Annotated in this window: 50 protein-coding genes, 1 tRNA gene and 1 pseudogene (2 of these 52 cut by a window edge); 24 read left to right on the forward strand and 28 right to left on the reverse strand. The window is 69.8% G+C overall.

The genetic code is table 11. The features are described from left to right. Window positions 1–193, reverse strand: partial view of a recombinase family protein gene (locus tag AB0J66_RS20585; protein WP_364662755.1) — the 5' end (the start) only. It extends 422 nt beyond the left edge of the window; only the first 193 of its 615 coding nucleotides appear in the window; the start codon lies at window positions 191–193; its stop codon lies beyond the left edge, outside the window. 514 nt (window positions 194–707) lie between these two features. Between AB0J66_RS20585 and AB0J66_RS20590 the strand changes: the two are divergent. Together AB0J66_RS20590 and AB0J66_RS20595 are read left to right on the forward strand one after the other, a co-directional pair. Continuing rightward, window positions 708–959: pseudogene (locus AB0J66_RS20590) on the forward strand (DUF2510 domain-containing protein); the annotation flags it as partial. 189 nt (window positions 960–1,148) lie between these two features. Further along, complete coding sequence (locus tag AB0J66_RS20595) at window positions 1,149–1,577, forward strand: hypothetical protein (protein ID WP_364663022.1); 429 nt, start codon at window positions 1,149–1,151, stop codon at window positions 1,575–1,577. A 157-nt stretch (window positions 1,578–1,734) separates the two neighbouring features. Here AB0J66_RS20595 and AB0J66_RS20600 read toward each other — a convergent pair whose 3' ends face one another. The 7 genes from AB0J66_RS20600 to AB0J66_RS20630 form a co-directional block, all read right to left on the reverse strand. After that, the gene (locus AB0J66_RS20600; RefSeq protein ID WP_364662757.1) at window positions 1,735–3,663 is read right to left on the reverse strand and encodes a hypothetical protein; all 1,929 of its coding nucleotides are present in this window, start codon (window positions 3,661–3,663) and stop codon (window positions 1,735–1,737) included. Continuing rightward, window positions 3,660–4,235, reverse strand: coding sequence for a hypothetical protein (locus AB0J66_RS20605; RefSeq protein WP_364662760.1), 576 nt, complete (start codon window positions 4,233–4,235; stop codon window positions 3,660–3,662). The genes AB0J66_RS20600 and AB0J66_RS20605 overlap by 4 nt, the downstream gene beginning before the upstream one ends. Further along, window positions 4,232–5,503, reverse strand: coding sequence for a hypothetical protein (locus tag AB0J66_RS20610; protein WP_364662763.1), 1,272 nt, complete (start codon window positions 5,501–5,503; stop codon window positions 4,232–4,234). The genes AB0J66_RS20605 and AB0J66_RS20610 overlap by 4 nt, the downstream gene beginning before the upstream one ends. Window positions 5,504–5,806: 303 nt before the next feature. Continuing rightward, a complete protein-coding gene (locus AB0J66_RS20615) occupies window positions 5,807–7,297 on the reverse strand; it encodes a DUF6883 domain-containing protein (protein WP_364662766.1) in 1,491 nt (496 codons plus the stop codon). Window positions 7,298–7,506: 209 nt separating this feature from the next. Next, window positions 7,507–10,611 (reverse strand): HsdR family type I site-specific deoxyribonuclease, encoded by a 3,105-nt coding sequence (locus AB0J66_RS20620; protein ID WP_364662769.1) that lies wholly within the window; start codon window positions 10,609–10,611, stop codon window positions 7,507–7,509. Window positions 10,612–10,621: 10 nt separating this feature from the next. Then, window positions 10,622–11,836 (reverse strand): restriction endonuclease subunit S, encoded by a 1,215-nt coding sequence (locus tag AB0J66_RS20625; protein WP_364662771.1) that lies wholly within the window; start codon window positions 11,834–11,836, stop codon window positions 10,622–10,624. Then, entirely contained in the window at window positions 11,829–13,406 is a 1,578-nt protein-coding gene (locus AB0J66_RS20630) for an N-6 DNA methylase (protein WP_364662773.1), read from the reverse strand. The genes AB0J66_RS20625 and AB0J66_RS20630 overlap by 8 nt, the downstream gene beginning before the upstream one ends. 619 nt (window positions 13,407–14,025) lie before the next feature. Here AB0J66_RS20630 and AB0J66_RS20635 point away from each other — a divergent pair. After that, a complete protein-coding gene (locus tag AB0J66_RS20635) occupies window positions 14,026–14,622 on the forward strand; it encodes a hypothetical protein (protein WP_364662776.1) in 597 nt (198 codons plus the stop codon). A gap of 1 nt (window position 14,623) precedes the next feature. Here the strand turns inward: AB0J66_RS20635 and AB0J66_RS20640 are convergent, their stop codons facing one another. The 4 genes from AB0J66_RS20640 to AB0J66_RS20655 all read right to left on the reverse strand — a co-directional run bounded on the left by AB0J66_RS20640 (window position 14,624) and on the right by AB0J66_RS20655 (window position 17,293). After that, on the reverse strand, window positions 14,624–14,914 hold the full coding sequence (locus AB0J66_RS20640; protein ID WP_364662779.1) for a hypothetical protein: 291 nt from the start codon (window positions 14,912–14,914) through the stop codon (window positions 14,624–14,626). A gap of 1,088 nt (window positions 14,915–16,002) precedes the next feature. Next, complete coding sequence (locus AB0J66_RS20645; protein WP_364662782.1) at window positions 16,003–16,878, reverse strand: hypothetical protein; 876 nt, start codon at window positions 16,876–16,878, stop codon at window positions 16,003–16,005. A 34-nt stretch (window positions 16,879–16,912) separates the two neighbouring features. Next, window positions 16,913–17,131 (reverse strand): hypothetical protein, encoded by a 219-nt coding sequence (locus tag AB0J66_RS20650; protein WP_364662785.1) that lies wholly within the window; start codon window positions 17,129–17,131, stop codon window positions 16,913–16,915. Between the two features lie 77 nt (window positions 17,132–17,208). Next, a tRNA-Leu gene (locus AB0J66_RS20655) sits at window positions 17,209–17,293 on the reverse strand. A 286-nt stretch (window positions 17,294–17,579) separates the two neighbouring features. Here AB0J66_RS20655 and AB0J66_RS20660 point away from each other — a divergent pair. From AB0J66_RS20660 to AB0J66_RS20680, 5 genes are all read left to right on the forward strand, one after another. Further along, window positions 17,580–18,791, forward strand: coding sequence for a hypothetical protein (locus tag AB0J66_RS20660; RefSeq protein ID WP_364662787.1), 1,212 nt, complete (start codon window positions 17,580–17,582; stop codon window positions 18,789–18,791). Between the two features lie 142 nt (window positions 18,792–18,933). Then, a complete protein-coding gene (locus AB0J66_RS20665) occupies window positions 18,934–21,546 on the forward strand; it encodes a fibronectin type III domain-containing protein (RefSeq protein WP_364662790.1) in 2,613 nt (870 codons plus the stop codon). Between the two features lie 12 nt (window positions 21,547–21,558). After that, a complete protein-coding gene (locus tag AB0J66_RS20670) occupies window positions 21,559–22,551 on the forward strand; it encodes a MoxR family ATPase (RefSeq protein WP_364662793.1) in 993 nt (330 codons plus the stop codon). 242 nt (window positions 22,552–22,793) lie between these two features. Continuing rightward, window positions 22,794–23,894, forward strand: a complete 1,101-nt coding sequence (locus tag AB0J66_RS20675) for a DUF58 domain-containing protein (protein ID WP_364662795.1) — start codon at window positions 22,794–22,796, stop codon at window positions 23,892–23,894. A 94-nt stretch (window positions 23,895–23,988) separates the two neighbouring features. Continuing rightward, complete coding sequence (locus tag AB0J66_RS20680; RefSeq protein WP_364662798.1) at window positions 23,989–26,244, forward strand: DUF3488 and transglutaminase-like domain-containing protein; 2,256 nt, start codon at window positions 23,989–23,991, stop codon at window positions 26,242–26,244. A 208-nt stretch (window positions 26,245–26,452) separates the two neighbouring features. Here the strand turns inward: AB0J66_RS20680 and AB0J66_RS20685 are convergent, their stop codons facing one another. The 3 genes from AB0J66_RS20685 to AB0J66_RS20695 form a co-directional block, all read right to left on the reverse strand. Next, a complete protein-coding gene (locus tag AB0J66_RS20685; RefSeq protein ID WP_364662800.1) occupies window positions 26,453–27,772 on the reverse strand; it encodes a vanadium-dependent haloperoxidase in 1,320 nt (439 codons plus the stop codon). 293 nt (window positions 27,773–28,065) lie between these two features. Further along, the gene (locus AB0J66_RS20690) at window positions 28,066–28,596 is read right to left on the reverse strand and encodes a DM13 domain-containing protein (protein WP_364662803.1); all 531 of its coding nucleotides are present in this window, start codon (window positions 28,594–28,596) and stop codon (window positions 28,066–28,068) included. A 115-nt stretch (window positions 28,597–28,711) separates the two neighbouring features. Further along, window positions 28,712–29,857, reverse strand: coding sequence for a DICT sensory domain-containing protein (locus tag AB0J66_RS20695; protein ID WP_364662806.1), 1,146 nt, complete (start codon window positions 29,855–29,857; stop codon window positions 28,712–28,714). A 95-nt stretch (window positions 29,858–29,952) separates the two neighbouring features. On the opposite strand from AB0J66_RS20695, the gene AB0J66_RS20700 reads away from it, so the two are divergent. From AB0J66_RS20700 to AB0J66_RS20715, 4 genes are all read left to right on the forward strand, one after another. Then, entirely contained in the window at window positions 29,953–32,217 is a 2,265-nt protein-coding gene (locus tag AB0J66_RS20700; protein ID WP_364662808.1) for a hypothetical protein, read from the forward strand. 49 nt (window positions 32,218–32,266) lie between these two features. Further along, entirely contained in the window at window positions 32,267–32,908 is a 642-nt protein-coding gene (locus AB0J66_RS20705; RefSeq protein ID WP_364662810.1) for a hypothetical protein, read from the forward strand. A 47-nt stretch (window positions 32,909–32,955) separates the two neighbouring features. Beyond that, window positions 32,956–33,852, forward strand: coding sequence for an alpha/beta fold hydrolase (locus AB0J66_RS20710; RefSeq protein WP_364662813.1), 897 nt, complete (start codon window positions 32,956–32,958; stop codon window positions 33,850–33,852). A gap of 75 nt (window positions 33,853–33,927) precedes the next feature. Next, window positions 33,928–34,509 carry a hypothetical protein gene (locus tag AB0J66_RS20715; protein WP_364662816.1) on the forward strand — a complete coding sequence of 194 codons (582 nt, stop codon included), beginning with the start codon at window positions 33,928–33,930 and terminating at the stop codon, window positions 34,507–34,509. On the opposite strand, the gene AB0J66_RS20720 is transcribed toward AB0J66_RS20715, so the two are convergent. The 3 genes from AB0J66_RS20720 to AB0J66_RS20730 are packed head-to-tail and all read right to left on the reverse strand — an operon-like array spanning window position 34,510 to window position 37,429. Continuing rightward, window positions 34,510–35,634, reverse strand: coding sequence for an ABC transporter permease (locus AB0J66_RS20720; RefSeq protein WP_364663002.1), 1,125 nt, complete (start codon window positions 35,632–35,634; stop codon window positions 34,510–34,512). Window positions 35,635–35,669: 35 nt separating this feature from the next. Then, entirely contained in the window at window positions 35,670–36,341 is a 672-nt protein-coding gene (locus tag AB0J66_RS20725) for an ABC transporter ATP-binding protein (RefSeq protein ID WP_364662819.1), read from the reverse strand. Next, on the reverse strand, window positions 36,338–37,429 hold the full coding sequence (locus tag AB0J66_RS20730; protein ID WP_364662821.1) for a peptidoglycan-binding protein: 1,092 nt from the start codon (window positions 37,427–37,429) through the stop codon (window positions 36,338–36,340). Before AB0J66_RS20730 ends, AB0J66_RS20725 begins: the two co-directional genes overlap by 4 nt. Window positions 37,430–37,519: 90 nt before the next feature. Here AB0J66_RS20730 and AB0J66_RS20735 point away from each other — a divergent pair, with 90 nt between their 5' ends. The 7 genes from AB0J66_RS20735 to AB0J66_RS20765 all read left to right on the forward strand — a co-directional run bounded on the left by AB0J66_RS20735 (window position 37,520) and on the right by AB0J66_RS20765 (window position 42,946). Continuing rightward, window positions 37,520–38,215 (forward strand): response regulator transcription factor, encoded by a 696-nt coding sequence (locus AB0J66_RS20735; RefSeq protein ID WP_364662824.1) that lies wholly within the window; start codon window positions 37,520–37,522, stop codon window positions 38,213–38,215. Then, window positions 38,212–39,966, forward strand: coding sequence for a HAMP domain-containing sensor histidine kinase (locus AB0J66_RS20740; protein ID WP_364662827.1), 1,755 nt, complete (start codon window positions 38,212–38,214; stop codon window positions 39,964–39,966). The genes AB0J66_RS20735 and AB0J66_RS20740 overlap by 4 nt, the downstream gene beginning before the upstream one ends. Window positions 39,967–40,038: 72 nt before the next feature. Then, window positions 40,039–40,323 carry a hypothetical protein gene (locus AB0J66_RS20745; protein ID WP_364662829.1) on the forward strand — a complete coding sequence of 95 codons (285 nt, stop codon included), beginning with the start codon at window positions 40,039–40,041 and terminating at the stop codon, window positions 40,321–40,323. Between the two features lie 130 nt (window positions 40,324–40,453). Then, window positions 40,454–41,092 carry a DUF4232 domain-containing protein gene (locus AB0J66_RS20750; protein WP_364662832.1) on the forward strand — a complete coding sequence of 213 codons (639 nt, stop codon included), beginning with the start codon at window positions 40,454–40,456 and terminating at the stop codon, window positions 41,090–41,092. Window positions 41,093–41,162: 70 nt separating this feature from the next. After that, window positions 41,163–41,702: a cupin domain-containing protein gene (locus AB0J66_RS20755; RefSeq protein ID WP_364662835.1), complete on the forward strand. Its 540-nt coding sequence runs from the start codon at window positions 41,163–41,165 to the stop codon at window positions 41,700–41,702. A gap of 23 nt (window positions 41,703–41,725) precedes the next feature. Next, window positions 41,726–42,307 (forward strand): TetR/AcrR family transcriptional regulator, encoded by a 582-nt coding sequence (locus tag AB0J66_RS20760; protein ID WP_364662837.1) that lies wholly within the window; start codon window positions 41,726–41,728, stop codon window positions 42,305–42,307. A gap of 48 nt (window positions 42,308–42,355) precedes the next feature. Then, entirely contained in the window at window positions 42,356–42,946 is a 591-nt protein-coding gene (locus AB0J66_RS20765) for a DUF1684 domain-containing protein (protein WP_364662839.1), read from the forward strand. On the opposite strand, the gene AB0J66_RS20770 is transcribed toward AB0J66_RS20765, so the two are convergent. Further along, the gene (locus AB0J66_RS20770; RefSeq protein ID WP_364662841.1) at window positions 42,943–43,914 is read right to left on the reverse strand and encodes an aldo/keto reductase; all 972 of its coding nucleotides are present in this window, start codon (window positions 43,912–43,914) and stop codon (window positions 42,943–42,945) included. The two genes, AB0J66_RS20765 and AB0J66_RS20770, sit on opposite strands and share 4 nt — an antisense overlap. A 97-nt stretch (window positions 43,915–44,011) precedes the next feature. On the opposite strand from AB0J66_RS20770, the gene AB0J66_RS20775 reads away from it, so the two are divergent. After that, a complete protein-coding gene (locus AB0J66_RS20775) occupies window positions 44,012–44,863 on the forward strand; it encodes a PHB depolymerase family esterase (protein ID WP_364662843.1) in 852 nt (283 codons plus the stop codon). Between the two features lie 10 nt (window positions 44,864–44,873). Here AB0J66_RS20775 and AB0J66_RS20780 read toward each other — a convergent pair whose 3' ends face one another. Then, a complete protein-coding gene (locus AB0J66_RS20780) occupies window positions 44,874–45,701 on the reverse strand; it encodes an oxidoreductase (RefSeq protein ID WP_364662846.1) in 828 nt (275 codons plus the stop codon). An 86-nt stretch (window positions 45,702–45,787) separates the two neighbouring features. Between AB0J66_RS20780 and AB0J66_RS20785 the strand changes: the two genes are divergently transcribed. The 4 genes from AB0J66_RS20785 to AB0J66_RS20800 are packed head-to-tail and all read left to right on the forward strand — an operon-like array spanning window position 45,788 to window position 49,076. After that, window positions 45,788–46,615 (forward strand): helix-turn-helix transcriptional regulator, encoded by an 828-nt coding sequence (locus AB0J66_RS20785; RefSeq protein ID WP_364662849.1) that lies wholly within the window; start codon window positions 45,788–45,790, stop codon window positions 46,613–46,615. A gap of 53 nt (window positions 46,616–46,668) precedes the next feature. After that, entirely contained in the window at window positions 46,669–47,004 is a 336-nt protein-coding gene (locus AB0J66_RS20790) for a hypothetical protein (RefSeq protein WP_364662852.1), read from the forward strand. A gap of 47 nt (window positions 47,005–47,051) precedes the next feature. Next, complete coding sequence (locus tag AB0J66_RS20795) at window positions 47,052–48,473, forward strand: NAD(P)/FAD-dependent oxidoreductase (RefSeq protein ID WP_364662854.1); 1,422 nt, start codon at window positions 47,052–47,054, stop codon at window positions 48,471–48,473. A 42-nt stretch (window positions 48,474–48,515) separates the two neighbouring features. Beyond that, the gene (locus tag AB0J66_RS20800) at window positions 48,516–49,076 is read left to right on the forward strand and encodes a hypothetical protein (protein WP_364662857.1); all 561 of its coding nucleotides are present in this window, start codon (window positions 48,516–48,518) and stop codon (window positions 49,074–49,076) included. Window positions 49,077–49,130: 54 nt separating this feature from the next. Here AB0J66_RS20800 and AB0J66_RS20805 read toward each other — a convergent pair whose 3' ends face one another. From AB0J66_RS20805 to AB0J66_RS20840, 8 genes are all read right to left on the reverse strand, one after another. After that, complete coding sequence (locus AB0J66_RS20805) at window positions 49,131–50,027, reverse strand: acyl-CoA dehydrogenase family protein (RefSeq protein WP_364662860.1); 897 nt, start codon at window positions 50,025–50,027, stop codon at window positions 49,131–49,133. Between the two features lie 84 nt (window positions 50,028–50,111). After that, entirely contained in the window at window positions 50,112–51,035 is a 924-nt protein-coding gene (locus tag AB0J66_RS20810; protein WP_364662862.1) for an RNA polymerase sigma factor, read from the reverse strand. A gap of 7 nt (window positions 51,036–51,042) precedes the next feature. Continuing rightward, the gene (locus AB0J66_RS20815; RefSeq protein WP_364662864.1) at window positions 51,043–51,633 is read right to left on the reverse strand and encodes a TetR/AcrR family transcriptional regulator; all 591 of its coding nucleotides are present in this window, start codon (window positions 51,631–51,633) and stop codon (window positions 51,043–51,045) included. Window positions 51,634–51,661: 28 nt separating this feature from the next. Next, window positions 51,662–51,970, reverse strand: a complete 309-nt coding sequence (locus AB0J66_RS20820; RefSeq protein ID WP_364662866.1) for a DUF4387 family protein — start codon at window positions 51,968–51,970, stop codon at window positions 51,662–51,664. After that, window positions 51,963–53,342, reverse strand: a complete 1,380-nt coding sequence (locus AB0J66_RS20825) for an acyclic terpene utilization AtuA family protein (RefSeq protein ID WP_364662869.1) — start codon at window positions 53,340–53,342, stop codon at window positions 51,963–51,965. Before AB0J66_RS20825 ends, AB0J66_RS20820 begins: the two co-directional genes overlap by 8 nt. Before the next feature lie 19 nt (window positions 53,343–53,361). Beyond that, on the reverse strand, window positions 53,362–54,993 hold the full coding sequence (locus AB0J66_RS20830) for an FAD-binding dehydrogenase (protein ID WP_364662872.1): 1,632 nt from the start codon (window positions 54,991–54,993) through the stop codon (window positions 53,362–53,364). Next, complete coding sequence (locus AB0J66_RS20835) at window positions 54,990–55,913, reverse strand: phosphoglycerate dehydrogenase (RefSeq protein ID WP_364662875.1); 924 nt, start codon at window positions 55,911–55,913, stop codon at window positions 54,990–54,992. Before AB0J66_RS20835 ends, AB0J66_RS20830 begins: the two co-directional genes overlap by 4 nt. A gap of 14 nt (window positions 55,914–55,927) precedes the next feature. Then, window positions 55,928–56,951: the 3' portion of an MFS transporter gene (locus AB0J66_RS20840; protein ID WP_364662878.1), read on the reverse strand. It continues 206 nt past the right edge of the window; 1,024 of the gene's 1,230 nt are visible here — the last part of the coding sequence; its start codon lies beyond the right edge, outside the window; it ends in the stop codon at window positions 55,928–55,930.

The following is a 56,951-nucleotide window of genomic DNA, read 5'->3' on the forward strand; positions in this document are numbered from 1 at the left end:
TGACATCTCCGGCGCGGGCGAACGCCAGACAGGCAGTCAATCCTTCTCGATCCATCGTCCGACCCGACTTGCGGTCGACGAAGCACTGTTCGCCCGGAATGCCCTCTCGGGCGGCAGCATCGAGCTGCCTGTCCAGACTCTGCTTCGTCGTGCTGATCCGGGCGTAAAAGAGCGAAAGTCCGTTTTGCGGCACGGCCGAAGCCTCGACGTTCGCCGCCGGCCTACTGGAGGGATGTACCAACGATCCTCTCACCGCCAGACGCTACCGTCCCAGTCTCTTACGCCGCAACGGCCGAGTGGGTCAGGCTGTTGGGCCAAGAAAGTGGGCCACTGCCGCCTGCGGAAACGATGCCTGCCGAAACTCGCGCGACGGTGACCCACTCCGTTGCGAGCGGGTCAGGTGTTGTTGGGTTCGAGATCGTCTGCATGACGCTCGTCTCGCTCTCTGCCTGGCTCCAACGGCATCTGACTGCAGCGGCTGCGACGCAGCCAGCAGGCCCACCGCGAGGGAGTGGCTGACTGCTGGCTCTGTCGATGATTGCCAGCAGAGCACGCCGGGTGCCTCTAAGGTCGAGGCGTTTCGCACGAACTCTTATGTGCATGAGGGCGAGACCCGATAGCGAGAGCAACAACGACAGCCACGAAGGTTGCTCATGAGTGACATCTCGTCGCGGGCTTTCGACGCCCGAACAGTCCACGAGGATGCGATGGTCGCGGCCTACGCCACAGGCGAATCCGTCGAATCAATCGCCGCCCGGTTCCATCTCACTGCCGCCGAAGTTGAAGCGCTCGTAGCACAACAACCAAGGCCGACCGCTGAGGCGACCTTCGGGCAGCCGCAGGGTGTCCCTGCTGCTAGCAGGCAGGCCCCCGCAGGCTGGTATGCCGACCCGAGCGGCGCATCTGCGCACCGGTGGTGGGACGGACAGCAGTGGACGGACTTCGTTCAGCCAGCATCAGCCCCTCAGGCGACCCCCGATGAGGATAAGGAGCCCGCGGCCTTCGAGGTGCCGAATAGCCCTGTCGGCGCTGGCCCTCAGTTGAGCACGCCTGTGCGGCACCAGTCCGCGGTCCCGTCAGAATCAGCACCTATCCACCACGCTCGGCGCGGGAAGAGCAGGAGCCGCTGGTGCGTCAACTTGGCTATCTTGCTTATCGTTGTCATCGTTCCAGGACAATTCTTATACCGTGAGCATGAGAAGGACGTAGCGCGCCCCGCCCGTGCGCAGGCTGCCGCTCTCGCCGCCTGTCACCGCACCCTCGGCTACTCGCTCAAGGCCCCCGCGACGGCGCAGTACTCCGACGAGACGCTGATGTTTGGTGACACCAAGCCCGATGAGTTCATGGTTTTTGGAACTGTCGATTCGCAGAACGGGTTCGGCGCTCTTGTACGCAACGGATACATTTGCGGCGGAATTCTTACTGCCGACCAGGAGTCCGTCAAGTTCGGGACTCGCGCCGAGATCAACGACGAAGCCGCCGCGGACGGCATCTGGAAGGTGGCGGATGAGATGGGACCGTACCGAAACCGCTTGCCGGTCTGCGGATTGAACTATCTCCCTGCCTGCTTTGACTAACGGTCGCTCATGATCTGAAATCGACCCGGTGCAGCGCCTAGGCTCGCGCCATTCACGGGGCGGCAATCGACTCGAACGCCTAAGCCAACGATGGCGCGATGGAACCTTCCGCTCAGCGCAGGATCGTGTTCCTCGAAGAAGCGGCCGACCGCGCCTGTTACTCCGCGGTGTTTTGCCCAAGGGTCTGCACCGCGTTGGGCCCTGGATGGCTGACGGTCGGAACGGTCGGATGTTCGTAGTCGAAGTCCAACTCGGCGAAGTCACGCTCGACTTCGACGGGCAACTCGTTGTCGGCGACGATCAGTTGCAACTTCCCGGGTAGGGCCGTCGCCAGGTCGTGCAGCCGCCGGTAGAGGGCGAGGGCGATCCCCGGGTTGCTGTTGAGCGCCATGCGCGGACTGTCGACGAGCAGGAATGACGGGTAGTAGGTGTCGCCGCGGCTGACTACGACGTAGAGGATGGACGTCCAGTACGCGATCTGGACGGCGGTGATGATGCCGCCGCCCCGACTGATCTTGGTGTACGGCTCGCCGTTGAGGATCGGCAGGTAGTTTGTCGGGTGGATGTGCGCGGTCTTGATGGCGGGGACGCCGATAGTGCTCAACGCCCTGTTGAACTCGATGTTGAGGTCGTCGATGATCCCGCGTCGTCGCTGTTCGAGGGTTTCCTCGTGACGTGCGATTTCGGCGCGGACTCTGTCCCGGTCGGCCGTCAGCCGCTCTTCGGCGGTGGTGATGTCGTCGACGCGGTCCCATTGCCGGAGAACCTGTTCCAGTTCCCGCTGGCGTGCCCGCGCGTTGGCGAGGCTGGTGTAGGCATCGGTGAATGCCTGGAGCCTAGGGGTCACCCGGGCGGAGGTGCGCCGCTCGATGTCGAGGGTGAGGGTCTTGACCAAGGTTTCGCGTTCGGCGACGGCGTCGTTGACGGCGCTGAGTTGTTCGGTGATGGCCCGAAGTTGGTCGTCCATCTCGCGGAGTTGGTCGGTGAGTTGCCGCTGTTCGTAGAGGTCCTCGGCGGAGTCGGCGTTGACGGGGTCGTGTTGCAGGCATACGCGGCAAGCGTCGTCGGGTACCGGCCGTCCGGTCAGCGACTGCAGGCATCGGGGGCAGGTGACGAACTCGATGTTGGCGATGCGGTCGCCGGCGTCGCGCATGCGGTTGAGCCGGGCGAGGTCGCCTTCCACGCGGCGTCTCTCGGCGGTCAGTTCTTTGCTTTGTCGGATCAGGGAAGTGACGGCTGCTTTGGCTTCCGCGAGCCTGTCCTCGGCGTCGTTGAGCAGGTCACGCATCACCTGGGTCTCGCGGTCGGCGACCGGGTTGATCTCGTCGCGGAGCGCCCGTACCGCGGCCTCGGCTGCGATCTGCTCGTTGGCGGCGTCGCCGACCGCGTTGAGCGCTTCCCCTTTGCTGGTGGTGTTGGTGGTCGCGAGGAAGTCGCGGATCGTCGCGGTCGCTCGTTTCGCCCCGTCGACCTTGCCGTTGAGGATAGTGGCTTCCGAGCGCAAGGCTTGCAGGGCCTCGTCGGTCAGGCCGAACAGCAACTCGAAGACGGCCTTCCGTTTGGGCGCGAGGTACGGGTCCTGGCTTCTGGCGATCTCCCGGTTCATCTCCGACTGCGGGACGTAGAGGTAGGTGAAGATGTCGGCGAAGGTGATCCGTGAGCCGGGTTTGGTGCTGCTGGTGGCTCTGGCGGCGGCGCGCATGTCGTCGGCGAAGCCGAGCGCTTGCATGAGCAGCGCGGACAGGTGAGGGCTCTGGTTGAGGTCGGTGCTGTGGTCCGGTAGCCGTTCCTGAGTCTTGAGGTCGGTGACTCGGACGTTGCGGCGTTTGCCCGAATCGATGCTGCGGACGAGCAAGTAGCGAGCGTCGCCGATCGTGACGTCGATGCTGACGTCGTGCACGGATTCGGTGAATACGGGGGCAAGCATCCCGTCGCAGCCGAAGCCGTACTTGACTGCCTCCAACAGGCTTGTCTTCCCGACGCCGGTGGGGCCGGCCAGGAGGGTCAGGTCCGCGGGGAAGGCGTACCGGACTGGTCCGTCGAGGGTGTCGAGGGTGACGGAGTTGAGCCGAAACGTCGTGGTCACCGGATCACCTGTCGATGCGGTCGGTCCATGAGGTCAGCGAGCCTCTGATAGATCAGATCCTTCAACGTGTTACCGGTCAGGCCGCTCGACGCTTCGGCGATGGCCTGGCTGCGGTCGGCGACGTCCCCCCACTGGTCACTGGCGGCCATCTCGGCGGCGAGTGTCTTGCCGGCGGGGGTGGGGACGAGCGCGACGCTGCTTCTGACCCCGCGGGTGTAGCGGAGCAGGCCGCGGCCGACGAGCGCGCCGATGATCGCGTAGTACCGGTCGTCCCAGGGGCCGTACTTGTACCGGGTCATCGGTGCTTCTACCGCGGTCGGGTCGTGGATGTCCTCGTCGGCGAGGTGCAGCCGCCGGTCGCGTGGGTCGAGCGGATCAAGAACAGCGCTCGCTAGGGCTGGGTAGCGCAGCAGGAAGTCCAACTTTGCCAGTTTGGTCAGGCCGTCGAGTTTGCGCTTGTGTCCTTGCTCGGCCGCCACCGCGGTGACCAGCAACAGGACACGGGCCTGGTGGTAGGCAAGGTCCTCGCGCAGCAGAGCCAGTTCGAGGGCGTCCGGATCTTCTGTGATCATGAGCCCGCTCCTTCTACTGGCCGTCGGCGCGCCTGCTCGGCGGCGATGTCGAAACTGTCGCTGAACCACATCTGGCAACGATTGGACAGTTCGCAGAGCCCGCCGAGGGCCAGGTCGGCGTCCATGTCGACCGGGAGCGTGTCCTGGTGTTGGTCGAGGTCGGCTTCCAGTTGCCTCCATAGATCAGCGCCCCACCGGCCGTCCGGCTTCTTCACCCGTTCGGTCGCGGCGTCGCTGATTCGCAGCAGAAAGCGGTGCAGCCGCTGTTGCCGGGTACGCGCGCTCGGGTCGGCCCCCAACGGGTCACGCCAGAAATCCGTGTAGTCGGCGCGCAACTGCTCAGCGCGTTCCACCGTGTTGTCAGTGCAGCCTCCGACCTCCATCTTGATCGCTAGCCGACTGGTGCGCACCAGGCGCGGGAGCGGTGCGAAGCCGGTCGGGTTGGCGATCGCGGTCCGGATGGCCAGGTCGATGTCGGCGAGCGTGACGATGCGGTCTGCCAGGCTTGCTTCGAACCCGGCCGGTGTCGGTGCAGTAGCACCTATAGGCACGGAGAGGACTGGCGGAAGGCCGCCGATCGGGGTTGGTCCCGCGGCGCGCATGCGAGCCCGGAACACCGCGAGAACGGCCTCCCACACCGAACCAGCGGGCGCGGTGCTGCCGAGCCGGTCGAGAACCGGCTGCACGAACATCGACGGCGCGGCATACGGCACATACTTTCGGGGCACGCTGTCCTGGAAAGTGAAGATCGACAGGAAGCGGACGATCTGCTGCCGATGAGCGGCCATCGGAATCGACTCCGGCGGGCCGCCGTTAGGTGGTGCCCACCGCTGCGGGAGGCCGTCGCAGTGCTTCAACAGCACCTTGCCGAAGCCTGTAAGGAGATCCTCCTGCTCGGCGTCGGGCACGAACGGTTCACCGTCGAGACGGCACTGCCGTGCGGACGTGGCGATCTCGACCAGTTTTTGGGCGGGTCCTGAGGCTCCGGCGGTGGTGACCAGCCGGCAGGTCGGCTTCTCGCCCATCGTGAGCCACCGGTTGAACAGGTGCGCCACACCGCCGTCATCCGCGAGGGAGTTCACGGTGCGATACGCACCAAACGGCAGACCGGGATGCTTGGCGGACACGAGTTCCGCGTCGTCATCGCGCAGGGCGACCCAGTCCTCGTGGTGCTCGCAAACGACCCGAGTGTTCTCGGAGGAGGTGAGGTTGCCGCCGGCTGGGTCGAGTGCGTCGAGGTACAGGCGGAGACCGTCGGCGGTAGCCATGACCGCCTGCCATTCGTACTGATCGGCGGTTCGCGCACCGGCGTCATCCGGTGGCTTCTCCGTGAGGACAAGGTCAGCCGCCGTAGGCTCACCGTCACCAGCGCGCAATGGCCACCTGCACAGCATGGAGTAGTTGTCGACGCACTCACCGTTTGATGATTGCCCGGCAGAGTTTGCCCGATCACAGCGTGTCGATCAGCCAACTGTCGCCTAGGCGACAAACACCTGACGTTGATCGTCGCCGATTCGTTGCGCACGACGGTGCGCCGCCACGCTGGACCTGCAGCATCCAGCCCAGCGTTATCAGTCGAAGGCGTAGGTGACTGCGCAATCGTGGCCGGCGGCCTGCATCACCGTCGCGAACCCGTTGGCCCAGGCCAGGGCTGGCTCGTAGAAGGTGCCGGGAGCGGTGACCTGCGTGATGCTGCCGTCGCCGCGATGGGCGTGACCTTGCGCGACCAACCAGTCCGCTAAGGCGGACCTCGCGGGCACGTTCACCCACGCGCGCCCAGCAGCACCTTCTGCCATGATCACGTTGGGAGCCTGCTCCCCAGTGATGACCACCGGAGTGGGCCGGCAGTCGCGGCGAGCCTGCTCGGCTACAACACAGGCGATGGCGTAGATGCCGGCAAGGTCGCCGGTGGCCGAGGTGATGTGCTCGCTGTCCGCTGACTTTGGCTCGCTGGCTGCGCAGGGCTTGGGCGGACGTTTCTTGCCTGGCGTGACGGTCACGAGTTGGACGGGACCGTCGTCCTCAACTTTCCACGCGGCAGTGACCATGGCGATGCGGCCGTTGAGCCCAATGACCGGCCCTGTCGTCTCGAACCGTAGGTGCTGCTGCTTACCGAAGTTGGATTCGTCGCGGAACTTGGCGGGGATGCCGGTGTGCAGCGCGAAGATCAGTTGGATGGCCAGCAGCCGCCAGTCGTCCTGGCCGCTGCCGAGCACCGTGGCGAAGAAGCGGGCCTTGGGAGCACCCTTCTTGGAGGTAGGGTCTAGGGCATAGCGGCGCAATTTCGACTCTAGGTCGGTAACAGTTGGATGGCGTCGGCCCACTGCGAACGTCAGCGGCCGTCTGGCGTCTTCGTACTGACGTACCAGGTCGATCAACGTCTCCTGGTAGGAGCCTGGCGACTCGGCCGGATGGTCAAGGTTTGGTGCCCACTCGATGCTGGCCTCAGTGGTGGTCAACGGGTGCGGGCCGCGGCCGAATCCCTCGACCGGCAAGTCGGTGAGCATCTCCTCTGGATCGATGTGGTCTTCTGGGTTTGGGTCGTAAACCCAGCCGTCCGCATACCACCACCCGCGGTTCAAAAAGCCGAAGGCCCAGTTGTGCAGTGCGTCGGTCGGGTTGATGGTGATCGAACCCAGGTACCACGGTTGTGGGATTAGAGCCTTGTGCAGATGCTCACCGGATGTATCGGGCAGCCCCGAGAAAACGCCGACATAGATCGCGCCATAGTTGCGGCCGAGCAACCACGACACCCCTTCGACGGGCAGAGCCCAACTGGCTTCGGCGTCAGCGACCAGTCGGACTGCGCTGGACCAGAGTAGCGACGAATCGACGCTGAGCGTGAGACTGGTGGCGTCGCCCGAGGTCGGGCGTCGCGCAGGCAAGTCCAGCGTGCCCCACCAAGTCGCGAAGCGGCAGGTCCGGGAATCATCGACGGTTAAGATCGCGGACAGGATTTTGTGCTTGACCGTCCACCCGTAGTGGCTGGCGAACGAACCGGCTTCGGTGTTGATGAGCACAGCGACGGGGCGGATGGCAACGGCATCAGGCTGCGGGTCCACCAGTCGATTGTTGCCTCGTTAGCGATGGACCGTCCAACCGATCAGTCGACCGGGTTGTCTGCCTGTCTAGTTGCGTGACGGTGTAGCAAGCCGTCAGCCGGCTTGGCATGCCCGACACAAGTTCGGGGATCGCGCGAACTCAGCCGGCCGCTCTAATGGCCGTGTTCAGAACAGCGGCTGGCGGTGCAGCGCACCGGCTCTTGGATTCGTCAGTCAACGAGGTAGTGGGCCTCGATGTAGGCGACGGTGGAGCTGTACGGCTCCCCGACCGGCTTCAACAGGTACTTGCGGAAGACCGCGGCGGTGGCACGGCGAACCCCTCGATTGCGGGCGTCCGCGTTGTCCCACGACTGGGCCAGGGTCCGGGTGACCACCTGGTCGATCTCCTCCGCCAGATTCCGCTCCGTGATAGTCAGGCCAGGCGGCGCGTGGTCACGGATGATCCGCGACAGGACGCCCACGTGGTCGTCGTCCAGCACGACGACGGCTTCATCGGGGTTCTTTCCGGCATTCACGATCGCCTTCGCGATCCGGAGTGCTTCCGCCAGGAACTCCAGGGCGTCCTGGGCGTTCTGAATGATCCGGTCTCGGAGCAGCCGGATGCGTTCCGCGAGGGCTGTGTACTTCGCGGAACCCGGCTCGACGTCCTTGTCGAGAGCGGCCTTGATCTGGTCAAGAATCTCCCGCGGCGACGGCGGCGTCTTGTCTTCGCCACCACCTCTGCCGGGCTGGGGGCGGACGAGCGCCATCAACTCCTTGAGTACAGCGATGCCCTGAGCATCCAGGACGAGGGCTTCCTCCTGCGTAGCGACTACGGAGAAGGAGTGCACGTGCGCGTTGATGATCTCCAGGACCATCGGTCCCAGCACACTCAGCCGTTCCTTGCGTTCCTCGTCGGAAGACTTCTTGAACAAGGTGGTGTACACGGAACCGAACAGCGCGAAGCCGTCCTGGTACTTGGTGATCCGCTTGTCGGTGCTGATCAGGGGGTATAGCCGGGCCAGGAGCCGGTAGTCCCGGGAGAACACCTCGGCGGCACCGGGGTTGGCGTCCAGGAACGTGTTGATCGCTCGTACGGACTCGTATCCGTGGACGGTGAGGTCGAGGTTATCTACGTCCGCGAGTTGGTCCTCGATGCGGGCGAAGGTGGAGCGGAACTCCGCGACCAACTCGGTCACGTCGGTGACGAACCCCCCGCCCTCGCCGGCGTCTTCCGCGGTGGGGTCGACGATGGCCCGCTGGACCTCCTCGGCCAAACCGATGTAGTCGACCACCACGCCGCACGTCTTCACGAACCCGGCCGGGGACACCCAGGTGCGGTTCGGCCGGGTGATCGCCTGGAACAGGGAATGTGCCTTCATTGGCTTGTCCAGATACAGCACACCCTCGTTCGGGGCGTCGAACCCGGTCATCAGTTTCGCCGTCACCACCACGAAGCACAGCGGATCATCCGGGGAGAGGAACCGTCGCTTCTGCTCCTCCTCGTCGGCCTCCGAGAGCCGGTAGGGCCGCATAGCCGGGTCCTCATCCTTGGCGTCCGAGACCGAAATATTGACCTCGGCTGTGATGCGCTCGTGCTTGCCGACCTCGGCGAGCACCTGCGACGCTTCGAACCCCGCCAACAACTCGTTGATCTTGACCGTGTACGCAACCGCCAATTCGCGGTTGTAGGTGACGACCTGCGCCTTGAGACCATTGCGGTACGCGCCAGCCAGGTAATGATCGACGACGTCCTGGCACACCGCCTCGATGCGATCGGGGTTGGAGAACACCGAGGTGAGCCGGCCGAACTTACGCGACAGCGCCTCACGGTCCGGGTCATCGAGGTCGAAGTCGTCACCGAACTGATCAAACTCGGCCTGCAACTCCTCATCGTCGATCTCGAACGAGACCGGATGTGGGTCCAGCATGACCGGGACGGTCGCCTCGTCTTGCAGCGATCGGGACACCGAATACCGGTGCAACACTCGGCCCGAATCGCGCTCGTCGCCGAAGAGAGCGAACGTGTCGGTCGAAAGATTCCGGACCGGCGTGCCCGTCATACCGAAGAACTTCGCGTTGGGCAGCGCTGCGCGCATTTGCCCGGCCAGCGAGTCCGCCTTGACAATGACCCTTCCACCCTCACGGACGGCGGACTGCGTCCGGTGCGACTCATCGACCATCACGATGATGTTCCGACGCGTCGACAGATTCTTACCGGCATCGGCAAATTTGTGGACCGTCGTCGAGATCACGCCACGTACGTCGTCGGCCAGCAGTGAACGCAACTCCTGGCTGGTGGCAGGCTGATGGAAGTAGGCGTGCCCCATCGCGGACGTGAACACCCCGGACGTTTGCCGGACAAGTTGCGTCCGGTCCGACAGCAGAATGATCGTGGGTGAGTCGGTGCGGGTGTCGGCCAGCAACAGCGACGCGGCGAACACCATCAAAAGGGTCTTCCCGGAGCCTTGGTGATGCCAGATCAGGCCCTTCGACCCATCGTCCAGGACCCGCTGATGGATCAGGTGCGCAGCCTCCATCTGGGGGTAGCGAGGCAGGTATTTCTTGTCCACCCCACCACCCGACGTGTCGAACAGCGCGAAGTTCACCAGCATGTCCAGGATCGTCGCCGGTCGCAGCAGCAACTCAACCGAGCGCTGGACGTCAGCCTGACCCGACAGGGACTCGTCGTCGGCGGTCGACCGGAACGGCTGCCACTCGTTTATGGGCGCACCGGCCGCACCAAACCGTAGTTTCAGCCCGTCCGTCGCGATGGCGAAGACGTTCGGGGTGAAGAACCACGGATATTCGGTGGCGTACACGTTGTTGATTTCACGGGCGGCCTGCGCCCACCCGGACTTCGATGTTGGCGACTTCACCTCCACGACGACCAGCGGCAATCCGTTGACCCAGTACACAAGGTCAAACCGGCGAGGCGTCTTGCCCGGGACCGTGATGGTCACCTCGTCCGACACGACCAGCGTGTTGTCGTTCGGACTGTCGAAGTCTATGACCTTCAGAGCCTGCCACGCCCCGTCGGCGTCCCGGAACTCCTGAAGGCCGCGTAGCAGGTGCATGACCTGCTCGTTGGCGCGCACCAGCCCGCCCTCGACCGCGTTGACCGTCGCGACGATCTCTCCGACCACCGCGTCCACGTCAAACGCGTTGATCACACCCGGGTTGAGCCGGATGATCGCGTCTCGCAACTCGCCAGTGAGCACCGTCTGGGTCGTCTCACGCGGCAGAGACCTGCCCGCCGTGAAGATCCAGCCCATCGGCAGAGACCACTGGATCATCAGGTTCTGGAACTCACGCTCCTGGATGCCTTTCACCACGGCACAGACCCTACTCGGCAGACTCAATCTCAATGGCCCGGTCCAGTAGGCCGGAGAGCAGCGCAACCCGCGTTCGACGAAGACGCTCTGCCTCAGCGCTAAGCGCCGCGATCTGTGCATCGATCGCGTCAGCCGTCCCCGAGATGCGCTCCTGCTCTTCGCGAGGCGGCACGGGCATAGTGATTTGGTTCAGGTTTACGGAGGAGAGCCGAACCACCTTCGTTTCGCTTGTGAACCGCCGCTTGCTGCTCTGAAACAGGGGCGAGGCGAAGAAGTACGATACGAACTTTGGGTCGAGGTCGTGGCGGAAGATGAAGCAGTCGTCATGTACAGCCACTGCCTCATCACCCAACCAAGCAACGGCCTTGCCTACGTCCTCAACGTTTTCGCTAGTACCCGCGATCACCACGTCGCCGGGCTTGGCTAAGCGCATCGAGCCGCGGAAACTCTCTGGCAGATACGTCACCGTACGGGTGGTTGACGCCCCGAAGTCGGTGTAAATCTGGCCATAGTGGATGCACCCTAGGCCGGATGGCACGTAGTCGCTCTTCACGAACCGGCGGCCGCGGCTGAGCGTCCCAACTTCCGACAATGTGGCAGATGACCACTCTTCGCACGCGTGCGCGAAAGCATCGCCCAGAGCGGCGTTACGAACCCGGAGGAGACATTCTGCCTCGGCTTTAAGGGCCACGATCTGTTCGTCAACCGCGCTGATGACCTGGACTATCCGCTCCTGCGCGGGCAATGGCGGGATCTCCATCGCGATGTTGAGAAAGTCTGCGGGCTTAACCCGCTCACGTCGGCCACCCATGCCCTTTGAAACGCTCTGAAGCGCTGACCACATCTTCTGTGTCGTAGTGAGGATTCGGAAGAATTCGGGATTCGCCTCAGGCTTGAATGTGAACGTAGGGAACTCTTGAGACGCAAAGGACTCCGTCAGCTTGTTGGGAGTTACCGTGATAGCGCCTTCGAATGCCTTGAGCCGGCTGTAAACCAGTACGCCAGGGCCGATTCGATTAAGAGTCTTGTAAGCCGTCGCTCTTCCTTCGATGGGATCGCGATAGAGGAGCCCTCTTCCTCTGTTCAGGACGCCCACAGTCGGATACGTCTGGGTCGGGTCCACGTTGACTACATCGACGTTCGGCGTAAGGAAATGCCGAAGAGGCGCGCGAACCCATTCCTTCTGTGAGCCTACGGCCGATACGGTGCTCTCCGGATCACTCATCGAAGCCCTCGATCCCGGCCTTCGCAAGGATGGAAAGCATGCGCTGCTCGACCTTTTGGCGCTCCGCTCGGGCGATGTTGTAGGCGTCGATGAGGGTTCCGAGTTCTTCCTGCTCGGCGGCGGCCTGCTTGATGTAGCGACCGATGTTGAGGTCGTACCCGTTCGCCACGATTTCCGCGGTAGCTGCGAAACGTGCGGCTATGCCGCCGTTACCGTCGGGGTCAACCGGGTTGCCGTCGGCGTCAAATTTCGAGTGGTAGGTCGTCACCGTGTCGGCGATGTCCGCATCGGTGAGAACGTTGCGATTCTTGGCCTTGGCAAACCGCTTGGAGGCGTCGATGAACAGCACGCCGCGCTGCCGCTCAGGTGTTTTGGTACCGGCCGCCCGGAACACCAGGATCGCCGTCGGGATGGTCGTGTTGTAGAACAGGTTGGCGGGCAGCCCAATGACGGCTTCGAGCAGGTCGTCGTCTAGGACTCGCTGCCGGATGAGCGCTTCTTGCCCTCCGCGGAAAAGGACGCCATGGGGAAGGACGACGCCGGCGCGCCCCTTGCTCGGGTCCATCGAGGCGAGCATGTGCTGCACGAACGCCCAGTCGGCCGATGACTGCGGGGCGATCGCACCGATAGCGCGTGGGTCCTTGGTCCACGGTTTCCACTTCAGGCTGTACGGCGGGTTGGCGACGATCACGTCGAACTGCGCGATGGACCCGTCCGGCTTCTTGAAGCGCGGGTCTTTCAGGGTGTCGCCGACCTCGACCTGGAACTGGGTGAGGTTGTGCATAAACAGGTTCATGCGGGCTACGCCCGCGGTGTCTGCCACGGCTTCCTGCCCATACAATTTCAGTGTGTAGCCACGCTTGCCGCGCACCTTCAGCAGGTTCGCGGACGCTATGAGCATGCCGCCCGACCCGCAAGCAGGGTCATAGACCGACTCGAAGTTGTTTGGGTCCAGCACTTCGACTATCAGTTCGACGACCTCACGCGGGGTGAAGAACTGCCCGGCGCGAGTGCCCGACCCGTCGGAAAAGCGCTTCAGCAGGTACTCGTACGCCCCGCCGAGCACGTCGTGGGACATATTGCCCTCATGCATCTGCGGGACGCGGTCCATCGCCTGCATGACCGAAGCGAGCACTTCCCCCGAGAGCACCTCTTCGGCGGTCCAGGCCATGGACCCGAAGAGGCGAGAGAACTTGGCCGGGTTGGCAGTCTCGATGGCCTGCAACGAGGCGCGAACTCGCTTGCCGAGGCCCGGCTGGGTGATCGTGGCGAGGATGGACGACCAGGAGGCTCGCCGCTCCTGGACGGTACCTCGGTAGATGACTGGAATCTCGAAACTCTGGTAGTCGCGGTACTCGATCTCGTGGGCTTCCTCGACTGAGAGTCCGTCCAGCAGGTCCTCGTTGTCGGCCAGGAACTGCTGATGCTGGTGGTCCCAGGTGTCCGACAGGTACTTCCAAAACATCAACGGAAAGACCACCGTCGAGTACTGCGCTTCAGGCATCGCCACGCGCAGTTCGTCTGCGGCGTCCCACAGTCGACTCTCGATCTCCTGCTGGGTCACTGCCATAAGTCAAGATTTCCTTGCTCATCGGAGGGTAGAGACCCGAGGGCCGCAGCGTTTCTGCTGATCGCCCTAATCAGGCCGTGCCAACGCGGACACGCAACGCACGTCTTCTAGGGCGAACACATGCGCGGCAGTTTAGTTCCCGCGCTGCACTGCGGCGTCATCGGCGCGCGGGCCCTTGAGGCGGCCAGCGGGCGACGCACTCACGGTACCCGCCTTGGATCGGGCGCTCGATCGGCCTGTCTCCGTCCAAGAAGTCGTCGCCGCAATGCCCTCGCCGAACAGTGGTTGCCGAGCGACTTGCCGAACACGTCGCAGCCGACGCCGGCTCCGGAACGCTCCGATGGGCGGCGTGTTCAGCACCAAGGAACTCGAACACCCGCATCGGCAGCAGTCCACTACCGGTAGTCAGAGTGCGATCACAGAAGCGTAAGTAAGATCCGAGCGAAGTAAGATTTGATCTAACTTTCCCCGAGACTAGTGCCGGGTTCGCGCCTCGATCTCAACTCGTCAGCGCCTCGGTACGGAGCCGGCCACCAGGTCTCGCCCGACTTGGGATCGGTCAGGATGTACGCGAACCGTCCAACCGCGGGAACGAATGCATCCGCCTACGCTCGACTGCATGACCGATCAACCGGACCCGGCCGGCGATTACATGGCATGGCTCGCCAGCCTCACGCCAGCCGAACGGGATGCGCTCGACGCGTTCCATGCCGCCGCTCGCACCAACCCCGCTAATGAATCCTCCATCGCCGCGAACGTCGCGGCGGCGGAGCAGTGGAGGCAGAGCCTGACGGGAGCCGATCGGGAGGCTCTAGCGCTGTTCGACGGCTCGGCCGACATCACCAGCGTCGACACCAACAGCACGGGTGAGCGGAGGACGCCGTTCTGGAATGACGCTGCACAGTACGCGGCCCACCCGGACTACCAGCGTGCCCTCGACGTGATCGCTGTCGGGCTCGCCCCGTCGTCCGGTGTGCCGGTCAGCGACCTTGCCGCTCGCGTGGCAGCAGTCGGAGCCCGCCAGGGCGCGAGCCTCGACGGCACGGCCGGCTGGGCGTCGTTCGCGATCCTGAGCCTCGGCATGGAGGCCCTGCTGCCACTGCTCGACGGCTCTCGTGAAGGGCTCAGCGACGCCGACATTCAGACGCTCGAAGACCTCGCTGCGTGGCGGGCTGCGATGCTGCGCCGCGACCGGGAGGAGCACGGCTGGCCCTGACCTACCGCTGCTCCGGAATTACGGCTTCACGAGGCACGCAAGGAGCGTTGAGGACTCTCTGAAACTCCGGCCGTGGCACGCCGTCGGAATCGAATGCCCACTCGATGAGGGGGTTGAGCAGACCCGACGGGGTGGTGCCCGTGACGGCCACTGCGAGGTAGAGCCGCTCTGCGGCGGGCCAGGCGAAACTGGGGTTGGGCCGCCAGTTCTGGCCCGAACCCATCTGATAACTCGACGGCTTGCCCGCATGCGGCTGACCGATCGGCGGCCCCTTCTTCCCCATGCCGATCATGGAAGCACGTGGGAAAGGTAAGGACCTTGTCTCCGGTTCGAGGTGGGCGTGTCGACGCCACCCTCACGACGGGAAACCCGCAGAATCCGCGGCATCGCACAACATCGTCAGGTACAGCGGGGCAGACGACTGAACCGTCCAACCGAGTCACGCAAGTTCGGGGTGGACTTCCACCCAACGCTCCCTTATCCCCGGCGGCAGCGAACAGTGAGGGAACACCGCCCGGATCACCTCCGCCGAGATGTGTTCGTATATGTCGAGGTGACTCGTGGCGTATCGGAGCACTGTGACCACCCAGTCGCAGCGATCCTGCCTGCTGCCCAGGTCGAACCGCCTCCAAGTCGCCGCGCCGGCGAGATGCGACGGGAGAGTCCTGGTCCCGCTCGACGGGCCCCGGCACAAATCCAGGTCCTCCACTGGCTCGGCCCATGTTGCCGGCGGCTGGTAGCCGATCCACCTCACCATGCAGAACGCCTCCTCCCAAGATCCATGGACGGAATCACAGGAGGAGGCGCTCGTACAAGAGTTCGACTATTCGGTGCGGTCGGTGTCACCCTCGTCAGAGGCCGGTGACCCCTCGCTGGCCTCAGCCTCATCAGGTGCTGCCGGTGCTCCCGTTCGTTTTTCGGCCTCACTGATTAGAGCGTTCGCACGGGCGAGCATCTGCGACGCGGTCACCGTCAGCCGCTGGGCCCAGCGTGCCACTTCGACCGGGTCGGCCGGCATCCCGGCCGGCGGAGGGGCACACGCGGGGCACCAACATTCAGGCCCATGACCGAGGCCCCCATGTGGCCCGGTGGGGTCCTTCGGTTCCGGCCCGCTGCGACAGACGTGCTGTTCGAGCCAGTAACCGGCCAAGGTTTCCGGTGATACGTCGCGGCGGGCGGCGGCCCGTTTCACGGTCTCCCACACGTCTTCAGGCAGGTCGATCAAGAGCGTTGTGCGGCCTGACAAGGGAACTCCTTCAAGATCACAGACGTCTGCCTGGATGCTCGCACGGCCCTATGACAGAAACCGGGAAACAGCGAGGCCGGCATCCCAGGGGAGGAGATGCCGGCCTGAGCTGTCGTTGCCGTATTACTAGATTACTAGGCGGCGTTGGTGCTCTGCGGTTCCCAGTAGTCGATGCCGATGGGTACATAGCCGTCGGGAACGAGTGGGTGCGGAACCCCGAACGTCACGGAGAAGGCCCAGCAGACTTCCTTGACGCCGTACCGACCGGCGTACGTCGGAGTCGCGCCGATTCCTGAGAGTTTGTGCCCAGCAAAAGCAGCGGTCAGCCCCATCGACCGCGTTACCCGCTCAACCTTTGACAGCGTCGTGTGCCGCATCCAGTGCGTGGTGACGCCCATCTCGGCAGCCCAATCCAGGTCGCGCTGGATACGCGACCAGAGGCCGTCGTTCTTGCGAGGGGTCCACTTATAGATAGGGCAGCCAGGCTCGGTCAACCAGTCGATCATCATGCTGCTGACGGGTTGCTCGCGAACCTTGCTCCCCTTTTCGTGCAGCAGCACGGTCTGGTTCTTCCGGTTGACTCGCTGCGGAGTCAGGTTCAGCATGCCTTCGCGGCGGCATGCCGTCTCCTGCAGGAACCGCAGGATTCCCGTTTCCTCGTCGGTGACGACCATGTACATCTGGGCGATGTGCGCCTCGTCGAGCGGACGCCGGCGACTTTCCTGTCGGGCAGGCTTGTTCACTGACTTGGCCACGTTCATCCCGATGAACCCGTTGCGTACCCCGGTGTCCAGCAGTCGCCGGGCCGCGCTGATCGCATGTTCCGCAGCCGACGCACCGTTCACGCTGGTGCTCCGGGTCACCGCCAGACTCTGCGCCCACAGGCTGAACTCGACGATGTGGGTGTAGGTGATCTTGTCGAGTGCGTCATCGCCGTGCTTGCTGGCGAACAGTTCCAGGTAGTGCGTGTACAACTCGACGGTCCGCTCGGCGAGGCCGAGCAGCGCCATGGGGATGACCTCACGAACGGTGGGTACGCGGCGCTTAGGCATCGGCGTTCCCTGCGGTCGTGATGGTCACGATCGTTCCGGCCGGCCAGGGCAGCACGTCGTTGAGCAGCCCGCCATCGATGATGGTGCGCTGCAGGGAAAGGCCGCGGATGGCGGGCAAAGGGTGCGATTCGGTTGCAGGGGGTTTTTGCAACGGAGCGTGATCGATCGGCTTCGTTACGGGCTGCTGCCCGGCAGGAGAGAAACGCGGCATGGTGGCTCCAATCGGACGCCGGAGCGCCCGGTTGAGGGTTCATGCCGTCGAAAAGACACGTTGAAACGGTTTAAGTGTGTCCGGAGGGGGACTTGAACCCCCACGCCCGATAAAGGGCACTAGCACCTCAAGCTAGCGCGTCTGCCATTCCGCCACCCGGACCTGCTTGGCTTGTTCAGCTTACCGGTGGCCTTGCCCATCTTTGCAGTGGGTATCGGCGGCCCGGCGAGCCGCACAGGAGAGAACTGTACACGGTCCGTTGGGAGGGGTGTGGGAGGGGTAGGAGGGTGGACATTGCGGGGCATATGACCGGTTCTTCGGGGGTGGTCTGGTGGGGGAGGGGGTTTGCGGGCAGCATGGCTGCGTGTCTCAGGCCTCTCCGCTTCTTCCTGCTCGGCAGCGTGCTCTGGACCTCGCGGGGGCGGGGGATCTGGTGGGGGCTCGGGCTGTGCTCGAGAAGGCGGTGGAGCTGGGGAAGGTCAACCTGGCCGAGGACGACCCGGATGTTCTGCTCACGGCCGCTGAATTGGGGACGATTCTTCAGCGGGCGGATGATCCGATGGCGGCGCGGCGGGTGCTGGAGGATGCGTACGCGTCGGGGCTGTGGCGGTTGGGGGATTCGGATCCGCTGATGTTGCGGATCTCGCATGACATCGGGGTCGTGGCTGAGGAGCTGGGCAATCGGCATGAGGCTCGCAAGGCCTTCACGCGGGTGGCTGAGCTGGGGCCGGGGGTGCTCGGGGACGGGCATCCGGCGGTAGCTCGGGCTCGGGGTTATCTAGGGCCAGGGGCGGCGGTACGCGGGGACGCCGGGGCGGATTTTGTACGCACTGAAGTGACGCCGCCGCCGGGGCCGCAGGAGGAGCCGACGACGGTGCTTCCGCCGGTTGTCGAGGAGCGTGAGCGGTCGGCGGTCGTGCAGCCGCCCTCGCCGGCCAATCAGCGGGTCTGGGTGGGGCCGGAGGATGAACAGGCGCGAGCCGGGGCCGTCGGGCAGCGGCCGCGGATCCCCAGCCAAGGGCGCGGGCCGCTCGATGAGCCGACCATTGCGCAGCCCATCATCAACCCGCCTGCTTACCCGTCGGCGAGCGTGTCCGGAGGGCACCCGCAGGCGTATTCCGGGCCGCCGGCGGCGCCGGGCTTCGACGGGCCGGGAGAGGCGGCGAGTTATCCACAGGCGCTGTCCTATCCGGGTGCGGTGACGCCGGGTGGCGGGGCGGATAGTGCTTCACCTGCGTACAGCCGGAAGGGTCTTGGGCTTTTCGCCGCGATCGCGGCGGTGCTGGCGGCGGTGATCGCGGTGGCGGCATTGGTGTTCGTGCTTGCCAACCGGACGGGTGACGCTGGTCGGGATCCGGATGTGCCAACTCTGGGTGGGCCGGCGCCGAGTGATGTGCGGCTCAAGGACGGCGGGACGGCGATCACGGTCACTTGGACGGATCCGTCGAGCGGGTCGGTGTCCTTCATGGTCACCATGGGGCGTCCGGGGCAGGAGCTGAAGCCGGTTTCGACGCTCGGACCTGGGCAGACGTCGTTTGAGATGTCGGGGTTGAACGGGACGTTGAACTACTGCTTCGCAGTGGTGGCGGTCTATCGGAACAACCAGTTCGCGACGTCGCCGCAGGCGTGCACCTCGCGGGCGACGGCTACTCCGCGATAGATCATCACCACTCTCCGAGAGCTTGATCACTGAGCGCATCGGGAGTTGTCCACAACGGGTTACGAGCCCTTCGCGAAGCCCCCTATGATGGCCAGCGTTCTTGACCGACGTGAATGTGCCGGCCGACGGGGAGGTTCGGGCAGTGACCAGCGAAGAGCGACCCAAGCGACGGTGGCGCCGCCGTGGCTACCTGGTCACGATCGGCACTGTCCTGAGCCTCGCGGGTGGACTCGGGCTCACTGTCCTCGGGCTCGGGTCGGCCGATCAGGCCGTGGCCAGCTTCGACGCGGCGTCGTGGGTGTGGAGCCGGGCCAAGGGCGAGGTCGCGCGGGTCAACGGCGTCACGGCCAAGGTGGACACGCGGGTCGACGTGCCCAAGGCGCGTGGTCATCAGGTGCAGATCGTGCAGAACGACCGCTTCGTGATCATGCGCGACGTCAACACCGGCGCGATCGGGTCGATGGATCTGACGACCTTGAAGGACTTCTGGGACGACTCCACCAGCTCGGGCATCGGGGTGCGGATCGCGTTGCACGAGAATTCGGTCTTCGTGATCGACACCGTGCAGGGGCGGGTGCAGCAGCTCGAGCCGAAGACGCTGGCGCCGGTGGGGCCGCCGCTGCAGTTCCCGCCGGGCATCGCGGGTGGCGTGTTCGACGGCAAGGGCAAGCTGTGGATCGCCTCGCCGAGCGAGGGCACGGTCACGGCGATCGCGCCGGCCCCGGTCGCCTCGGAAGGGCCGGCCGCCGCGGCCGGGCCGCAGAAGGAGCGTACGGAATCGGTCGCTGGCCCCAGCCATGATCTTGTGCTGTCCACCCTCGACGACGGCGTCGCGGTGCTCAACCGGACGACGAATGCGCTGAGCACCGTCCACGACGGGCAGCCGCTGCCCAAGCCGGTGACGCTGCCGCTGGCGGGGCCGGGCACGCTGGCCCCGCACACCGAGGGCAAGCAGGTCCCGGTGACCGTGCCGGGCGACCGGCATGTGTACGTGGTGGGTGACGACAAGCTGCGCAGCGACTTCGCGGTGCCGGGCGACGGCGAGGAGCTGCAGCCGGCCGTGGCCTGGGAAGGCTACTTCTACGTGGCCGACACGGACGGGTCGGTGCACGTGTTCGACTCGACCGGAGCGCGGCAGAAGGACATTCGCTTCAACCAGCCCGGCGGGCCGCTGGAGCTCGAGGTCCGCGAGGGCTACCTGTTCATCAACGCGCCCGGGTCGTCGGTGGCCCGGGTCGTCGACAACCAGCACACGGTGCGCACGGTCGACAAGTACGCCGACGACGTGGTCGGTGGCGATCCGCCGCAGACGCCGCCGCAGGCCCCGCCCCCGCCGCCGAAGCCGAAGAAGCCGGTGGTCAGCAAGCCGGGTGCGCCCAAGAACGTGCGGGCGGCGGCGGGCAACGCCGAGGCCCGGGTGAGCTGGCAGGCGGCGGCCGACAACGGGGCCGCGGTCTTCAAGTACGTGGTGGTGGGCTCCGGGCGAACCTTCCAGGTCGGCGCCGATCAGCGCGCGCTGACGATCCCGGGGCTGGTCAACGGGCAGACGTACACCTTCACCGTAAGCGCGGTGAACAAGAAGGGTGCGGGCCCGGCGCGTACGAGCAACGCGGTGAAACCGACCTCCGAGGTGCCGGACCCGCCGACCGCGGTCACCGCCGAGGCCAAGCCGGACGGCTCGGTCGTGGTGAGCTGGCCGCCGGCCAACGGGCAGGGCCTGCAGATCCGGCGGTACACGGTCACGGCGATCGCCGAGGGCGGCAGCGCGCCGATCGGCGACACCACCGAGCCGACGCTGACGATCAAGACCGGACAGCTGGAGTTCGGCAAGCAGTACGCATTCACGGTCGTCTCCGTCAACGAGCGCGGGGCCGGGTCGAAGGCGTCGCCGGTCAGCGGCAGCGTGGTGCCGTACGCGGCCCCGGCCAAGCCGGAAGGCGTGGACGCGGCCACCGTGGGCGACCAGGCCGGGTCGATCTCGGTGGCGTGGCAGCCGTCGGTGGACAACGGGCGGCCGGTCACCAAGTACGTGGTGGCGGCGGGCGGCAAGAGCACCGACGTCACGGCCGGCACGGCGACGACGCTGACCGGGTTCGAGTCGGGGGTCAACGTCGCGGTCGAGGTACGGGCGGTCAACGAGGCCGGGGAGAGCGAGCCGGGCACGGCCACGGCGCGTACGGTGGCCTCGCCGAAGGTGACCGTGACCGGGGTGACCTCGACGTTCAACACGGCGACGGTCGCGTTCAGCGTGGACGCGGGCGGGGGCAACGCGAGTTGCTCGGTGGCGGCGTCGGGCGGGGCCACGGCCAAGGGCAGCTGCTCCAGCCTCAAGGTCACCGGGCTCAAGCCGAGCACGTCGTACACGTTCACGGTGACCGCGACGAACGCGGCGGGCACGGTGTCGGCCAAGTCGACCAAAACCACGGCCAACCTGCTCGGGACGGCGACCTGCAACAACGGCGAGAACGGCGAGACCGCGACCTACTGCAATGAGGACCGGGCCGGGCGCAACGGCAACGAGATCTTCAGTGTCACCAAGCAGGACAACGACAAGCAGGTCGGGTGGGCCAAGCCGGGCACGCGGCTGCAGGCGTACTGCAAGAAGGCCGGCGAGGACGTCGACTCGTACATCTACAACAAGCAGAAGAAGAGCACCTGGTGGATCCAGGTCAACTACAAGGGCAAGAACTACATCCCGTGGGCGTGGCTCAACCTCGACGGTGGGGACGACCTGAACAACCTGCCGAACTGCTGAGGTAAGAGCGCCGTGGTCACCGAACCCCTCCCACCGCAGCACGTCCAGGGCTTCGCCCAGGTCGCGGCCGCGCTCGCCGAACGGATCGGCGCGGTCGTGCTGGGCAAACCGGACGTGGTCGAGCTGGCCTTGACCGCGCTCTTCGCGCAGGGGCACGTCCTGCTCGAGGACGTGCCCGGGGTGGGCAAGACGACCCTGGCCCGGGCGCTGGCCGCGTCGGTGCAGGGGCAGTGGCGGCGAATCCAGTTCACGCCCGACCTGCTGCCGTCCGACGTGTCCGGAGTGACGATCTTCAATCAGGCCAGCCGCGGGTTCGAGTTCCACCCGGGGCCGGTGTTCGCGAACATCGTGATCGCCGACGAGATCAACCGGGCCTCGCCCAAAACCCAGTCGTCGCTGCTCGAGGTGATGGAGGAGCGGCGGGTCACCGTGGACGGGGTGCCGCATCCGGTGCCGCAGCCGTTCCTGGTGGTGGCCACGCAGAACCCGGTCGAGATGGACGGCACGTACCGGCTGCCGGAGGCGCAGCTCGACCGGTTCCTGGTGAAGCTGTCGGTGGGCTATCCGAGTGAAGAAGTCGAGGTCGAGGTGCTGCGCGGGGCGGCGCTGCGCTCGCCGGACGCGCTGGAGCCGGTGACCGACACGGCGACGATCGGCGAGATGGTGCGGATGGCCACGCATGTGCACATCGCTGACCCGCTCTACACGTACGCGGTGAGGTTGGCGGCGGCGACACGGAACCATCCCCAGGTTCGGGTGGGGGTGAGCCCGCGTGGGGTGATCGCGCTGACCCGGGCGGCGTGCGCCTACGCGCTGATCCACGGCCGGGGGTACGTGCTGCCGGAGGACCTCAAGACGCTGATCGGGCCGGTCTTCGCGCATCGCGTGCTGCTGTCGGCCGACGCCCAGCTGCGCGGGGTGACCGCGGGCGAGGTGCTCGACGACGCGGTCCGGTCGGTGCCGGTGCCGCTGCCCGACAGCACCCGCGTCGCGGCCGGGGCGTGAGCGCCGCCCCCGCCGCCGGTGAGCCGCCGCTGCCGGTCGGCAGCGCTCCGCCGACCGGCGGCGGCCCCGCCCAGCCCGACGACAGCCCCGCCGACTCGGGCAATTCGGGCGGGCCAGCGGCGGGCGGCCCAGCGGCGGGCGGGCCAGGGGCGAGCAGGGCAACCGGCGGGAACACGGCAGCGACAGCTGTTTTGCAAAGGTGGCGGCGGACGGGAGTCACCGGGCGGGGGGCCGGGCTGATTGTGGCCGCGGTCGGGCTGATCGCGGTCGGGTTTCGGTACGGCTATCCGGATCTGGCGCTGCTCGGGGCGGCGGCGGTGGTCGCACTGGTCTGTGCGGTGGGGTTCGCGCTCTGGCGGCCGCGGCTCACCGTGGAGCGGGTGGCTGATCCGGATCGGGTGGCGCGGGGCGAGCCGGCGCGGATGACGCTGACGGTGGGCAACGCCAGTCGGCTGCGGGCGGCGAATCTGGTGGCCAGCGACCGGTGCGGCGGCGGAGCGGTGCCGGTTCCGCTGCTGCGGCTGCGGCCGGGGCGGGACACCACCGTGGACTATCCGGTGCCGACCAGCCGGCGCGGGGTGGTGCCGATCGGGCCGTTGCGGGTCACCCGGGAGGATCCGCTCGGGCTGGTGACATTGGCCCGGACGTACGGCGGGGTGGCGCGGGTCTGGGTGCATCCGCGAATCCATTTGCTGCGGGCGGTGCCGGCCGGGATGGCGCGGAGCCTGGACGGCCGGATCGACAAGGTGCCGCAGGGGACGATCACGTTCGACACGCTGCGGGAGTACGTGATCGGCGACGAGATGCGGCGGGTGCACTGGCGCAGCAGCGCCAAGGTGGGCGAGCTGATGGTGCGCGAGCAGCTCGACACGTCGGAGCCGACGATCGTGGTGCTGCTCGACGACCGGGCCACGGCGCACCCGGAGGTTCGGGACGGGGTGGCCGAGTCGTTCGAGTCGGCTTGCGAGGCGGCGGCGTCGATCGTGGCCGCGGCGGTGCGTGAGGATCTGCCGGTCAGCCTGCATCTGGTGACCGAGGTGGCGACCGGGCCCTATCTGGATGTGCTCACCGAGGCGACGTTGAGGGACGGGGATCTGGCGGCCACCCTGCGGCGGATGCGCGGGCAGCGGCTCGGCGACACGTTGATCTTCCTGACCGGGCCGGGCGGACGCGGGGACCTCGGCTCGGTGACTGCCTTGCGCGGCCCCTACCCGGTGGTGATCGCCGGGCTGTTCGGCGACCGCGACGGCGCACCCGTCTCGGCCGGCGACGGCCCGATCGTCATCGAGGCCGCCGATGGCGCCGAGTTCGCCGCCGCGTGGGACGGGGTCCGCGGATGGTAAGCGGTCCCAGGCAGGGTGCGCGGATGGTGAGCGAGGCTCGGCGGGGTGCGTGGATGGTCAGACGGCGGCGCCGAACCGCCGGCGGGGTGAGGGCATGAGCAGGTGGGTGCGGGCCGGAGTGGTGGCGGTCGCGCTCGCTGGGATGATTGCGCTGTCCGGGGTGGTGCTCGGCCAGATCTTTGCCGGGGCGCTGCTGGTCCAGCTGGTCGCCGGTGCGGCGGTTGGGGCGGTGGGTGTCAGCACGGCTGCGCGGCGGCTGCCCAACTGGGCGGTGGCGCCGCTGTCGGCGGTGCTGCTCGGGGCGTACGGCGTCTTGGCCTTGAAGGTTGCCGCGCAGCGGGCCGAGATCGCCGGGCCGCTGCCCGAGATCGTGCGGGATGCGCTGGTCAACGGGATTCCGCGGCTACTGACGGCGCTGATTCCGGTCGAGCCGACGCCCGACACCGTTGTCGTGCCGGTGATCGCGGCCTGGCTGGCCGGGCTGGCGGGAGCCGAGATCGCGGTGCGGGCCGGGCGGGTGCTGCTCGGGCTGCTTCCGGCGACCGCGCTGTATGCGGGGGCGCTCTATGTTGTCGGGCCGAACGCTGACACTGCGCGCTGGACGACGCTGGTCTTCGCGGGGCTCGCCGTGGTTGCCCTGGCGGCCAGTGCGCGCCACGCCGAGGAGCCGCGTGCGGAGGGGCGGACCCGGGTCGCGGTCCGGGGGCCGGCCGTCGGGCTGGTAATCGTTATCGGACTGGTCGTCGCGGTGGGGCCGTGGATCAGTGGGCGGGTCGGCGCGACTCCGGTCGATCCGCGCCGCTATGTGGAGCCGCCGCAGGTGGACAGCCTCGACGAGAGCCCGCTCAACCGGATCTCCGGGTGGGCCCTGCGGCCGAAGGATCCGCTGTTGCGGGTCTCGCCGGCGAGTGGCGTCAAAGGCAGGACTGTGCGGCTGCGGCTGGCCGTGCTGCCCGACTACGACGGTGTGACCTGGCGCGTCGGGGCCACCTACCGCAACGCCGGGCGCGTGCTTCCGCCTCTGCCGCAGCTCCCGGACACCGACACTTCGGAGGTACGCCAGGACGTCACGATCAGCGGTCTCACCGGGCGGCTGCTGCCCGTCGTGCCGGCGCCGACCGAGGTGTCCGGGGCGCGGGTCGCCTTCGACGCGGCCACCGGCACCCTGATCCGGCCCGAGGCGCTCGTGAGCGGATTGACATATTCGGTCACCTCCGAGCTGCAGACGCCGGATCTCAACCTGCTGCCCACGGCCGAGACGCCGTCCGGGAACGCGGTCGCGCGCTACCTGACCATCGGGGCGGACGTGCCCGACGACATCCAGCGGCTGGCCGATCAGCTGGCCGAGGACAACGGCGCCGCTTACGACCGGGCCATGGCGATCCAGGAGTTCCTGGCCGAGCACTACCGGCGGGTGGCCGACGCGCCGAGCGGCCACGCCTACCCCAACCTGCGGTACTTCCTGTTCGGGCCGCGCGGGCAGGGCGGCCAGGTCGGGACGTCCGAGCAGTTCGCGGCCTCGTTCGCGCTGCTCGCCCGGATCACCGGGCTGCCGAGCCGGGTCGTGGTCGGCTTCGACGCGCCGGCGAAGGGCGGCGCGGTCACCGCGGCCGACGCCATCGCCTGGCCGGAGGTGCTCTTCGACGGGCTGGGCTGGGTGGCGTTCGACCCGATGCCCAAGAGCAAGGACCCGACGCCGGTCGAGGAGGACTTCACCCCGAAACCGACGCCGCCGACCTCACCGCCGTCGCAACCACCGGCGCCATCCGAGACGCCGCCGAGCTCCGGGGCGCCGACCGTGCTCGCGGCTGCTCCCGGCGACGGGCCGTCGGCGGGGGTGGTGGCCGGGGCAACGTCCGGATCGGTGGTGCTTCTGCTGGTGCTCGCGGCGGGAGCGGTCGTCGTGATGCGGCAGTCTCTGCGCCGCCGGCGGCTGGCCACCGGTACGCCGGACGACCGGATCACGGGCGCCTGGCGGGAGTTCACCGACGCACTGCGCCTAGCCGGCCGCCCGGTCCCCAAGCACTTCGCGGCCACCGAGGCGGCGGCGTACGCGATGAAGCCCGAGCCACCACCGGGGGGCCCGGGAAACGCCACGCCGCCGCGGGGGAAGTTGAGAAACGCCACGCCGCCGCCGGGCGCGCAGGAGTCGCTGCCTCCGCTCGATGAGCTCGTGGCCGGCATCAACACGGTCGGGTTCGCGCCTGGCTCGGCCGACGACGCCCAGGCCGCGCGGGCCGGTGGGCAGGTGGTCGCCTACGCGGACGCGCTGCGCTCCCGCCGCTCGTGGTGGCGGCGCCTGTGGTGGGCCGTCCACCCGGGACCGCTGCGCTGGAACCGCCGGCCGTGACCGCTGCGGTCCAGCAAAGGCACGCGAAGCCAGGCGTGACCGCTGCGGTCCAGCAAAGGCACGCGAAGCCCAGGCGTGACCGCTGCGGTCCAGCAAAGGCACGCGAAGCCCAGGCGTGACCGCTGCGGTCCAGCGAAGGCACGCGAAGCCCAGCAGTGACCGTGGCGGCCCGGGTGGGCCCGGCCGTGACCAGGCCCACCCGAGGGTGTCAGCTCAGCCGGCTGACGACCTGGCCGGCGACCGCGTCGCCGGCGGACAGGCCGAAGTCGGCGTCCCACTGGTAGTGCACGCCGAGGTAGACGCGGCTGCGGGCGTTCTCGACGGCCGCCGCGCTGAAACTGGTGTAGGTGCGGTAGTTCTGCTCGCTGGGGTCGAGGCTGTCGACGCGGAAGGTGACGGTGTCGGTGCCGAAGTAGCGCTTCATGACGCCGGCCCAAGCGCCGGCGAAGGTGGCGTGCCCAGAGATGTAGGCCGGGAACGGCGGCGAGAAGCGCACACCATTGCGGTCCACCGACAGCGGCTGCCAAGTCGGGTCGGCCACGGTGGCCGCGTTGCCGTCGGTGTCGGCGAGCCGGATCGCCGACTCCGGGCGCCACAGGTCGATGGCGGTGCGATACTTCGCGTCCCAGGAGACGATCGCGGAGTCGGCCATGGCCAGGCTGACCATCGTGTACAGGCGGGCGGCCTGGAACAGCTCGAGGTTGCGGTCCAGGGCCAGGATCGAGGTGTGGCGCAGCAACTGGCCCGGCGGCTTGTACGTGCCGGGCACGTCATTGGCCCAGAAGAACGCGATCCGGGTCTGCTCGGCCGTCCGCGTCGTCGAGTTGACCCCGCCCAGCGCCTTGACCTCGTTGACCTGCGCGGCGTACTCGGGGCTGGCCAGCAGGGCCGACACCGTTGAGAAGCCGCCGGGCAGCGGTGGCCGGAACTGAGTGCCCGAGGTGAGGGTGAACGGGGTGACCCCGCCCCAGTTCGGGGTGGCCGCCGGGCCCGAGCCGGTCTGGCGCCACTGTCCGGGCACGGTGCTTTCCACGTACGGCGTGGTGTTGTTGGAATTGTCGTTGGCCCGGGCGGCCAGGATCCGCTGGGCGACGGTGACGCCGACGGACGTGCTGAAACCCTCCGGGCCCGGGTTGCCGACCGGCTTGTACTTCGCCGCCTCGGCGTAATAGGACGAGAAGTCCACGGTGGGGAAGATCTGCGGCAGGACGGTACGGGCGGCCGCGTCGACGTTGGAGATGATGTCGTAGGTGTAGTTCGGCTCCCGCGCCACCCGTCCGAGGTACGGCGTGCCGCTGCCCTGCAACGAGACGATCGTGTCGTAGAGGGCCGCGTTGAGGATGGCCGCACGCCGGGTCAGCGGGCCCGGCGCCTGGTCGACCCGGGTGAAGGCGTACCGCAGGGCCTCGTTCCACAAGATGACGTGGTCGGTGCCGGCGGGTATCGCCGCGGCCGGACCGGCCGTGGCGGCCACGGTGCCGCCGGTGGCCACCGCGGCGATACCGATGGCGGCGCCGGATCGAAGCATGGTTCGACGTTTCAACGGGTTCCTCCGGATCGGCGGATCGAGACCCGGAGACGCCCGGGCCCCGCGTCGACCGGCGGGATCTCCGCCGGCCGTCTGCAATCTGCCGCCGGAATGGCGCGTAGAACTGAGAGCACCGCCCAGCCTCCCGTCCCCCGACAGCGAGTTGCTCAGACGAACGGGGGCCGATCAGGCACAGCGCAGTAACACATTGTCCAACCCCCGTTGACGAAGAGCATTCTTCGCAACGCGTCGACCGATGTCAATGCGCAGCGATTGACACCGGTCACCGGGAGTCAGGCGAGGGCGGCCGCCCCGAAGGAGACGGAGAAGCGCTTGCACCAGATGCTGACGCTGCGGAAGTCGCTCGGGTCGATGTCGGCCCGGAGGGCGTAAATCTGGTCGCCGCGATTGCCTTTCAGCCGGCCGAGCTCGGTGTATTTGCCGTCGTCGAAGACGTGCCAGCCGTCGCGGCCGGTCTTCACCGGCTGGTCGGTCAGCCAGACCCGCAGGTCGGGGCCGTCACTGGTGTTCAGGCCGGCCAGTTCGAGCTGATGGCTGCCGTCGGGGTTGCGGACCAGCCGAGCCTGACCGGTGGTGTCATGTTCGTGCGTGACGAAGGAGCCCCGGGCGATCACCACGGCGACGGGTGGGTTCGAGGCCGAGGCGGAAGCGGTTGACGGTTGTGGTGCCGCGGAGGGCGTGACGGTCAGGGTGTCGGTCACCGTCGTATCGGTGAACAGCCGCCACGGCTGGAACCAGTAGAGGCCGCCGGCGGCGACGAGGCCGAGCACAGCGACGGCTAGGGGAAGCAGTCTGCGGTTCACCGCCTCAGTCAACGCGCCGGTGGCGGTGCACAGCCAGATGGCCTGGCCTTACGACTTCCTTACGGCAGGCCGGCGGGCGGCGCCCTCGATGACAAGCCCGAGGGCGGTCTCCGGGTCAGCCGGCGATCGTGACGACCGGGGCGTTCTGGGTGACCGCCCAGTCCAGGGCCTGGCGCAGCTCGTCCTGGGGGAGGGGCCGGCGGCGGGTGATGGTCAGCGCCACCGTCACCGTGACTGACAGGAAGGCGCTGCGGGCCTCGGCGGCGGAGAACGAGGCGACCAGGTCGTAGGCGAAGCGTACGGCGTCGTCCTGGTCCAGGGCCGGCAGCAGCAGCATGAAGTCGTCGGGGCCCGCCTTCACCGCCCGGTCACCCGGGCGCAGCCGGCTGACGAGCAGCTCGACGGCGGCCTGGTGCTGCCGGGTGGCCGTACGGCCGATCGACCCTTCAGGCCCGGCCGCGTGAGTGATGCGGACCGCCACCACCGCGACCGGGAGAACGCCCGAGGCGGTGACGCCGGTCGCCCCGGTCCAGCGGTGCAGGCCGGGCCGGCCGGCCAGGTCGATGTCGCCGGCCGCCGCCGCATCCGGCTGGGTTGTCGCTGCGCCGAGGTCGCGGGTTTCCAAGGCGTCGGCGTCCCGGGTTTCAGCGGCGCCGGCGCGCAGGCGGTCGTGGTCGCGCTCGGCTCGCGTCGTGAACAAGCGCAGCGCGGCGTCGGTGCGGCTCTCGCCGGGAGTGGCCGGGAGATCGCGTACGCGCTCGAGGACCGCGTCGATGGCCGAGCGGGTGGCCGGCGGCAGGCGGTCGCCGAGCTGGTTGCGCAGGCGCAGCGCCTCGTGCAGCGCCTCGTCGCGGCGGAAGGTGGTCCGGGCCTCGAACAGGCGCCCGCTCTCCAGCGACGCCGCGCCGGGCTGGAACCGCTCCAGGTCGTACGCCACCAGCAGCGCCCCGAAACGCGGGGTCAGCACGACGACCGTCCACTCGCGGGCCAGCTCGTCCTTCTCGTCGAGCAGCACCGCCTGGGCTCCGGCCGGCAGCTCCGGGGTCTGGTCGGCGACCAGACCCACCACAGTGGCCGCCGCGCGGCTTGCGATCTCCGTGTAGACCCTGCGTTCCCGCTCGAAGTACGGCAGCCGCTGGAACAACGCGAAGACCAGCATGGGCCCGTCCTCGGCGGCCGCCAGGGCGGACCGCTCGAGCGCGTGCGAGATGGTCACCAGTGTTCGCTTGGTCAGCCGCTGCACGGCCGGGGTGTCGGGCACCGCTGTAGCGTAGGGACACCCGGGCCACCTGGCGACCCATCATGGATGATCTATGCTCGGCCGGCCCGGAATCCCGGGCCGGTACGGGGAGTCCCATGAGAAAATTCTTGCTGTTCCTCTTCGCGGCGGTTCTCGCCGCCACCACCTTGACGAGTACGCCGGCCTCCGCGGCCGATTCCTGCGGCGGCACCCTGGCCATCGGCGCGATCGCCCGCTGTGAGTCGATCAGCGGCAGCCAGGAGCAGGTCTACTTCGTCACCGTTCCGCGGGCGAACGACGTCCTCTACACCATGCTGACCCGCGGGAGCGGCGAGTCGCCCCAGGCCCGGATCTCCGGCCCGAACGGCGCCGACATCTGCACGGCCCTGTCGGACGCCGGCCGCTGCCAGCTCAAGGGCGCCGGCACCTACAAGGTCATCGTGTCGCTCTACTTCGGCGGAGAGGGTGATTACACGCTCGGTGTGCAGTCGCTCAAGTCACCGTCGGCCTGCACGACCCTGCCCGCCTCGTTCTTCGCCTTCACGTCGACCGGTCAGGCCGGCTCGCTGCCGGCCGGCGCTCCCGGCGACTGCTTCCGGTTCAACCAGCCGACCGGCAGCGTGCTGCGTCTCTGGTCGCCCAAGGGCAACGGCGACATCCAGGGCGACATCCTCGACGCCGACCTGCAGCCGGTCTGCCAGATCCGGTACGCCACGTACTGCACGCTCACCGGCATCGGTCCTTATCGGCTGAACCTGGCCGAATACTACGGCGCCGAGACCCCGTACACGCTGCGGATGTCGCGCATCTCGAACGCGGCCGGCTGCCAGGTGCTGCGGACCGCGCCGTTCGGCGACCCGACCGCGTACGCCGGAACCGGCTCTCTGCCGCAGCAGGAGGACATCACCTGCCACAAGACGCACGTCGCCACCCCGGGCACGCTCGGCGTGCGCGTCTTCAACGCCCAGGGCGTCGCCTGGACGGTGTACGACGACGCGGGGCAGTCGATCTGCTCGAAGTGGGGCCAGGAGCCGTGCGCCGTGCCCGCGGCCGGTGACTACACGGTCATCTCGGAAAGCCAGGACTGGAACCCGATCAGTTTCCAGATCGCGCTGCCCGCCCTGATGCGCACCGTGGGCTGTTCGGCGGCGACCGGGCTGAGCTGGGCCGCGGACGCGCTGGTCATGTCGCAGACCTCGGCCGTGCAGACCAACTGCCACCCGTTCCGGGCCGACGCGGGCGACCGTGTCATCGCCTACGCCGCGGCGACGAGCTACAACGAGGCCCACGCGACGATCGTCGACAGCACCGGTACGGAGGTCTGCCCCGGCCTCGGCGACGAGGACGGGTGCGTCCTGCCGGCCACCGGCACCTACCGGGTCGTCTCCTACCTCGCCAACTGGAACGCCGATCACAGCGAGCAGACCTACAAGCTGCAGGTACGCCGGCTCTCCCAGCCCGCCGGCTGCCCGGTCGTGCGGCCGGGAACCTACAACGCGCCGCCCGCGGGAGCGGCCGGGCCGATCCGGTGCCGGGCGCTGGTCGTGACCGAGCCGGGCGCCTACACCGTCCGGGCCTTCGACGGCGAGAACCGGCAGACCTACGGGCGGTTGTACGACGGCACCGGCCGCAAGGTGAACGCGAGTGACCTGCCGGCCGGCCGGTACACGTTCGTGCTGGACGGCGGCGTCACCTCGTCGGTCATCGACAACGACTTCACGTACGTCACCTCGGTCCTGCCGGCCGAGCCGGCCGGTTGCCCGGCCGCGCCCACCGACGGCCTGACCGGCGCCCCGTGGCACGCCGAGTTCACCGCGGCCGGGCAGGTGCTGTGCCGCCGGCTCGACCTGCCGCAGGGTGCGCGGCTGGCTCAGCTGCAGCCGACCGACGGGCTGGCGCCCGAGGCCCGTCTGTTCGACGCCGACGGGGAGTACATGTGCGACTCGTCGGCGCTGACCCAGTACAGCTGCGCGCTCGACAAGCCCGGCCCGTACACGGTCGTGGTCGAGCAGAACCAGGGCGACGCGCCGGGCGCCTTCACCACGGCGTTCGCCCGCGTCGACGGCATGCCGGACTGCCCGGACCTGCCCGCCGGCGCCGGCGGCGCGGACGCCCGCACGGGTACCGACCGGGTCGCCGCCTGTTTCAGCATCGCCGCCGATCAGCACGCCGGGCGGGAGACGTTCGCCTGGCAGCGCACCGCGGGTGACGGCACCGCCCAGCTCGCGGTCTACAACGCCGACGGCATCCGTTACTGCCGTACGGGCGCCTTCGCGGACCGAACGGTCACGTGCACGCTGCCGGCCGGTCCGCTCACCGTGGTGCTGGAGGGCCCTTCCACGGACGCCGCGTTCCGCCTCACCCATACGACCGCGTCCTGACCGGGCACCGCCGCCGGGCACTGCCCGGCGGCGGTACATGCTGGCGGGCATGGACGAGCGAACAACGCGGCCAGAGTCGGCCGGGCGGGCCGGCTATCGCCGTTCGGCGGGGTCGAGCCGGGGTGAGGCCCGCCGGCGGGAGCTGCTGGACAAGGTGACCGACGACCTGGCGGTCAACGGGCTGGTCGACTTCTCGCTGCGCCGGGCGGCCCGTGCGGCCGGGACCACGCACAAGGTGCTGCTGTACTACTTCGACGGCGTGGACGACCTGCTGGTGCAGAGCGTGCTGCAGCTGCGTGAGCGCCGCATCAGCAAGGGCCTGGCGGCGGCGGCCGGGCCGGGCGGTGAGTCCCTGGCCGGGCGGGTACGCGCCCTGTGGCCGATCCTCGTGGGGGCCGAGAACCGCGTCCTCGACCAGGCGATCGGCCTCGCCATGTACGACTCGGACCGCTACGCCGCGCTCGGCCGGGGCGCCACCCAGCAGTACCTGCCGTCGCTGATCTCGCTGTGCCCGCCGCAGTGGCCGGAGGGCCGCAAGCTCGAGGTGGCGCAGATGGTCCTGGGCGTGCTGCGCGGTTTCCTCATCGACGCGCGGACCAACGGCGACGAGGCCGGGATCGCGGCCGGGTTCGACGCGCTCAGCCGTGCCTTGGACCGCGAGGAGGCCGCCGGGGGGGTAGACCCGATGTGAACCACGTGGTTCACTTTGCGGAGAGCGGCGGGGAGCGGAGGTCGGTCATGGAACGAGAGAAGACCCGATTCGCCAGCGGCGACGCCGAGTGCGCGGCCTGGCACTACCCCGGCCCGAACGGCGGCTGCGTAGTCATGGCCGGCGGTTTCGCCATGCCCAAGGAGCCGGGCACCGACCGGTTCGCCCGGCGCTTCGCCGATGCCGGCTACACCGTGCTGGCCTTCGACCACCGCCGGCTGGGTGAGAGCGGCGGCGAGCCACGCCAGGTCGTCCGGATCCGGGAGCAGCTGGCGGATTGGCGGGCCGCGATCGCGTCCGCCCGGCAGCTGCCCGGTGTGGACCCGGACCGTGTCGCGATCTGGAGCTTCTCGCTGACCGGCGGCCACATCCTGCCTGTCGCCGCCCGCGATCCGCGCCTGGCCGCGGCGATCGCGCAGTCGCCCAATCTGGACGGACCGGCCGCCGCCCGCAACGCCGCGCGCTTCACCACCCGGTCGGCCCTGCTGCGGTTCACCGGCCGGGCGCTCGCCGACGCCCTCGGCGGCCTGGCCGGGCGGGCGCCGCGGCTGATCCCGACCACCGGCCGCCCCGGAACGGTCGCGGTGTTGTCGACGCCGGACGCGGTGGACGGCTTCGACCGTAAGGTGCTTCAGCCGGACTGGCCGCAGGAGGTCGCCGCCCGGTCGGCCCTGCGCGCCTCGATCTACCGGCCCGGCCGGTTCGCCTCCCGGGTGCGGTGCCCCCTGCTGGTCGTGGCCTGCGACGACGACCAGTCCGCCCTGGCCGCCCCGGCCGTGCGGGCGGCCGCCGCCGCGCCGCGCGGCGAACTGCTCCGGGTGCCCGGCGGCCACTACGCGCCGTTCCTGGACGCTCATGAGCGGACCGTCGAGGCCGAGCTCGCGTTCCTCGGCCGTCACCTGCTCGGCGCCGCTAGCCGAACCTGATCACTTCCTGACGTCCGTTCGTCAGGCTGGTCCCCCGCCGGGACCGGCCCGGCGGTACGGGACAGGGAGTGGACCATGCGGAGACTGCTGGTGGCGGCCGTGGCGTTGAGCGCGTTGACGGCCTGCGGCACCTCGGCCGCGGAGACCGACACGGCGAAGGTGGCGACGCTGCAGAGCCCGTCGGCGGCGGCGGGGAAAGCGACGCCGAAGCCGGCGGCTCAGCGGCCGCGGGAACGGCTGGACACGACGCCGGAGGAGTTCGAGGCGCTGCTCGGGCCGTACAACAAATGCCTGGCCGAGCACGGGGGCATCGCCAAGGGCAGCACGATCCAGCAACAGCGGAAACAAGCCCAGGCCGGACCGGCCGGGCCGGCCTCGGGCGCGCAGACGGCGAAGTTCGACGCGGCCAACAAGATCTGCGAGCCGCAGTACTACCCGCTGCCGCCGTGGGAGAAGGATCCGGCCAACCCGGAGGCCAAGGACTTCGCCCGGGCGACGGTCAAGTGCCTCAAGCAGAAGGGCGTCGAGTACGTCGAGGTCAGCGAGGACGGGCTCAGCATCGCGCTGGGCGGTGACCAGAACGACCCGAAGTCGATCTCGATGGGCCTGGACCTGATCCCCGGCTGCGAGCGCGACATCGCCAAGCAGAACAAGTAATCAGGAGATGGCCGCTCGGGGCATGAGACGGGCGGCCCGCACGCACGGGTAGACCCCGGCCAGGACGCCGATGACGATGGCGCCGCCGGCCCCGATCCCCGCCGGACCGGCGGGGATCACCAGGGGCCAGCCCTGCCAGGCGGCGTAGCCGATGGTGGCGGCCAGGCCCAGGGCGGCGCCGGCCAGGCCGCCCGCGCCGGCCAGCACCACCGACTCGGTGAGGAACTGGCCGCGGATCTGACCCCGGGTGGCGCCCAGGGCCCGGCGCAGACCGATCTCGGAGCGGCGTTCGAGCACCGAGACGACCATCGTGTTGGCCACGCCGATGCCCCCGATGACCAGGGCCACCCCGGCCAGGGCCAGGAACAGCACCGAGAAGCTGCTCTCGGTGGCCCGCTTGGCCGCGAGGGCCTCGGAGGGGCGGGTCACGGTCACCGCGCCCGGGCGCTCGGGGGAGATCGTCGCGGCCAGCACGCCGCGTACCGCCTCGAGTTGTGCCTCCTCGCTACGGACGTACAGCACTGTGGGGTGTCCGTCGAAGCCGAGCTCGGACCGGGCGGCGGGCCAGCCGACCAGCACCGACCGGTCGATGTCGGGGGTCAGGGGAGTGGTCTCGAGGAGGCCGACGACGGTGAAGCGGCGTCCGGCGATGAGGACCTGCGGCGCGGCGGTCCCGCGGGGCAGATCGGTGATTCCCAGGCGGGCCGCGGCGACTGAGCCGAGCACGACGGCCGGGAACTTCTCGGTGGCCGGGTTGAGCCAGGCGCCGGAACGGACGCGGGCCTGGATCGCGGCGGGCAGGTCGAGGCGGGCGGCCAGGGCGGTGAGGCCGCTGGGGTCGGTACGCTCGTTACGGCGTACGGCCGCATGGGTGTTGGCCACGGCGGACGCGCCGGTGACCGGCCCGATGCGCCGGACCATCTCCACCGCCGACTCGGGCAGCGGCGCCGGTGGCTGGACGTCCGGCTGGGCCATCGCCTGTAGCGTGTTCGTGCCCAGCGCGCTGAGCTGCTCGACCAGGGCGGCCCGGCCGGACGCGGGCAGGCCGGTCACCACGATCATCGTGGCGATGCCGATCGCGATGCCGAGCCCGGAGAGCGCGGCCCGGCCCGGGCGCGTCCGCATCCCGAGCAGCCCGAGCCCGAGCAGGTCGGCCGGGCTCACCGCCGCACGTCCGAGACGATCCGGCCGTCGCGGATCTCGACCTGCCGGGGCAGGGCGGCGGCGATGTCGCGGTCGTGGGTGATCAGCACGATGGTGGTGCCCTCCTCGTTGAGCCGGCGCAACAGGCCGAGGACCGTACGGCCGGTGGTGGTGTCCAGGGCGCCGGTCGGTTCGTCGGCCAGCACCAGCGACGGCCCGTTGGCCAGCGCCCGGGCGATCGCCACCCGCTGCTTCTCGCCGCCGGACAGCTCGCCCGGCCGGTGCCGGGCGCGATGCGCGAGCCCGACCCGCTCCAGGGCGTGCAGGGCGCGGTCACGACGGTGGCGGCGGGGCACGCCGGCGTAGAGCAGCCCGGTGGCGACGTTCTCGGCCGCGCTCAGCCCGTCGGTCAGATGGAACTGCTGGAAGACGAACCCGATCTCCCGGGCCCGCAGCGCCGACAGGCGGCGGTCGCGCAGGGTCGCCACGTCCCGGTCGCCGATCCGGACGGTGCCGCTGGTCGGCCGGTCGAGGGTGCCGATGATGTTGAGCAGGGTCGACTTGCCGGAGCCGGACGGGCCGACGATGGCGGCGAGCTCGCCGCGGTGGATCTCCAGGCTCACGTCGTCGAGCGCGGTCACGCCGCCGGGGTAGCGCACGCTCGCGTGAGCGACCGAGACGAGGGTCACGAGGCGACCACCACGGCCATGCCCTCGGTCAGGCCGTCCCCGCGTACTTCCACCCAGCCGTCGGCGAACATGCCGGTCGTGACGCCGACCAGGCCGTCCGGGCCCTGCACGGCGTAGCCGCCCTCGGTCAGCGCGACCAGCGCCTCGACGGGCACGGCGAGGACGTTCCGGGCGATCTGCCCGGCCACGTTGACCTGCACCCCGGCCGAGTCCAGCTGGGCCAGGTCCTTCGGGTTGTCGACGGTGACCAGGACGGTCAGCTTCGGCGGGCCGTCGGCCACGCCGTCCGGGGGCGACGCGACGGTGCGGCCGACCGAGAGGATCCGGGCCTTGACCGTACGCTCGTTCGGCAGCGTGACGGTGACGCGGTCACCCCGGCTGAGCTCGGCCGCCGCGGTGAGCTCGGCCGAAACAGTGATGACCTTACGGGTGGCGGTGACCGTCATGAGCTCGGTGTTGGCGGGGGCGCCCGGTTGGACGGTCACCGAGTCGACCCGTACGGCCCCGGACTGCACCTCGACGTCGCCGACGGCGATCGTGCCCGTCGGTGGCAGGCCGTTGTCCTCCTGCCACCGCTTGATCGCCTTGACCAGATCGGCGGTGAGCACGCCGTCCCCGTCCCGGACCGTGGTCGTCCCGGCCTTCTCACCCGGATCGGGCCGGCGGCCGATCCGGTAGCCGAGCGCCCGCAGGTTGTCGGCCACGATCCGCACGTCCCGGCCGACCAGATCGGCTCCCGCGATCGGGCGGTAGAGCGGCATGCCGCCGTAGAACAGGACCACCGGCTTGTCGTCGGCCCGGAAGAGCTGCTTGCCCCGCCCGATCGTCGCCCCCGCGGCCGGCAACCAGGTGACGGTGGCCGCGGTGTGCCCGGACAGCGGCCGGGCCGAGCCGAAGCCGACACTGCCGTCCAGCTTCTTCGTGGTGGACAGGGTGCGGCGCTCCAGCTTCGCGGTCTCGGCCGCGACGGTCTGCTGCGGCGCCGGCTGCTGAGCCGCCCGGTGCCGCGAGAAGGCGACCGCGGCGCCGGCGCTCAGCGCCCCGACCAGCACGATCCCGCTCAGCCCGGCCACGATCCTCGATTGCATGGCGACGAGCGTCCCGGGAGATCGTTAGAAAGCTGTCAGGTCTTCCGCGAAGATCTCCGGTGGTCGCGGCGCGGACCTATCATCGCCGCCATGTGTGCTCAGGTCCTGCTCGCCGAGGACGATCCCCGCCAGGCCGAGGTGGTCCGGCGCTACCTGGCCGCGGACGGGCACGAGGTCCTCGTCGTGCCCGACGGGCGGACGGCGCTGGCCGAGGCCCGCCGGTGGCAGCCGGCCCTGGTGGTGCTCGACGTGATGATGCCCGGCCTGGACGGGCTGCACGTGTGCCGCACGCTGCGGGCCGAGTCCGACGTGCTGGTGCTCATGCTGACCGCCCGCGCCACCGAGGAGGACCTGCTGCTCGGCCTGGAGCTGGGCGCCGACGACTACCTGACCAAGCCGTACAGCCCGCGGGAGCTCATGGCCCGGGTCCGGACCCTGCTGCGGCGGGTGAACCGCGGCGCGCCACCGGTCACCGATGAGCTACGGCGGGTCGGGCGGCTCGGCATCGACCCCGTACGCCACCTGGTCACGGCCGGCGGGGAGCCGGTCGAGTGCACCCGCGGCGAGTTCGCCATCCTGGCCGCCCTGTCCGAGCGGCCGGGCCGCGTCTGGACCCGGGCCCAGCTGCTGCACCACACCCGCGGCGTCGACCGCAGCTCCACCGAGCGCACCATCGACGTGCACGTGATGAACCTGCGCCGCAAGATCGAGACGGATCCGCAGAAGCCGGCGCACCTGCTCACCGTCTACGGCGTCGGCTACAAGCTGGCCGCGGAGACGCCGTGAGCCGCGTCCCGCTGCGCCACAGCCTTCTCACCCGCCTGCTGGTCACCTCGGTGCTGATCGCGGTCGCGGCCATCGCCGCCACCGCCTGGCTGGCCACCGCCACCGCCACCCGGGCCCTGCGCCTGGAACAGGGCCGCTCGCTGACCGAGGACAAGGGCGTCTACGACCTGCTGGTCGGCTACGCGGCCACCCACCCCGACTGGTCCGGCGCGCCCGGCCTGATCCGGGACCGGGCCGCCAAGATCGGGCGCCGCATCACGCTGACCACCCCCGACCGGGTCGTGATCGCCGACTCGGGGCCCGGCCCGTCGCTGGCCGGCGCCCGCGCCTCGGCCACGGTCGACCCGCTCGACCTCGACCTCGCGCTCAGCGGCGGCACGGAACGCATCGACACCCGCGCGGCCGGCCCGTTCCTGGTGCCACCGGCCGAGCGCGCCGGGCTCGACAAGGTCGCGGCCGACACGCTGATCTGCATCCGCAAGGGCGGTGGGGACGGCGAGATCGTACGGCTGCCGAACGGCCGCCCGTCCATCGTGCTGACCGGGTCGGGCCTGGACGGCAACGCCGCGGCCTGCAACGACCAGCTGACCGCGGCGTCCACCAAGGCCGAGGTCGGCCCCCTGCGCGAGCTCGGGCGGCTGGTCACCACCTGCGCCCGGCTGCCCCGGGAACTCAAACTCGGCGTACGGCCGGACTTCTCGACGTACTTCCTGATCGCCCAGCGCCCCGAACCGGTCGCGATGCCCGACAGCACCACCTCGGCCGTGCCGCCGGCCCGGGTCCGCGGCTGCGTGGAGAAGTCACGGCGGGCCATGCTGCAGGCGTACGTCGCCCCGCCCGCCCTGTTGTTCGTCACCGACCCGACCGCCGGCGCCGACCAGACCCGCTTCACGCTGTCCCGCGAGAACACGATCCGGATCGTCGCCACCACCGGCGGCGTCCTGCTGGCCACCATTGTGGTGACCGTGCTGGTCGGGCGCCGCCTGGTCCGCCCGCTGCGCGCGCTCACCGACGCGGCCGGCCACGGCCCGGTCCCGGTCTCGACCCGCGACGAGATCGGCCGGCTGGCCCGCGCCCTCAACGACTCGACCGAACGCCGCGACCGGGCCGAGGCCCAGCGCCGGGCCATGGTCAGCGACGTCGCCCACGAGCTGCGCACCCCGCTGACCAACATCCGCAGCTGGTTGGAGGCCGCGCAGGACGACCTGGCGCCGACCGACGCCCAGCTCGTCGACCTCCTGCACGAGGAGGCGCTGCTGCTGCAGCACATCATCGACGACCTGAGCGACCTGGCCGGGACGCTGCGCCTGGACCTGCGGCCGGTGGCCCTGCGCGACGTGCTGGCCCAGGTGGTCGACAGCCATCTCGCCCCGGCCCACGCGGCCGGCGTCCGGCTCGCCATGGAAGTGCCGGGGGATCCGGTGGTCCAGGCCGACGCCGTCCGGCTGCGGCAGCTGCTCGGCAACCTGGTCTCCAACGGCATCCGCTACACCCCGCGCGGCGGCTCGGTCACGGTCACCGCGCACGGCCCGGTCATCGAAGTCCGGGACACCGGCGTCGGCATCGCCCCGGAGAACCTCCCCAAGATCTTCGACCGCTTCTGGCGGGCCGACGAGTCCCGCAGCCGCGCCACCGGCGGCAGCGGCCTGGGCCTGGCCATCGCCCGCAAACTCACCGAGGCCCACGGCGGCGAGATCGAGGTGCGAAGCGTCGTCGGCCAGGGAACCACCTTCACCGTCCGGCTGCCTTGAGTTTCGCGGCGCTGCCGGGGTCGGCCGGCAGGAAGGCGGGTCGCGCTTGCCTTCGCCGGCCAGTTCGCGCTCGTGCTGCCGCTCGTGCTGATCGGCGGCGCGGCCAGCTGGGCGCTGATCACCCCGATCAACCACGCGCTGACCGGCCTCGCCCCGGACAACCCGAGCGTGGTCATCTCGCTCAACTCCAGCGGCGCCTACCTGGGCCAGGCGCTCGGCGCGATCCTCGGCGGCCTCGCCCTCACCAGCGGCGCCGGCGCCCGCGAGATCTGCCTGATCGCCGCCGCCATCGTCGCCGTCGCCGTCCTGGTCGAGCTCACCAACGCCCGGCGCCCCGCCCTTACAACGCCGAGGTGAGGTCCCGGCTTTACATGCTTTGTCCGGTGCTCCCGCTTTCGTGCCACCACGGGCGAAGAGCCGGTTAACGGGTGGTGGGCGGGGGCAAGGTCGGGGTCGTACCGAGATCCACAAGGTGAAGGAGTGCACGATGCGTACCCGGACCATCCGACTCGCTCTGCTCGGCGTGACGACCGCGGGGGTGGTGCTCACGCAGCAGGCCTGCGCGAACGGTACGGCCGCGGCGCCCACCGTCTCGGAAGTGGCAGCCACGCCGTCTTCCCCGGCCACGTCATCGTCCCCGGCCAAGCCGTCTTCCCCGGCCACGACGGCCGCCGACGGGTCCGTTCCGGTCTGCCGGACCAGTGACATCGAGGCGACCATCACGCTGCAGCCCGGCGGCGGCAGCACCCGCCGCGGCCTGGTCACGCTCACCAACGAGGGCGACATCGAGTGCACCATCGGGGGCCGCGCCGCCATCTCGCTGAAGAACCCGGCCGACGAGGTCGTCGACGTGCCGGCGAGGAACGTCGACGAGCCCGGAAAAGCCGTCCGGTCCGTGCTCAAGGTCGGCTCGAGCGTCTTCCAGGGCATCAAGTGGACGGTCTGCGACAAGGGCGACGCGACCTGCGCCGCCGGCAACACCCTCGTGTTCAACCTCGAGGCGTCGACCGACGGCCGGGCCGCGAAGCTCGAGGGCTTCCCCGCGCCCGAGAGGAACGACATCACCATGAAGTCGCTTCAGATCGGCACCATCCAGCCCAGCCGCCAGGGCGTCGTCGCCTGGTAGCCGCCCCGGGGTTGCGGGCTTCCGTTTGTAAGTGTGTACTCACATACATACGGAGAACGGAGGAGAACCGATGAGCTTCGGATACGTCGCGCCGCACGGTGGCACCCCGATTCCGGGGGCCAACCCCAAGGGCTACATGCTCGGGCCGGACGACGGCTCGTACACCTGGTTCGAGAAGGCCCTGATCACGTTCAAGGCCAAGGCGGCCGACACCCAGGGGGTGCTGTCGTTCTTCCGGTGCGACGTGCCGCAGGGGTGGCAGGCGCCGGTGCACCGGCACCACAACGAGAGCGAGCTGTTCTTCATCACCGAGGGCCGCTGGGAGATCTTCGTCAACGACACCGTGCACGAGGCCACGGCCGGCAGCACCATCTGGATTCCCGCCGACACCAAGCACTCGATCTACGTCACCTCGAAGACCGGGCAGGGGCACTGTGTCATCACCCCGGGCGGCTTCGAGAAGTTCTTCGAGGACACCGGGGAGCCCGCGACCGTGCCGAGCATGCCCACCCACCAGACCCGGGAGCCGTCGGTCGACGAGCTGCTCAAGGTGGGCCGGGAGATGGGCTGGATCCTGGAGGAGCCCGAGCCCCGCCGCCTCGGGAGGTAAGACCCCGCATGGTGGAATACACCATGCCAACCACCTCGGCCCGCATCCGGTCGACCGCGGGGGAGCGCCGCGAAGTCGTGCTCACCGCGGCCGTCCGGGTCTTCTCCCAGAGCGGCTATCACGCCACGTCGGTGGGCTCGGTCGCGACGGCCGCGGGGATCTCCGAGGGGTACGTGTTCCGGCTGTTCGGCGACAAGCAGAAACTTTTCGTGGCCGCCCTGGCCCGCTGTTTCGAGCGCATCCACGAGGCGCTCTCGGCCGGGGCGGACGCGGCGCCGTCACGCCGGTCCGGGGCCGTCCTCGACGCGATGGCTTTGGCCTACGCCAAGCTCATCGCCGAGCGCGAGCTGCTCATGCTTCAGGTCCAGGCCCTGGCGGCGGCCGACGACCCTGCCGTACGGGCCGAGATGCTCCGCGGTCAGCAACGGCTGGTCGAGCTGGTCCGCGACCGGTCCCGGGCCGCCGACGCGACCGTGCAGAAGTTCTTCGCCCAGGGGCAGCTCTGCCATCTGGTGACGGCTCTGGGCCTGGTCACGGCGGCCCCGGACGAGAAGGCCGAGTCCTGGGTGCGCATTCTTACCGATGGCATCCGCCACTTCGAGTGAGTTCCGGCTCACGGGGCGGCGGCGTCCACGCCGCCATAGGTTGGTGACATGAACGCCTTGGAGCTGACCGACTATCGCGCCGCCGTGGCCCGGATGTATCTGGCCGACACCGACCTCAAGGAGTTCCGCGCCCAGCGCGACGAGCTGTTCGCGACGCATCCCCAGTCGGCGATCCCGGTCTCCGAGCGGGCGTCGTTCGAGGGCCTGCGCTACCTGCCCCCGAACGACGACTTCATCGTCGAGGCCACGCTGCGCCCGGCCGACGGCGAGATCGACATCGACACGGGCGGCGACGACGGCGTGGTGCACTACCGCCGGGCGGGCATCCTCGAGACCCCGTTCGGCGAGCTGTCGCTCTGGTGGATCGCCGCCTACGGTGGCGGTCTCTTCCTTCCGGTCCGCGACGGGCTGTGCGGCCGCGGCGCGTACGGCGGCGGCCGCTATCTCACCGACACGGTCAAGGGCACCTTCGGCCGGGGCCTGCAGGTCCTGTCCGGTACGCGGGTGCGGCTGGACTTCAACTACCTTTACAACCCGTCCTGCGCCTACGACGACGCCTGGCAGTGCCCGCTGGCCCCGGCCGAGAACCGCATCGACACCGTCATCGAGGCCGGCGAGCTCACCTACCACCAGGATTAACGCTCGATCGCCTTCATCTGGGCGTCGGTGTGGTGGCCGCCGGAAGCGGGGGCCATCGCGTCGAGCGCGCCGATCTGCTCGGGTGTGAGCTCGACACCGTCGGCGGCGACGTTCTCCTCGAGCCGGCTGACCCGCTTGGTGCCGGGGATCGGCACGATGTCGCCGCCCTTGCTCAGCAGCCACGCGAGGGCGACCTGGGCCGGGGTGACGCCGGCCTGACCCGCGATCTGCTGCACCTGGTCGGCCAGGCGCAGGTTGCGCTGGAAGTTCTCCCCGGTGAAGCGGGGATGCCCCTTGCGGAAGTCACTGTCGTCGAGGTTCGCCACGTCGGCCTCGGTGCGCAGGTTGCCGGTCAGAAAACCACGACCGAGCGGGCTGTACGCGACCAGGCCGATCCCGAGCTCGCGCAGCACCGGAAGGATCTCCTCCTGGTCGCGGGTCCACAGGGAGTACTCGGACTGCAGCGCGGTGATCTGGTGCACGGCGTGGGCGCGCCGGATGGTGCCGACCCAGGCCTCGGACAGGCCGATGTGCCGGATCTTGCCCGCGCGCACGAGGTCGGCCAGGGCGCCGATGGTGTCCTCGATCGGCGTCGCCGGGTCGACCCGGTGCTGGTAGTACAGGTCGATGCGGTCGGTGCCGAGCCGTTTGAGGGAGCCCTCGACGGCGGTACGGATGTTGTCCGGATGCCCGGGCCCGCCACCGGTGTGCGAGATGAGCCCGAACTTGGTGGCCAGCACCACCTCGTCGCGCCGGCCGCGCAGGGCCTGGCCGACCAGCTCCTCGTTGACGTACGGCCCGTAGACCTCGGCCGTGTCGATGAGGGTGACCCCCAGGTCGAGCGCCCGGTGGATCGTGCGGATCGACTCGGCGTCGTCGCGGCCGGCGCCGGTGTAGCCGTGGGACATGCCCATGGCGCCGAGCCCGATACGGGCGACTTCCAGATCACCTAGCTTCGCTGTTCGCATGCCTCCAGGCTGGCACACGCCCTAGCGGATAACTAATCCGATCGTGTTACCGTTGGATCGGATAGTTAATCCGTTCAGTGGGATCGGGAGAAGCGCCATGCGGGAGAGCATCACGGTGAACGGCATCCGGCGGACGTACGAGGTCGTCGGGCCCTCGGACGGCCGGCCCGGGCGGAGTCTCCTGCTCGTCTTCCACGGCTCCAGACAGAGCGGCGCCAAGCACCGCAAGTTCACCGGCGGGGCCTACGACGAACTGGCCGACAGCGGCGCCGCGGTGGTGGTGTACGCGGACGGGCACAGGGGCAACTGGAACGACGCCCGGCGGGAGAGCTCGTTCCCGGCCCGCACCGACGACAGCGACGACATCGGCTTCACCCGGGCGCTGATCGGCAAGCTGACCGGCAGCCACGCCATCGACCCCGCGAAGGTCTACGCCGTCGGCTACTCCAACGGCGGCCAGATGGTGATCCGCCTGGCCCACGAGACCCCGGAGCTGATCGCCGGCGCCGCCGTGATCGCCGCGACCATGCCGGCGCCCGAGAGCTTCCTGCTCGCCGACACGCCACCCGCCCCGTTGCCGGTCCTGCTCATCCACGGCACGAAGGACCCGATCGTCGACTACGCGGGCGGCGGGTACAGCTGGTGGGCCCGGATGCTGTTCAAGGTCGGCGGCCGGAGCCTGTCCGCTCCGGAGACCGCGGCCTATTTCGCTGCCCGCAACGGCATCACCGCACCGCCCACCATCACAAGACTTCCGGCCGCGAACGCGGCGACCTCGGTCGAGCGCACCGACTACCGGCAGCCCGGGCACCCGCCGGTGGCGCTCTACACCGTGCACGGCGGCGGGCACACCATCCCCGGCCCGGCCAAATCGCCCGCCGTCATGGGCCGCACGAACCAGGACGTGCAGACCGCCCACCTGATCGACGAGTTCTTCGCCCTCCGCTGAGGCCGGTGGCTCACCGCGGTGTGTCGGTGAAGCGGGAAAGCTTCTCCCAGCCGTCGATGTCGCGGTCCACGGCGTCGCGGGCGGCCCGGATGGCTTTGAGGGCGTCCGAGCCGAGCACGAGGTGGTTCGGCGGCTCCGGGCTCTCGAGGATCCGCAGGACGGCGGCCGCCGCGCGGGCGGGGTCGCCGAGCTGGCGGCCGCTGGCCTCCTGGCGGGCGGCGCGGATGGGGTCGAACAACTCGTCGTAGTCGGCGATGGTGCGCGGGGCCCGGGTCATCGAGCGTCCGGCCCAGTCGGTGCGGAACGAACCGGGCTCGATCGCGGTCACGTGGATGCCGAAGCCCGCGACCTCCTTGCCCAGGGATTCGAGGAGGCCCTCGAGGGCGAACTTGCTGCCGCAGTAGGCGGAGACGCCGGGGAAGCCGGCCAGGCCGCCCATCGAGGTGACGGCGAGGAGGTGGCCGCGGCGGCGTTCGCGCATGTACGGCAGGACGGCCTGGATGGTGGCGGCCGCCCCGAAGACGTTCACGTCGAACTGGGCGCGCAGGGCGGCGAGCGGCGTCTCCTCGAAGGTGCCCTCCAGGCCGTACCCGGCGTTGGCGATCAGCACGTCGATCGGCCCGACGGTCCGCTCGACGTCGGCCGCCAGGGCGAACACGGCCTCGTCGTCGGTGACGTCGACGACGCGGGCGTGGGCGCGTTCGGGGTGCAGGGCGGTAAAAGCGCTCGCGTCGGCATCCTGGCGGACGGTGCCGACGACGGTGTGGCCGGCTTCCAGGGCGGCGACCGCGAAGGCGCGGCCGAGGCCGGTGCTGACTCCGGTGATCAGAAAGGTCATGTCGCCGATCCTGGGCACCGGCGCCGCCCGTAACCAGGACGCGCTGTACCCAGGCAGCCGGCCGGGCCCCGGCCTAGCGTGGAACGGTGACCGGTAACAACCTCGGCGAATTCCTCCGCGCGCGCCGGGCCCGGCTGGGGCCCGGCGACGTCGGCCTGCCCTCGTACGGCACGCGCCGGGTGGCTGGGCTGCGCCGGGAGGAGGTCGCGGCCCTGGCCGGCATGAACAGCGACTACTACGCGCGCCTGGAGCAGGGCCGCGAACGTAGCCCGTCCGCGCAGATCCTGGATGCGATCTGCACCGCGCTGCATCTGGACGACCCCGCCCGCGAGCATCTGTACCGGCTGGCCGGGTCGGTGCCCGGCACCCGGCGGGCGCCGCGGGAAACGGTCAGCGCGCCGCTGCGGTACCTCCTCGACGGGTATGCGAGTGTCCCGGCGTTCGTGCTGAACCCGGCCAAGGACTTCATGGCGGCCAATGCCCTGGCCGAGGCGTTGTTCTCGCCCTTCGTGGCCCTGGACAACCTGGCCCGCATGACGTTCCTCGACCCGGCGGCGCGGGTGTTCTTCGCCGACTGGGACCGCTTCGCCGAGTCGATCGTCGCCGGCCTGCGCCACGCCGCCGGCCTCGACTCCGAGTACTACCGCCTCCGGGAAGTGGTGGGCGCGCTGAACGAGGAGAGTGAGGCGTTCGCCGCGCTCTGGTCGTCCCAGGCCGTCTACGGCAAGAGCCAGGACCCGACGGAGCTCGTGCACCCCGCGGTCGGCCCGCTCTCGCTGATCTCCCAGTCGTTCGACGTGCGGGGGGCCACGGGCCAGCTCCTGGTCGTCTACCAACCCGAGCCCGGCAGCCCCAGTACGCAGGCCCTGACCCTGCTGGGCGCGCTGGACGCCACCCGTCGCTGGGAATCGTAAAAGATAGAACGATCGGTCTTGACGGCCGAGGCGACCGATTGCTAGCGTTTGCCATGACAGAACGTTCGTTCCACCTCAAGGAGCAGGTCATGCCCACCAAGATCACGCTGGTCATCGGCAACCCCGCCAACCCCGACGAGTTCGAGAAGGTCTACGCCGACGTGCGCGCCGCCGCCGAGACGTTCCCGAAGCTGCAGCGGCTCGAGTCGGCCAAGGTGTGGCCCAAGGAGGACGGCACCGCCACCCCCGCCTACCGCACCCTCGACCTCTACTTCGCCAGCTACGAGGACGCCTCGGCCGCGGTCGCCACGCCGGCCGCCGGCGCCGTCTTCGGCGGCCTCCAGGGCGCCCAGGTCGAGATCACCGGCCTGTTCTCGGACATCGAATAGGCACGCGCCGACACCCGCCCCGCATCTTTGACGAAAAGGGAACTGACATGGACGAGAACACGTACGACGTCATTGTGATCGGCGCCGGCCCGGTGGGCGAGAACGTCGCCGACCGCCTGGTGCAGGGCGGCCTGACCGCCGCCATCGTGGAGCGGGAGCTGGTCGGCGGCGAGTGCTCGTACTGGGCCTGCATGCCGACGAAGGCGCTGCTGCGCAGCGCGGCTGCTCTGCGGGCGGCCCGTCAGGTGCCCGGCGCCCGTGAGGCGGTCACCGGCGGCCTGGACGCGGCGGCGGTCCTGGCCCGCCGCGACGCGTTCGCCTCCCACTGGAAGGACGACGGTCAGGTCTCGTGGCTGGAGTCGGCCGGGATCGCGCTGTTCCGCGGTCAGGGCCGCATCAGCGCGGAGAAGGTCGTCGAGGTCACCGGCGCCGACGGTGTCGTGACCAGGCTGACCGCGCGGCACGCCGTGGTCGTCGCGACCGGCAGCAGCGCGCTGGTTCCCGACGTCGAGGGTCTGCGGGCGGCGAAGCCGTGGACCAGCCGCGAAGCGGTTGCGGCCGAACAGGTTCCGGCCCGGCTCGCGATCATCGGCGGTGGGGTGGTGGCCTCGGAGATGGCGACCGCGTACACCAGCCTGGGCGCTCAGGTGACGATGCTCGCCCGCGACGGTGTCCTGCACCTGGCCGAGCCGTTCGCCGGCGAGCGGGTCACTCAGGCGCTCCGGGAGTCCGGTGTGGACGTCCGCATCGGGGCCGAGGCGGCGTCGGTCACCCGGGACGAGGCCGGGACGGTGCACCTCACGCTGGCCGACGGGCAGCAGCTGAGCGCCGACGAATTGCTGGTGGCCATCGGGCGTACGCCCAACACGTCGGACATCGGCCTGGACAGCATCGGCCTCAAGCCGGGTTCCTGGCTGACCGTCGACGACGCGCTGCACGTCGAGGGGGCGGGCGAATGGTTGTTCGCCGCCGGCGACGTGAACCGGCGGGTGCTGCTCACCCACCAGGGCAAGTACCAGGCCCGGGTGCTGGGCGACGCGATCGTGGCCCGGGCCGAGGGCGAACCGGTCGACACCGGGGCGTGGGGCCGCCACGCGGTCACCGCCGACGTCAAAGCGGTCCCCCAGGTCGTGTTCACCGAGCCCGAGGTCGCCTCGGTCGGTCTCACCGCGGCCGCCGCCGAGGAGGCCGGCTTGAACACCCGGGTCGTCGACTACGACCTGGGCGCGGTGTCGGGTTCGGTCCTGCACGCCGAGGGATTCCAGGGCCAGGCCCGCATGGTCGTCGACGAGGACCGCCGGGTGATCGTCGGTTTCACCCTGGTCGGCCCGGACGTCGCCGAGCTGATCCACGCGGCCACCATCGCCATCGCCGGCGAGGTCCCGATCGACCGGCTCTGGCACGCCGTGCCCGCCTTCCCGACGGTCAGCGAGGTCTGGCTGCGCCTCCTGGAGACCTACGGCCGCTGACCGTCGACGTTCGATCTATCCATACCCCTGAAAGGGTTTCTTGTGAGCACCGTTGCTGTTTCGCCCGGCATCTCGCAGACCGCGTCCGCGTTGCGGCGGCTCTACTTCATCCGGTTCGCGTTCGCCATCGTGTGGGCCGGCGTCACCATCGCCACCGCCAAGGAGATCAACGCTCTGACGGTGACGCTGTTCGTGCTCTATCCGCTGTTCGACGTGGGGGCCGCGATCTACGACATGCGGGCGTCGCGGGCGACCGGATCGCCGGTGCTGCTGTACGTGAACATGGCCGTCAGCCTGCTCGCCGCCATCGGGCTGGGCGCCGCGGCCGCCTCGGGCATCCCGGCCATGCTGCGGGTCTGGGGCGCGTGGGCGGTCGTGGCCGGCGCCGTGCAGCTGGCCGTGGGCCTGCGCCGCCGGGCCATGGGCGGTCAGTGGCCGATGATCATCAGCGGTGGTATCTCGGTGCTGGCCGGCGCCAACTTCATTCTCAGCGCCTCGGCCGACGACCCGGTGCTCAACCAGGCCGCCGCCTACGCCATCCCGGGCGCCGTCTTCTTCCTCATCGCGGCGATCCGCCTCGGTCGCGCCGCCAAGGCCAACTGACTGCGGCCGGTCGAGAGCCTCCGCCCGGATCCGGCGGAGGCTCTTCCCGTCGCGTCAGACGAACGGCCAGCCCGCCGGCTGCCCGAGCGCCAACCGGCCCGGGATCGTCCACTGCGTGGTGGAGAGGTTGGCGGCCTGGGCCAGCAGCAGGCCCCGGGCCGCCGCCACCTGCGACAGCGACCGGCCGACGGCGATCGACACGTGGTCCTTCTCGGCCAGCAGGATCCCGTCGAAGCCCCGCTTCACGGCGGCCAGGGCGATCATCTCGTCGATCGCCGCCTCGGCCATGCCGATCAGCACGGCCGCGCAGCCCGGGAAGAGCAGGTTGATCACCGGCAGGCCGGCCGTGCGGTGGGGTGCGTACAGGCTCTGGGTCATGAAGGCCGGCACGAAGACGTCCTCGGCCGTGACGCAGTTGCTGTCGGAGGCCCGCATGCCCACCACGTCCCAGGTGTCCTGAATGGAGACCTCCGCCCGGGGGACGGCGCAGAGGCGGAGACTCTCGAAGCCGCCCTCGGCCCCGGCCAGCAGGTACCACTCGGCCGCGTGGGCGCCGCTGACGATTTTCCACGTGCCGGTCAGGCGGTAGCCGCCGTCGACCGCGGTGAGCCGACCGGGTGAGCCGGAGTTGGCCGTCAGCGGCGCCCGGCCGCCGGCCCAGATCCGCTCGATCGCCTCGTCCGGCAGCCAGCCGGCCACGAAGCCGAGGTTGAAGTTCCACAGCAGCCAGGCGGTCGGGCCGTCGATCCGGGCCACCCGCGCGTAGAAGTCCAGCGCCTCGGCCACCGGCGCCCCGAACCCGCCCCGCTCGGGCGGGGTGAGCAGGCCGAACGCGCCGCGCTCGCGCAGCTCGTCCACCAGCTCGCCGGCCACGCGCCCCCGCTCCTCGGCCTCGTCGCGGTACTTCTCGATCGCCGGGCGCAGCAGCTCGGGCAGTTCGTCGATCGGCATGTCCGATCCTTCCGCAGGGGCCCGTGAGCCGGGCCCGTCCGGCGACCCAGATGCGCCGCGGCGGGCAAAACTGCGCCCCGGTCGCTATGACGCCGGTCTCACCTCGGTGGCGTACGCGACGCCCAGCCGCGCCACCCGGCCCTCGCGCAGGCGGAACAGCCACGCCGAGCCCGGGGGACAGTGCTCGGGATCCGAGGCCGGGTTGACGTAGTCGGTCTCCCACACGAGGACGTCGCCGCTGGCCGTGGCGTCGCGCAGCCGGACGCCGACCCCCGCGCCGAACGTGTAGTCCATCATCATGTGCAGGGCCGACCGGTCACCGACGAGCCCGCCCAGCGCGTGGATCGACAGGTCGGGCTGGTACCAGTCCTCGATCACCCCGGCGTACCCGTCGCTCTGCATCGCCGTCAGGTGCTGCCGGGCCTGCCGGCGGTGGGCCTCGCTGTCGGGCCCGTGATGCGCGTCGCCCGCGGTCTCCCGCAGAGTCCGCCCGAGGACCCGCCGGGCGTCGCGGAGCCGGCTCGCGACGGTGTCCTCCGGCACTCCGCACAGTTCGGAGATCTGGCGGTACGCGGTGAAGCCGCTGAAGTAGCGCAACAGGACGACCTCACGCAGCGGCAGCGACAGTCGCCCGACCGCGTTCCGGACCCAGTCCCGAGCGTACGACCGGTCGAGCGCCTCGTCCGGCCGCGGCTCACCGGCCGGCGGCATCAGCGGCTCGATCTCGGCCACCGGCAGAGGGCCGCGCCGCCGGAGCCGCATGCGGCAGTTGTTGCGGACGATCTGGCGCAGCCAGGCCCCCGCCGCCTCGGGATCGCGCAGCCGCGGCAGCTGCCCCAGCGCCGTGAGCATGGCGTCCTGCACGGCGTCCTCGGCCTCGTCGGTGTAGCCGAGCAGCGCGATCGCGGTGGCCCGCATCCCGGCCCGGTGCCGCTCGGTCAGGACGGCGAACGCCGCCATGTCACCCGTGCGCGCCGCTTCGACCAGTTCGCTGTCCGTTCCCACCACCCATTGATTAAAGCGCGGGGCCGGCCGAGACCTCGAGCAGCCGCTCCACCCCGCGCAGGAAGGTCTCGCTGATCAGGTCGGGGTCGAACAGGCAGCCGGCGGCCATGGCCCCGTCGCGGATCATCACGAAGTGGCGGGCGGCCGGCTCGGCCGACGACGGCCGGACCTGGGTCAGCAGGCCCGTGACGGTGTCCAGGAACCATTGGCGGTGGGACAGGACGGCCTGGTGCACCGGGGAGGTGGGATCGGGGTATTCGGCCACGGCGTTGAGGAACGCGCAGCCGCGGAACCCGGGGGACCGGATGCCGGCCGCGATCGACCGGCCGAGGGCGCGGACCGTCTCGGTGGGCGGGAGGCCGGCCGCGACGGCCTGCTCGGCCTGGTTGCGTACGGCCCGGTCGGCCTCTTGCAGGTAGGCCAGGACCAGATCCTCCTTGCCGGGGAAGTGCCGGTAGAGGGTGGCCCGGGTCACCTGGGCCTCGGTGACGATGCGGTCGACACCGACCCGGTGGATGCCGTCGGTGTAGAAGACCCGGGCGGCCGTCTCGAGCAGCCGGGAGCGTGCCTCCGACGGCCGGCCGTCTGGTGTGGGGTGCATCCGCGAACTGTACAGGACAGAACGTTCGTTACTCCAGGGCCAGCGAGGCGAGCGGGACGTGATGCTGGCCGGCGTGAATGTCGCGATCTCGCGGGCTGCCCTGCGGCACCGGCCGGGGAAACGAGATCTTGACGACGTTGAGCGAGGGGATCCGGTAGATCCGCACGGTCGCGGCGCTGACCGCGTACAGGCGCCCGATGATCTTTTCGTCCACGAAGGCGACGGCGGCGAAACCGGCGGCGTCGCGCAGGAAGATCTCCATGGTCACCCAGAACGGGCCGGCGTTCTTGGACCGGACCTCCAGGGCGAGGTCGGCGACGGTAGCGGGTTCAGGCATGGGGGCCCTCCGGCAGGTCGATACGGAACAGGGCGGTGGGCGACTCGACGTCGACGACGTGGTTGAGCACGAACTCGTAGGCCGGCCCGCGTTCGGTCTCGGCCGGTGACGTGGCGAAGGCCAGGCTGGGCAGGTAGTTCATGTCCGGGGTGGGCAGGTGCAGCATGAGCGGGTTGGCCAGTTTCGCGATGGCCGTGGCGGTGGCCTGGTCGGCCGCGTTGACCAGCAGCATCACCCCCACCTCGCGGGGCGGGCCGGTGGCCGGGTCGATGGCCTCGAGCACGGCGTCGTATCCGTACAGGCGGATGTCGACGACGTACTCGCCCGGATCGAGGCCGAGCGTGCCGGTCACCCACTCGCCGATCATCCGGCGCAGCAGCGCGGCCCAGGTGGTGATCTGCCCGAGGATGTGCGGGTCGCGGATGGCGGTGAACGACATGGTCTCGTAGCCGGAGACGCGGGCCCCCTCGAGCTTGAGGGTGTGCTGGGCGGCCGGCTCGAACCGGGAGCCCTCGACCCGGACGCGCCGCTCGTCGAGGGCGCGGTAGGTGGCATCGCCGACCTCGATGGTGCCGGCCGGCTCGCGCATGGAGAACGGGTCGACCGTCTCGTACAGCATGTGGGCCGCCACGGACGTGGGCGTGCAGGCGACGGCCGGGTCGAGCGGCTCGATGGTGAAGCCGGTGGCGTCGATGGTGGCCAGCACCCCGCCGGCGCGCGGGTTGGTGGTGCACTGCCCGCCGCATTCGACGATTTTGGCGGCGTGCCAGGTCGGCCCGGCCGGCATGCCGGCCATCAGGGGGTACGCGGCGGCGAGCGCGGTGTCGGTGGCCCGCCCGGCCAGGACCACGTCGGCCCCGGCGGCCAGCGCCTCGGCGATCGGCTCGTGCCCCATCATGGCGACGATGTGCGAGCAGCTTTCCAGGGTCGCCGCGTCCAGCTCGCCGGCCGGTGGCAGCGGATGCACCCGGCCGGCGCCGAGGTGCTCCTTGAGGTCGGCCGCCCGCTGCTCGCTGTAGATGGTGGCGACCCGGAGATTGAGCCCCTCCTCGGCCAGGATGTCGCGGGTGAGGCCGGCGACCCAGTCGACCCCCGAGTCGGTGCCGCTGGTGCCGCAGGAACCGACGATCAGCGGGATGCCGGCGGTGGCGGCCGCCCGCAGCAGCAGGCGCAGATCGCGGGCCACGGCCGCGGCGGCCGTCTTGGCGGTGCCGGAGCCGAGGTAGTAGGGGCCGGAGTCGGTCGACCCGCCGTCCACGGCGATGACGTCGGCGCCGAGCTCGAGGCCGCGGGTCAGGGTCTCGGGTGGGAAGCCGGCGCCGAGCATGCCGGTCGGCGCGAGGACGCGTACGGCCTCGGGGGTTGTGGCCATTGACTTTTCCTTTCGACGGTCAGGCGAGGGCGGTGGCCAGGGCGCGGCCGGCCTGGCGACCGGAGAACAGGCAACCGCCCAGGAACGTGCCTTCGAGGGCGCGGTAGCCGTGCATGCCGCCGCCGCCGAATCCGCTGACCTCGCCCGCGGCGTAGAGGCCGGGAACCGGGTGCCCGGCGGCGTCGAGCACCCGGCCGTCGAGGTCGGTGTGCAGACCCCCCAGCGTCTTGCGGGTGAGCACGTGCAGGCGGACGGCGATCAGCGGCCCGGCGGCCGGGTCGAGCAGCCGGTGCGGGGACGCCGTGCGCATCAGCCGGTCGCCGCGGTGTCGCCGGTAGTTGCGGATCGCCGCGAGCTGGTGGTCCTTGGTGAAACCGTTGGCCAGTTGCCGGTCACGGGCCTCGACCGTGCGCCGCAGATCGGCCGGGTCGAGCAGCGGCTCGCCGGTCAGCGCGTTCATGCCCTTCACCAGCTCGTCCAGATCGCCGGCGACGACGAAGTCGGCCCCGCGGCGCTTGAACGCCTCGACCGGCGCCGGCGCCCCGCCGCGGACCCGGCCCAGGACCTGGCGCAGGTCGCGGCCGGTGAGGTCGGGGTTCTGCTCGGAGCCGGAGAGCGCGAACTCCTTCTCGATGATCTTCTGGGTGAGCACGAACCAGCTGTGGTCGTAACCGGTCGAGCGCAGGTGGGCGAGGGTGCTCAGGGTGTCGGAGCCGGGGTGCAGCGGGGCCGGCAGGCGGCGGCCGCGGGCGTCGAGCCAGAGCGAGGACGGGCCGGGCAGGATCCGGATGCCGTGCGACTCCCAGATCGGATCGAAGTTCTGGATGCCCTCGACGTAGTGCCACATCCGGTCCGGGTTGATGATTGTGCCGCCGGCGCCGGTGGCGATTTCGAGCATCCGGCCGTCCACGTGTGCCGGGACGCCGGTGATCAGGTGTGCCGGGGGCTCGCCGAGCCGCTCCGGCCAGTTGCGGCGTACAAGGTTGTGGTCGGCCCCGATGCCGCCCGAGGTGACCACGACGGCCTGGGCCGTGTACGAGAACTCGCCGACCGGCTGCCGGGAGCTCGGCGTGCCCCGGGGCGCGTCGCTCGGCTCGAGAATCGTGCCCGTCGCGCCGGTGACGATTCCACCCTGGACGGTGAGGCGGTCGACGCGGTGCCTTGCGGCCAGCCGGACCCGGCCCTGCTCGGCCGCCTGCCTCACGGTCGCGATGAACGGCTCGAGCACGCCCGGTCCGGTGCCCCAGGTGACGTGGAAGCGGGGGACCGAGTTGAGGGCGCGCTCGGCCCATCCGACGATCGGGAACAGTTTGACGCCCCGCTCGCGCAGCCAGGCCCGCTTCTCGCCGGCGGCGAAGTCCACGTACGCCTCGGCCCAGCGCCGCGGCCAGGCGTCCTCGGCCCGGTCGAAGTCCGCGCTGTCCAGCCAGTCCTGCCAGGCCAGCTCGCGCGAGTCACGGATGCCCATCCGGCGCTGCTCGGGCGAGTCGATGAGAAACAGTCCGCCGAACGACCAGAAGGCCTGGCCGCCCAGGCTCTGCTCGGGTTCCTGGTCGAGCAGGACCACGCTGCGCCCGGCCGCCACCAGCTCGGCCGTGGCGACCAGCCCGGCCAGCCCGGCCCCGATCACCAGCACGTCGGCGTCGGTCATGCCCGCTCTCCCGGCTTGGTGACGGCATAGGCGGGCCGGCCGTCCAGGGCGGCGACCAGTTCCTTGGCGCCTTCGAGGCCGGCCGCGCGCCGGGCCTCGGCGGTCTGCCCGGCCATGTGCGAGTAGACGGTGATGCCCTCGATCCCGCGCAGGATGCTGTCGGCGGGCAGCGGCTCGGTCTCCAGCACGTCGAGGGCGGCCCCGGCCAGGCGGCCGGCCCGTACGGCCTCGGCCAGCGCGGTCTCGTCGACGATCGGCCCCCGCGCGGTGTTGATCAGGTGGGCCGACGGCTTCATCGTGGCCAGCGCCGCGGCGTCGATGAGGTGGCGGGTTTCCGGGGTCAGTGCGGTGTGCACCGAGACGAAGTCGGAGTCGCGCAACAGCCGATCGAGCGGAACCTGGCCGGTGCTCAGCACGGTCATGCCGAAGGCCGCGGCGAGCGGCGCCACCCGTTGGGCCACCGCGCCTCGGCCGATCAGCCCGAGCGTCTTGCCCCGCAGTTCGAAGCCGTCCTGCCGGGGCCAGCCGCCGGCCGCGACCCCGGCCGCCATCGGCACCAGCCGGCGGGCCTGGGCCAGCAGCAGCCCGATCGTGTATTCGGCCACCGCGTTCGCGTTGATGCCGGGCAGGTTGCTCACGCTGATGCCGAGCCGGGCCGCGGCGGCCACATCGATGGAGTCGTACCCGGTGCCGGTGCGCACGACGGCGCGCAGGGCCGGTGCCCGGCGCAGCACCTCCTCGGACATCGGCTCGTTGGCCACCAGCGCGCCCTCGACGCCGTCCAGCGCGGCCACCAATTGCTCAGGCGAGCGCGGGCCGCGCATCGGGTCGTGCCGGATGGTCCAGCCGAGCCCGGTCAGGTAGGCGTCCACCTCGTCCCCGGGGGCCAGGTAGTCGGTGGTGATGAGAACGGTCGGCATGAAGCTCCTCGGGGTCATGACAGGATCGGCGTGGCCTGACGCCGCTGCAGGCGGCCCAGGTAGGCGAGGACGAGGACGGCCAGCGAGGCCAGCACCGCGATGTCGAGCAGCATCCCGGTCCAGCCGGTGAGGTCGACGGCGGCGCCGATCAGGGCCGGGCCGCCGAAGCCGCCCAGGTACCAGGCGACCGTGTAGAGGCCGGTGTAGGTGCCCAGCACCCGGCTCGACGGCGCGAGGTTCCACAGCACGACCGCCGCGTTGATGGTGAAGGCGGCCGCGCCGACGGCGGCCACACAGAACACGACGACCGTGCCGCCGGGGGAGCGCACCATCGAACCGGCCACCATGGCGACGGCGAACAGGGTCATGCCGGCGCCGATCGTGCGGAGCCGGCCGAACCGTTCGGCGCACAGCGCGGCCGGATAGGCGGCCAGCAGATACGCGACACCGCTGGGCAGGGTGAGACCGCCCGCGTCGCCGCGGCTGAGATTCAGGACCTCCATGCCGTACGGGGTGATGAGCGACCGCGACGCGAACCAGGCGCCGCCGAACAGCAGCACGGTCACCAGCAGCAGGAGCCGCCGCCGGTCGGGGTCGGTGATGATGTCGGCGATGACCCGCCGCTCACCGGGACCCGCCTCGCTGTCCTCGGTCAGCGCCTGCTGGTAGGCGGGCGAGCGGCTGTCGCGCACCTTGAGGATCAGCACGACCGTGACGATCAGCAGGATGATCGAGGGGATCGCGAACGCGCCGCGCGGGTGCTCGTCGACCACGAACAGGCTGATCAGCGAGGCCACGATGATGGTGAGCGACGTGGCGATCTTGACGACGGCGTTGGTCCGGCTCCGTCGCTCGGGGGCGATGAAGTCGGGCACCATCGCCTCCGACAGCGGCCGGATGGTGTTGGCCGTCAACGCGTACAGGACCATGACGGCGACCAGCGCGGCCAGCGAGGTGGCCCAGGGCAGGAGCACGAAGAGCAGCGCGGCCACCGGCATGCCGACGGCCAGGTAGGGCACGCGGCGTCCCCACCGCGTA

The sequence above is a fragment of the Actinoplanes sp. NPDC049598 genome (assembly GCF_040675435.1).
In the GTDB taxonomy this organism is placed as follows: Bacteria; Actinomycetota; Actinomycetes; order Mycobacteriales; family Micromonosporaceae; genus Actinoplanes.

Excerpts from the sequence above, each read along its gene's own strand:
- AB0J66_RS20605 (WP_364662760.1), bottom strand. The coding sequence starts at position 4,235 with ATGATCACAGAAGATCCGGACGCCCTCGAACTGGCTCTGCTGCGCGAG.
- AB0J66_RS20610 (WP_364662763.1), bottom strand. The coding sequence starts at position 5,503 with ATGGCTACCGCCGACGGTCTCCGCCTGTACCTCGACGCACTCGACCCA.
- AB0J66_RS20625 (WP_364662771.1), bottom strand. The coding sequence starts at position 11,836 with ATGAGTGATCCGGAGAGCACCGTATCGGCCGTAGGCTCACAGAAGGAA.
- AB0J66_RS20630 (WP_364662773.1), bottom strand. The coding sequence starts at position 13,406 with ATGGCAGTGACCCAGCAGGAGATCGAGAGTCGACTGTGGGACGCCGCA.
- AB0J66_RS20635 (WP_364662776.1), top strand. The coding sequence starts at position 14,026 with ATGACCGATCAACCGGACCCGGCCGGCGATTACATGGCATGGCTCGCC.
- AB0J66_RS20640 (WP_364662779.1), bottom strand. The coding sequence starts at position 14,914 with ATGATCGGCATGGGGAAGAAGGGGCCGCCGATCGGTCAGCCGCATGCG.
- AB0J66_RS20645 (WP_364662782.1), bottom strand. The coding sequence starts at position 16,878 with ATGGCGCTGCTCGGCCTCGCCGAGCGGACCGTCGAGTTGTACACGCAC.
- AB0J66_RS20650 (WP_364662785.1), bottom strand. The coding sequence starts at position 17,131 with ATGCCGCGTTTCTCTCCTGCCGGGCAGCAGCCCGTAACGAAGCCGATC.
- AB0J66_RS20680 (WP_364662798.1), top strand. The coding sequence starts at position 23,989 with ATGAGCAGGTGGGTGCGGGCCGGAGTGGTGGCGGTCGCGCTCGCTGGG.
- AB0J66_RS20685 (WP_364662800.1), bottom strand. The coding sequence starts at position 27,772 with ATGCTTCGATCCGGCGCCGCCATCGGTATCGCCGCGGTGGCCACCGGC.
- AB0J66_RS20700 (WP_364662808.1), top strand. The coding sequence starts at position 29,953 with ATGAGAAAATTCTTGCTGTTCCTCTTCGCGGCGGTTCTCGCCGCCACC.
- AB0J66_RS20705 (WP_364662810.1), top strand. The coding sequence starts at position 32,267 with ATGGACGAGCGAACAACGCGGCCAGAGTCGGCCGGGCGGGCCGGCTAT.
- AB0J66_RS20710 (WP_364662813.1), top strand. The coding sequence starts at position 32,956 with ATGGAACGAGAGAAGACCCGATTCGCCAGCGGCGACGCCGAGTGCGCG.
- AB0J66_RS20715 (WP_364662816.1), top strand. The coding sequence starts at position 33,928 with ATGCGGAGACTGCTGGTGGCGGCCGTGGCGTTGAGCGCGTTGACGGCC.
- AB0J66_RS20720 (WP_364663002.1), bottom strand. The coding sequence starts at position 35,634 with ATGCGGACGCGCCCGGGCCGGGCCGCGCTCTCCGGGCTCGGCATCGCG.
- AB0J66_RS20730 (WP_364662821.1), bottom strand. The coding sequence starts at position 37,429 with ATGCAATCGAGGATCGTGGCCGGGCTGAGCGGGATCGTGCTGGTCGGG.
- AB0J66_RS20735 (WP_364662824.1), top strand. The coding sequence starts at position 37,520 with ATGTGTGCTCAGGTCCTGCTCGCCGAGGACGATCCCCGCCAGGCCGAG.
- AB0J66_RS20750 (WP_364662832.1), top strand. The coding sequence starts at position 40,454 with ATGCGTACCCGGACCATCCGACTCGCTCTGCTCGGCGTGACGACCGCG.
- AB0J66_RS20755 (WP_364662835.1), top strand. The coding sequence starts at position 41,163 with ATGAGCTTCGGATACGTCGCGCCGCACGGTGGCACCCCGATTCCGGGG.
- AB0J66_RS20760 (WP_364662837.1), top strand. The coding sequence starts at position 41,726 with ATGCCAACCACCTCGGCCCGCATCCGGTCGACCGCGGGGGAGCGCCGC.
- AB0J66_RS20765 (WP_364662839.1), top strand. The coding sequence starts at position 42,356 with ATGAACGCCTTGGAGCTGACCGACTATCGCGCCGCCGTGGCCCGGATG.
- AB0J66_RS20770 (WP_364662841.1), bottom strand. The coding sequence starts at position 43,914 with ATGCGAACAGCGAAGCTAGGTGATCTGGAAGTCGCCCGTATCGGGCTC.
- AB0J66_RS20775 (WP_364662843.1), top strand. The coding sequence starts at position 44,012 with ATGCGGGAGAGCATCACGGTGAACGGCATCCGGCGGACGTACGAGGTC.
- AB0J66_RS20780 (WP_364662846.1), bottom strand. The coding sequence starts at position 45,701 with ATGACCTTTCTGATCACCGGAGTCAGCACCGGCCTCGGCCGCGCCTTC.
- AB0J66_RS20790 (WP_364662852.1), top strand. The coding sequence starts at position 46,669 with ATGACAGAACGTTCGTTCCACCTCAAGGAGCAGGTCATGCCCACCAAG.
- AB0J66_RS20795 (WP_364662854.1), top strand. The coding sequence starts at position 47,052 with ATGGACGAGAACACGTACGACGTCATTGTGATCGGCGCCGGCCCGGTG.
- AB0J66_RS20805 (WP_364662860.1), bottom strand. The coding sequence starts at position 50,027 with ATGCCGATCGACGAACTGCCCGAGCTGCTGCGCCCGGCGATCGAGAAG.
- AB0J66_RS20815 (WP_364662864.1), bottom strand. The coding sequence starts at position 51,633 with ATGCACCCCACACCAGACGGCCGGCCGTCGGAGGCACGCTCCCGGCTG.
- AB0J66_RS20820 (WP_364662866.1), bottom strand. The coding sequence starts at position 51,970 with ATGCCTGAACCCGCTACCGTCGCCGACCTCGCCCTGGAGGTCCGGTCC.
- AB0J66_RS20825 (WP_364662869.1), bottom strand. The coding sequence starts at position 53,342 with ATGGCCACAACCCCCGAGGCCGTACGCGTCCTCGCGCCGACCGGCATG.
- AB0J66_RS20830 (WP_364662872.1), bottom strand. The coding sequence starts at position 54,993 with ATGACCGACGCCGACGTGCTGGTGATCGGGGCCGGGCTGGCCGGGCTG.
- AB0J66_RS20835 (WP_364662875.1), bottom strand. The coding sequence starts at position 55,913 with ATGCCGACCGTTCTCATCACCACCGACTACCTGGCCCCCGGGGACGAG.